Source organism: Bacillus sp. FSL H8-0516, assembly GCF_038635285.1.
Taxonomy (GTDB): Bacteria; Bacillota; Bacilli; order Bacillales; family Bacillaceae; genus Bacillus; species Bacillus safensis.
Window position 1 is genome coordinate 1,150,840 of record NZ_CP152051.1, and the last position, 55,317, is coordinate 1,206,156.

General features: G+C 39.6%; 68 protein-coding genes, 1 tRNA gene, 3 pseudogenes and 2 riboswitches. Of the genes and pseudogenes, 49 read left to right on the top strand and 23 right to left on the bottom strand.

Annotated features, from left to right (window positions below; translation table 11 throughout):
• The first annotated feature begins 23 nt into the window (after nucleotides 1-23).
• The 7 genes from MHB67_RS05525 to spxA all read left to right on the top strand — a co-directional run bounded on the left by MHB67_RS05525 (nucleotide 24) and on the right by spxA (nucleotide 5,600).
• Nucleotides 24-968 (top strand): ABC transporter permease, encoded by a 945-nt coding sequence (locus MHB67_RS05525; protein ID WP_024426481.1) that lies wholly within the window; start codon nucleotides 24-26, stop codon nucleotides 966-968.
• Between the two features lie 3 nt (nucleotides 969-971).
• Nucleotides 972-1,889 (top strand): ABC transporter permease, encoded by a 918-nt coding sequence (locus tag MHB67_RS05530; protein ID WP_024425043.1) that lies wholly within the window; start codon nucleotides 972-974, stop codon nucleotides 1,887-1,889.
• A 3-nt stretch (nucleotides 1,890-1,892) separates the two neighbouring features.
• Nucleotides 1,893-2,981 (top strand): ABC transporter ATP-binding protein, encoded by a 1,089-nt coding sequence (locus MHB67_RS05535; RefSeq protein WP_087975602.1) that lies wholly within the window; start codon nucleotides 1,893-1,895, stop codon nucleotides 2,979-2,981.
• A gap of 1 nt (nucleotide 2,982) precedes the next feature.
• The gene (locus tag MHB67_RS05540) at nucleotides 2,983-3,903 is read left to right on the top strand and encodes an ATP-binding cassette domain-containing protein (protein WP_024425041.1); all 921 of its coding nucleotides are present in this window, start codon (nucleotides 2,983-2,985) and stop codon (nucleotides 3,901-3,903) included.
• Between the two features lie 104 nt (nucleotides 3,904-4,007).
• Entirely contained in the window at nucleotides 4,008-4,295 is a 288-nt protein-coding gene (locus MHB67_RS05545) for a hypothetical protein (protein ID WP_044334753.1), read from the top strand.
• Between the two features lie 137 nt (nucleotides 4,296-4,432).
• Entirely contained in the window at nucleotides 4,433-5,011 is a 579-nt protein-coding gene (locus MHB67_RS05550; RefSeq protein ID WP_024425040.1) for a GNAT family N-acetyltransferase, read from the top strand.
• A gap of 193 nt (nucleotides 5,012-5,204) precedes the next feature.
• Nucleotides 5,205-5,600, top strand: coding sequence for a transcriptional regulator SpxA (gene spxA, locus MHB67_RS05555; protein ID WP_003211421.1), 396 nt, complete (start codon nucleotides 5,205-5,207; stop codon nucleotides 5,598-5,600).
• A 39-nt stretch (nucleotides 5,601-5,639) separates the two neighbouring features.
• Here the strand turns inward: spxA and MHB67_RS05560 are convergent, their stop codons facing one another.
• Nucleotides 5,640-6,305 (bottom strand): TerC family protein, encoded by a 666-nt coding sequence (locus tag MHB67_RS05560; RefSeq protein WP_103132097.1) that lies wholly within the window; start codon nucleotides 6,303-6,305, stop codon nucleotides 5,640-5,642.
• A gap of 263 nt (nucleotides 6,306-6,568) precedes the next feature.
• Here MHB67_RS05560 and mecA point away from each other — a divergent pair, with 263 nt between their 5' ends.
• The 4 genes from mecA to pepF all read left to right on the top strand — a co-directional run bounded on the left by mecA (nucleotide 6,569) and on the right by pepF (nucleotide 12,206).
• Complete coding sequence (gene mecA, locus MHB67_RS05565; RefSeq protein WP_024425038.1) at nucleotides 6,569-7,234, top strand: adaptor protein MecA; 666 nt, start codon at nucleotides 6,569-6,571, stop codon at nucleotides 7,232-7,234.
• 87 nt (nucleotides 7,235-7,321) lie between these two features.
• Nucleotides 7,322-8,842, top strand: a complete 1,521-nt coding sequence (gene cls / locus MHB67_RS05570; protein ID WP_024425037.1) for a cardiolipin synthase — start codon at nucleotides 7,322-7,324, stop codon at nucleotides 8,840-8,842.
• A gap of 162 nt (nucleotides 8,843-9,004) precedes the next feature.
• Nucleotides 9,005-10,165, top strand: a complete 1,161-nt coding sequence (locus tag MHB67_RS05575) for a competence protein CoiA family protein (protein ID WP_332284593.1) — start codon at nucleotides 9,005-9,007, stop codon at nucleotides 10,163-10,165.
• A 214-nt stretch (nucleotides 10,166-10,379) separates the two neighbouring features.
• Complete coding sequence (gene pepF / locus MHB67_RS05580; RefSeq protein ID WP_332284591.1) at nucleotides 10,380-12,206, top strand: oligoendopeptidase F; 1,827 nt, start codon at nucleotides 10,380-10,382, stop codon at nucleotides 12,204-12,206.
• Nucleotides 12,207-12,313: 107 nt separating this feature from the next.
• Here pepF and MHB67_RS05585 read toward each other — a convergent pair whose 3' ends face one another.
• From MHB67_RS05585 to MHB67_RS05605, 5 genes are all read right to left on the bottom strand, one after another.
• Nucleotides 12,314-12,487 carry a hypothetical protein gene (locus MHB67_RS05585; protein WP_024425034.1) on the bottom strand — a complete coding sequence of 58 codons (174 nt, stop codon included), beginning with the start codon at nucleotides 12,485-12,487 and terminating at the stop codon, nucleotides 12,314-12,316.
• Between the two features lie 295 nt (nucleotides 12,488-12,782).
• Nucleotides 12,783-13,694, bottom strand: coding sequence for a ClpXP adapter SpxH family protein (locus MHB67_RS05590; RefSeq protein ID WP_024425033.1), 912 nt, complete (start codon nucleotides 13,692-13,694; stop codon nucleotides 12,783-12,785).
• Nucleotides 13,691-14,089: a thiol management oxidoreductase gene (locus tag MHB67_RS05595; protein WP_008355333.1), complete on the bottom strand. Its 399-nt coding sequence runs from the start codon at nucleotides 14,087-14,089 to the stop codon at nucleotides 13,691-13,693. The genes MHB67_RS05590 and MHB67_RS05595 overlap by 4 nt, the downstream gene beginning before the upstream one ends.
• A 275-nt stretch (nucleotides 14,090-14,364) precedes the next feature.
• The gene (locus MHB67_RS05600; RefSeq protein ID WP_103132095.1) at nucleotides 14,365-15,132 is read right to left on the bottom strand and encodes a lytic transglycosylase domain-containing protein; all 768 of its coding nucleotides are present in this window, start codon (nucleotides 15,130-15,132) and stop codon (nucleotides 14,365-14,367) included.
• 21 nt (nucleotides 15,133-15,153) lie between these two features.
• Nucleotides 15,154-15,732 carry a CYTH domain-containing protein gene (locus MHB67_RS05605; RefSeq protein ID WP_073204723.1) on the bottom strand — a complete coding sequence of 193 codons (579 nt, stop codon included), beginning with the start codon at nucleotides 15,730-15,732 and terminating at the stop codon, nucleotides 15,154-15,156.
• A 237-nt stretch (nucleotides 15,733-15,969) separates the two neighbouring features.
• On the opposite strand from MHB67_RS05605, the gene MHB67_RS05610 reads away from it, so the two are divergent.
• From MHB67_RS05610 to MHB67_RS05625, 4 genes are all read left to right on the top strand, one after another.
• Nucleotides 15,970-16,335, top strand: coding sequence for a hypothetical protein (locus tag MHB67_RS05610; protein WP_342492847.1), 366 nt, complete (start codon nucleotides 15,970-15,972; stop codon nucleotides 16,333-16,335).
• A 33-nt stretch (nucleotides 16,336-16,368) separates the two neighbouring features.
• On the top strand, nucleotides 16,369-16,998 hold the full coding sequence (locus MHB67_RS05615; RefSeq protein ID WP_024425028.1) for a GTP pyrophosphokinase family protein: 630 nt from the start codon (nucleotides 16,369-16,371) through the stop codon (nucleotides 16,996-16,998).
• A 63-nt stretch (nucleotides 16,999-17,061) separates the two neighbouring features.
• Nucleotides 17,062-17,862: an NAD kinase gene (locus tag MHB67_RS05620; RefSeq protein ID WP_003211364.1), complete on the top strand. Its 801-nt coding sequence runs from the start codon at nucleotides 17,062-17,064 to the stop codon at nucleotides 17,860-17,862.
• An 8-nt stretch (nucleotides 17,863-17,870) separates the two neighbouring features.
• Nucleotides 17,871-18,773: an RluA family pseudouridine synthase gene (locus MHB67_RS05625; protein WP_073204729.1), complete on the top strand. Its 903-nt coding sequence runs from the start codon at nucleotides 17,871-17,873 to the stop codon at nucleotides 18,771-18,773.
• 42 nt (nucleotides 18,774-18,815) lie between these two features.
• Here the strand turns inward: MHB67_RS05625 and prpE are convergent, their stop codons facing one another.
• On the bottom strand, nucleotides 18,816-19,559 hold the full coding sequence (prpE, locus tag MHB67_RS05630) for a bis(5'-nucleosyl)-tetraphosphatase PrpE (RefSeq protein ID WP_122631189.1): 744 nt from the start codon (nucleotides 19,557-19,559) through the stop codon (nucleotides 18,816-18,818).
• Between the two features lie 161 nt (nucleotides 19,560-19,720).
• Between prpE and MHB67_RS05635 the strand changes: the two genes are divergently transcribed.
• From MHB67_RS05635 to MHB67_RS05680, 10 genes are all read left to right on the top strand, one after another.
• Nucleotides 19,721-21,562: a monovalent cation:proton antiporter family protein gene (locus tag MHB67_RS05635; protein WP_342492848.1), complete on the top strand. Its 1,842-nt coding sequence runs from the start codon at nucleotides 19,721-19,723 to the stop codon at nucleotides 21,560-21,562.
• Between the two features lie 59 nt (nucleotides 21,563-21,621).
• A riboswitch (TPP riboswitch) is annotated at nucleotides 21,622-21,731 on the top strand.
• 78 nt (nucleotides 21,732-21,809) lie between these two features.
• Nucleotides 21,810-22,520, top strand: a complete 711-nt coding sequence (tenA, locus tag MHB67_RS05640; protein WP_024425024.1) for a thiaminase II — start codon at nucleotides 21,810-21,812, stop codon at nucleotides 22,518-22,520.
• A complete protein-coding gene (gene tenI, locus MHB67_RS05645) occupies nucleotides 22,495-23,112 on the top strand; it encodes a thiazole tautomerase TenI (RefSeq protein WP_103132091.1) in 618 nt (205 codons plus the stop codon). Before tenA ends, tenI begins: the two co-directional genes overlap by 26 nt.
• Complete coding sequence (gene thiO / locus MHB67_RS05650) at nucleotides 23,096-24,208, top strand: glycine oxidase ThiO (RefSeq protein ID WP_257802756.1); 1,113 nt, start codon at nucleotides 23,096-23,098, stop codon at nucleotides 24,206-24,208. The genes tenI and thiO overlap by 17 nt, the downstream gene beginning before the upstream one ends.
• The gene (gene thiS, locus MHB67_RS05655; protein WP_257802755.1) at nucleotides 24,205-24,408 is read left to right on the top strand and encodes a sulfur carrier protein ThiS; all 204 of its coding nucleotides are present in this window, start codon (nucleotides 24,205-24,207) and stop codon (nucleotides 24,406-24,408) included. The genes thiO and thiS overlap by 4 nt, the downstream gene beginning before the upstream one ends.
• 4 nt (nucleotides 24,409-24,412) lie before the next feature.
• Entirely contained in the window at nucleotides 24,413-25,180 is a 768-nt protein-coding gene (locus MHB67_RS05660) for a thiazole synthase (protein ID WP_025093416.1), read from the top strand.
• Nucleotides 25,177-26,190, top strand: a complete 1,014-nt coding sequence (locus MHB67_RS05665) for a thiazole biosynthesis adenylyltransferase ThiF (RefSeq protein WP_257802754.1) — start codon at nucleotides 25,177-25,179, stop codon at nucleotides 26,188-26,190. The genes MHB67_RS05660 and MHB67_RS05665 overlap by 4 nt, the downstream gene beginning before the upstream one ends.
• 16 nt (nucleotides 26,191-26,206) lie before the next feature.
• Nucleotides 26,207-27,013 carry a bifunctional hydroxymethylpyrimidine kinase/phosphomethylpyrimidine kinase gene (gene thiD, locus MHB67_RS05670; RefSeq protein WP_332284580.1) on the top strand — a complete coding sequence of 269 codons (807 nt, stop codon included), beginning with the start codon at nucleotides 26,207-26,209 and terminating at the stop codon, nucleotides 27,011-27,013.
• Between the two features lie 149 nt (nucleotides 27,014-27,162).
• On the top strand, nucleotides 27,163-27,939 hold the full coding sequence (gene fabI / locus MHB67_RS05675; protein ID WP_024425017.1) for an enoyl-ACP reductase FabI: 777 nt from the start codon (nucleotides 27,163-27,165) through the stop codon (nucleotides 27,937-27,939).
• Nucleotides 27,940-28,053: 114 nt separating this feature from the next.
• The gene (locus MHB67_RS05680) at nucleotides 28,054-28,776 is read left to right on the top strand and encodes a CotO family spore coat protein (RefSeq protein ID WP_332284579.1); all 723 of its coding nucleotides are present in this window, start codon (nucleotides 28,054-28,056) and stop codon (nucleotides 28,774-28,776) included.
• Nucleotides 28,777-28,811: 35 nt separating this feature from the next.
• Here MHB67_RS05680 and MHB67_RS05685 read toward each other — a convergent pair whose 3' ends face one another.
• The 5 genes from MHB67_RS05685 to MHB67_RS05705 form a co-directional block, all read right to left on the bottom strand.
• A complete protein-coding gene (locus MHB67_RS05685) occupies nucleotides 28,812-29,255 on the bottom strand; it encodes a CotY/CotZ family spore coat protein (protein ID WP_044334783.1) in 444 nt (147 codons plus the stop codon).
• Nucleotides 29,256-29,458: 203 nt separating this feature from the next.
• Nucleotides 29,459-29,950 (bottom strand): CotY/CotZ family spore coat protein, encoded by a 492-nt coding sequence (locus MHB67_RS05690; protein ID WP_003211658.1) that lies wholly within the window; start codon nucleotides 29,948-29,950, stop codon nucleotides 29,459-29,461.
• Nucleotides 29,951-30,096: 146 nt separating this feature from the next.
• Nucleotides 30,097-30,600, bottom strand: coding sequence for a spore coat protein (locus MHB67_RS05695; protein ID WP_044334785.1), 504 nt, complete (start codon nucleotides 30,598-30,600; stop codon nucleotides 30,097-30,099).
• 88 nt (nucleotides 30,601-30,688) lie between these two features.
• A complete protein-coding gene (locus MHB67_RS05700) occupies nucleotides 30,689-31,024 on the bottom strand; it encodes a hypothetical protein (RefSeq protein ID WP_024425013.1) in 336 nt (111 codons plus the stop codon).
• A gap of 42 nt (nucleotides 31,025-31,066) precedes the next feature.
• On the bottom strand, nucleotides 31,067-31,462 hold the full coding sequence (locus MHB67_RS05705; protein ID WP_238550033.1) for a spore coat protein: 396 nt from the start codon (nucleotides 31,460-31,462) through the stop codon (nucleotides 31,067-31,069).
• 167 nt (nucleotides 31,463-31,629) lie between these two features.
• Here MHB67_RS05705 and MHB67_RS05710 point away from each other — a divergent pair, with 167 nt between their 5' ends.
• The 5 genes from MHB67_RS05710 (at nucleotide 31,630) to MHB67_RS05730 (ending at nucleotide 33,110) form a co-directional block, all read left to right on the top strand.
• Nucleotides 31,630-31,980, top strand: a complete 351-nt coding sequence (locus MHB67_RS05710) for a DUF1360 domain-containing protein (RefSeq protein WP_024425011.1) — start codon at nucleotides 31,630-31,632, stop codon at nucleotides 31,978-31,980.
• 71 nt (nucleotides 31,981-32,051) lie between these two features.
• Nucleotides 32,052-32,180, top strand: coding sequence for a hypothetical protein (locus tag MHB67_RS05715; RefSeq protein ID WP_259279657.1), 129 nt, complete (start codon nucleotides 32,052-32,054; stop codon nucleotides 32,178-32,180).
• Between the two features lie 90 nt (nucleotides 32,181-32,270).
• Nucleotides 32,271-32,492 (top strand): hypothetical protein, encoded by a 222-nt coding sequence (locus MHB67_RS05720; RefSeq protein WP_024425010.1) that lies wholly within the window; start codon nucleotides 32,271-32,273, stop codon nucleotides 32,490-32,492.
• A gap of 84 nt (nucleotides 32,493-32,576) precedes the next feature.
• Nucleotides 32,577-32,714: a YjcZ family sporulation protein gene (locus MHB67_RS05725; protein WP_024425009.1), complete on the top strand. Its 138-nt coding sequence runs from the start codon at nucleotides 32,577-32,579 to the stop codon at nucleotides 32,712-32,714.
• A 138-nt stretch (nucleotides 32,715-32,852) separates the two neighbouring features.
• A complete protein-coding gene (locus MHB67_RS05730; protein ID WP_008348417.1) occupies nucleotides 32,853-33,110 on the top strand; it encodes a stage VI sporulation protein F in 258 nt (85 codons plus the stop codon).
• 16 nt (nucleotides 33,111-33,126) lie between these two features.
• On the opposite strand, the gene MHB67_RS05735 is transcribed toward MHB67_RS05730, so the two are convergent.
• A complete protein-coding gene (locus MHB67_RS05735; RefSeq protein WP_044334810.1) occupies nucleotides 33,127-35,439 on the bottom strand; it encodes an ATP-dependent helicase in 2,313 nt (770 codons plus the stop codon).
• A gap of 126 nt (nucleotides 35,440-35,565) precedes the next feature.
• On the opposite strand from MHB67_RS05735, the gene MHB67_RS05740 reads away from it, so the two are divergent.
• Nucleotides 35,566-35,823 (top strand): hypothetical protein, encoded by a 258-nt coding sequence (locus MHB67_RS05740; RefSeq protein ID WP_103132083.1) that lies wholly within the window; start codon nucleotides 35,566-35,568, stop codon nucleotides 35,821-35,823.
• Between the two features lie 82 nt (nucleotides 35,824-35,905).
• Here the strand turns inward: MHB67_RS05740 and MHB67_RS05745 are convergent, their stop codons facing one another.
• Genes MHB67_RS05745 through MHB67_RS05755 form a run of 3 tightly spaced genes read right to left on the bottom strand, consistent with a single transcriptional unit; the run spans nucleotide 35,906 to nucleotide 37,655 of the window.
• Entirely contained in the window at nucleotides 35,906-36,340 is a 435-nt protein-coding gene (locus tag MHB67_RS05745; protein WP_103132082.1) for a GNAT family N-acetyltransferase, read from the bottom strand.
• 6 nt (nucleotides 36,341-36,346) lie between these two features.
• Nucleotides 36,347-36,862, bottom strand: coding sequence for a YjcG family protein (locus tag MHB67_RS05750; protein ID WP_024426454.1), 516 nt, complete (start codon nucleotides 36,860-36,862; stop codon nucleotides 36,347-36,349).
• 52 nt (nucleotides 36,863-36,914) lie between these two features.
• Nucleotides 36,915-37,655, bottom strand: a complete 741-nt coding sequence (locus tag MHB67_RS05755; RefSeq protein ID WP_151862969.1) for an esterase family protein — start codon at nucleotides 37,653-37,655, stop codon at nucleotides 36,915-36,917.
• Between the two features lie 221 nt (nucleotides 37,656-37,876).
• Nucleotides 37,877-37,998: riboswitch (SAM riboswitch) on the top strand.
• Between the two features lie 78 nt (nucleotides 37,999-38,076).
• Between MHB67_RS05755 and MHB67_RS05760 the strand changes: the two genes are divergently transcribed.
• From MHB67_RS05760 to MHB67_RS05785, 6 genes are all read left to right on the top strand, one after another.
• Entirely contained in the window at nucleotides 38,077-39,195 is a 1,119-nt protein-coding gene (locus MHB67_RS05760; RefSeq protein WP_103132081.1) for a methionine biosynthesis PLP-dependent protein, read from the top strand.
• Nucleotides 39,192-40,370: a cystathionine beta-lyase gene (metC, locus tag MHB67_RS05765; protein WP_044334821.1), complete on the top strand. Its 1,179-nt coding sequence runs from the start codon at nucleotides 39,192-39,194 to the stop codon at nucleotides 40,368-40,370. Before MHB67_RS05760 ends, metC begins: the two co-directional genes overlap by 4 nt.
• 132 nt (nucleotides 40,371-40,502) lie before the next feature.
• Nucleotides 40,503-40,575, top strand: a tRNA-Val gene (locus tag MHB67_RS05770).
• Nucleotides 40,576-40,679: 104 nt separating this feature from the next.
• The gene (locus MHB67_RS05775; RefSeq protein ID WP_342492849.1) at nucleotides 40,680-40,922 is read left to right on the top strand and encodes a hypothetical protein; all 243 of its coding nucleotides are present in this window, start codon (nucleotides 40,680-40,682) and stop codon (nucleotides 40,920-40,922) included.
• A gap of 202 nt (nucleotides 40,923-41,124) precedes the next feature.
• A complete protein-coding gene (locus tag MHB67_RS05780; protein ID WP_342492850.1) occupies nucleotides 41,125-41,967 on the top strand; it encodes a Rap family tetratricopeptide repeat protein in 843 nt (280 codons plus the stop codon).
• The gene (locus tag MHB67_RS05785; protein WP_332284566.1) at nucleotides 41,961-42,230 is read left to right on the top strand and encodes a hypothetical protein; all 270 of its coding nucleotides are present in this window, start codon (nucleotides 41,961-41,963) and stop codon (nucleotides 42,228-42,230) included. The genes MHB67_RS05780 and MHB67_RS05785 overlap by 7 nt, the downstream gene beginning before the upstream one ends.
• Nucleotides 42,231-42,629: 399 nt before the next feature.
• On the opposite strand, the gene MHB67_RS05790 is transcribed toward MHB67_RS05785, so the two are convergent.
• Nucleotides 42,630-42,968: a helix-turn-helix domain-containing protein gene (locus tag MHB67_RS05790; RefSeq protein WP_024424994.1), complete on the bottom strand. Its 339-nt coding sequence runs from the start codon at nucleotides 42,966-42,968 to the stop codon at nucleotides 42,630-42,632.
• Nucleotides 42,969-43,073: 105 nt separating this feature from the next.
• On the opposite strand from MHB67_RS05790, the gene MHB67_RS05795 reads away from it, so the two are divergent.
• The 3 genes from MHB67_RS05795 (at nucleotide 43,074) to MHB67_RS05805 (ending at nucleotide 44,071) form a co-directional block, all read left to right on the top strand.
• Nucleotides 43,074-43,457, top strand: a complete 384-nt coding sequence (locus tag MHB67_RS05795) for a RidA family protein (protein WP_024424993.1) — start codon at nucleotides 43,074-43,076, stop codon at nucleotides 43,455-43,457.
• Between the two features lie 149 nt (nucleotides 43,458-43,606).
• Nucleotides 43,607-43,882, top strand: a complete 276-nt coding sequence (locus MHB67_RS05800) for a MarR family transcriptional regulator (protein ID WP_226340846.1) — start codon at nucleotides 43,607-43,609, stop codon at nucleotides 43,880-43,882.
• A 45-nt stretch (nucleotides 43,883-43,927) separates the two neighbouring features.
• Nucleotides 43,928-44,071, top strand: coding sequence for a hypothetical protein (locus MHB67_RS05805; RefSeq protein WP_226340854.1), 144 nt, complete (start codon nucleotides 43,928-43,930; stop codon nucleotides 44,069-44,071).
• Nucleotides 44,072-44,218: 147 nt separating this feature from the next.
• On the opposite strand, the gene MHB67_RS05810 is transcribed toward MHB67_RS05805, so the two are convergent.
• Nucleotides 44,219-45,160 carry an acetyl-CoA carboxylase carboxyltransferase subunit alpha gene (locus tag MHB67_RS05810; protein WP_103132078.1) on the bottom strand — a complete coding sequence of 314 codons (942 nt, stop codon included), beginning with the start codon at nucleotides 45,158-45,160 and terminating at the stop codon, nucleotides 44,219-44,221.
• Nucleotides 45,161-45,188: 28 nt separating this feature from the next.
• Nucleotides 45,189-45,635: a MarR family transcriptional regulator gene (locus MHB67_RS05815; RefSeq protein WP_024424990.1), complete on the bottom strand. Its 447-nt coding sequence runs from the start codon at nucleotides 45,633-45,635 to the stop codon at nucleotides 45,189-45,191.
• A gap of 273 nt (nucleotides 45,636-45,908) precedes the next feature.
• On the opposite strand from MHB67_RS05815, the gene MHB67_RS05820 reads away from it, so the two are divergent.
• Together MHB67_RS05820 and hag are read left to right on the top strand one after the other, a co-directional pair.
• Nucleotides 45,909-46,094 carry a hypothetical protein gene (locus MHB67_RS05820; RefSeq protein WP_024424989.1) on the top strand — a complete coding sequence of 62 codons (186 nt, stop codon included), beginning with the start codon at nucleotides 45,909-45,911 and terminating at the stop codon, nucleotides 46,092-46,094.
• Entirely contained in the window at nucleotides 46,084-47,055 is a 972-nt protein-coding gene (gene hag / locus MHB67_RS05825) for a flagellin Hag (RefSeq protein ID WP_024424988.1), read from the top strand. The genes MHB67_RS05820 and hag overlap by 11 nt, the downstream gene beginning before the upstream one ends.
• A gap of 238 nt (nucleotides 47,056-47,293) precedes the next feature.
• Here the strand turns inward: hag and MHB67_RS05830 are convergent, their stop codons facing one another.
• Both MHB67_RS05830 and MHB67_RS05835 read right to left on the bottom strand, forming a co-directional pair.
• On the bottom strand, nucleotides 47,294-47,482 hold the full coding sequence (locus MHB67_RS05830; RefSeq protein WP_044335953.1) for a hypothetical protein: 189 nt from the start codon (nucleotides 47,480-47,482) through the stop codon (nucleotides 47,294-47,296).
• Between the two features lie 50 nt (nucleotides 47,483-47,532).
• Complete coding sequence (locus MHB67_RS05835; protein WP_044335955.1) at nucleotides 47,533-48,039, bottom strand: hypothetical protein; 507 nt, start codon at nucleotides 48,037-48,039, stop codon at nucleotides 47,533-47,535.
• 414 nt (nucleotides 48,040-48,453) lie between these two features.
• Here MHB67_RS05835 and MHB67_RS05840 point away from each other — a divergent pair.
• The 3 genes and pseudogenes from MHB67_RS05840 to MHB67_RS05850 all read left to right on the top strand — a co-directional run.
• Nucleotides 48,454-49,283: pseudogene (locus MHB67_RS05840) on the top strand (sialate O-acetylesterase).
• A gap of 111 nt (nucleotides 49,284-49,394) precedes the next feature.
• Nucleotides 49,395-50,054 (top strand): type A chloramphenicol O-acetyltransferase, encoded by a 660-nt coding sequence (gene catA, locus MHB67_RS05845; protein WP_103132077.1) that lies wholly within the window; start codon nucleotides 49,395-49,397, stop codon nucleotides 50,052-50,054.
• A 119-nt stretch (nucleotides 50,055-50,173) separates the two neighbouring features.
• Nucleotides 50,174-50,283: pseudogene (locus MHB67_RS05850) on the top strand (hypothetical protein); the annotation flags it as partial.
• Nucleotides 50,284-50,455: 172 nt separating this feature from the next.
• Here the strand turns inward: MHB67_RS05850 and MHB67_RS05855 are convergent.
• The gene (locus tag MHB67_RS05855; RefSeq protein ID WP_044334617.1) at nucleotides 50,456-51,307 is read right to left on the bottom strand and encodes a MurR/RpiR family transcriptional regulator; all 852 of its coding nucleotides are present in this window, start codon (nucleotides 51,305-51,307) and stop codon (nucleotides 50,456-50,458) included.
• A gap of 209 nt (nucleotides 51,308-51,516) precedes the next feature.
• On the bottom strand, nucleotides 51,517-52,893 hold the full coding sequence (locus tag MHB67_RS05860; protein ID WP_044334615.1) for an aspartate aminotransferase family protein: 1,377 nt from the start codon (nucleotides 52,891-52,893) through the stop codon (nucleotides 51,517-51,519).
• 313 nt (nucleotides 52,894-53,206) lie between these two features.
• On the opposite strand from MHB67_RS05860, the pseudogene MHB67_RS05865 reads away from it, so the two are divergent.
• From MHB67_RS05865 to MHB67_RS05880, 4 genes and pseudogenes are all read left to right on the top strand, one after another.
• Nucleotides 53,207-53,368: pseudogene (locus MHB67_RS05865) on the top strand (aspartate phosphatase); the annotation flags it as partial.
• 29 nt (nucleotides 53,369-53,397) lie between these two features.
• On the top strand, nucleotides 53,398-53,814 hold the full coding sequence (locus MHB67_RS05870; RefSeq protein ID WP_243837379.1) for a tetratricopeptide repeat protein: 417 nt from the start codon (nucleotides 53,398-53,400) through the stop codon (nucleotides 53,812-53,814).
• A 44-nt stretch (nucleotides 53,815-53,858) separates the two neighbouring features.
• A complete protein-coding gene (locus MHB67_RS05875) occupies nucleotides 53,859-54,035 on the top strand; it encodes a RapH phosphatase inhibitor (protein WP_103132076.1) in 177 nt (58 codons plus the stop codon).
• 108 nt (nucleotides 54,036-54,143) lie between these two features.
• Nucleotides 54,144-54,974 (top strand): SMI1/KNR4 family protein, encoded by an 831-nt coding sequence (locus MHB67_RS05880; protein WP_103132075.1) that lies wholly within the window; start codon nucleotides 54,144-54,146, stop codon nucleotides 54,972-54,974.
• The last annotated feature ends 343 nt before the right edge of the window (nucleotides 54,975-55,317 follow it).

A 55,317-nucleotide genomic window follows, 5' to 3' on the forward strand; every position in this document is an offset into this window, starting at 1 on the left:
AAAATCATGGAGGTGCAATTCCGTTGCTTAAATATATCGGTAAGCGATTAATATATATTTTAATCACACTGTTTGTTATTGTAACTGCAACTTTCTTTCTCATGCAGGCAGCACCTGGTGGTCCATTCTCTGGTGAGAAGAAACTTCCTGCTGAAATTGAAGCAAACCTAAACGAGCACTACGGATTGGACAAACCCTTATTTGTTCAATATGTAAGCTACCTAGGTTCAGTTGCAACATTAGATTTTGGTCCCTCATTTAAATATAAAGGACAAACTGTAAATGACTTAATCAGTTCTGGATTCCCCGTTTCCTTTACCCTCGGAATTGAGGCAATTCTCCTCGCATTAGCATTTGGTGTATTGTTTGGGGTCCTTGCAGCGCTCTATCATAACAAGTGGCAAGACTATACGATTGCCATTTTAACGATCTTTGGAATTTCAGTTCCAAGTTTCATTTTAGCGGCGCTACTACAATATGTATTTGCATCTGAGGCAAGTATTATAGCGATCTTCCCAGTTGCAGGATGGGAGTCTTGGGCAAGCACCGTACTACCTTCTATTGCACTTTCCTTCATGCCAATGGCATTTATCGCTAGACTTGCACGGTCAAGTATGCTTGAAGTACTAAATAGTGACTACATTAGAACGGCTAGAGCGAAAGGATTAACAAAATCTGCTGTGACGATCAAACACGCCATCCGAAACGCATTGTTACCTGTTATCACATACATGGGACCAATGGCTGCTTCAGTTTTAACAGGTAGTTTTGTCGTTGAGAAGATTTTTGGTATCCCTGGATTAGGCTCTCACTTTGTCACAAGCATTACAAACCGTGATTACACCGTCATCATGGGTGTTACAGTCTTCTACAGTATTATTCTATTAATCAGTATTCTAGTCGTTGACGTCCTCTACGGTATTATCGATCCTAGAATTAAACTGACGAAGGCGAAGAAAGGGGTCTAACACATGGAAGAGATGAGAAAAGATTTATTTGTGCCTGCGACAGCTGACGCAGCAGAATCTGAAAAAATTTCTAAACCTAGTCTATCTTTATGGAAGGATGCCATGCTTCGCTTCCGTGCCAATAAACTTGCAATGGTTGGACTTACAATCATTTTTATTATTGTGATGCTGGCCATCTTTGTTCCGATGTTTTCTAAATATGATTACTCCACGACCGATTTGCTGAATGCTGACCAGCCGCCTTCAAAAGAGCACTGGTTTGGTACAGATGATTTAGGACGTGACATGTTTGTCCGTACATGGGTCGGGGCAAGAATTTCGATCTTCATCGGTCTTGCTGCAGCGGTCCTTGACGTGATCATCGGTATTATTTGGGGAAGTATTGCTGCGTTCAAAGGCGGCCGTACAGATGAAGTAATGATGCGTATCGCAGACGTTTTATGGGCAATTCCAACACTATTAATGGTTATCTTAATGATGGTTGTTCTGCCAAAAGGATTATTAACGATTATCCTCGCCATGACAGTCGTAGGCTGGATTAACATGGCACGTATTGTTCGGGGACAGGTTTTACAATTAAAGAGTCAAGAATACGTTCTTGCAGCACAAACATTAGGTGCGAAAACATCTAGACTTTTATTTAAACACTTAATTCCAAACTCAATGGGACCAATTCTTGTGACGATGACATTAACGATTCCTTCTGCTATCTTCACAGAGGCATTCCTAAGCTACCTAGGGCTTGGTGTACCGGCTCCGTTAGCGAGCTGGGGAACAATGGCGTCTGACGGAATTCCAGCCATGACGTACTACCCTTGGAGATTATGGTTCCCAGCCGCATTTATCTGTATTACAATGTTTGGTTTTAACGTGGTTGGAGACGGACTAAGAGACGCTTTAGATCCGAAGTTGCGTAAATAAGGAGTGATTAGGATGGAACGTGAACGTATTCTAGAGGTGAAAGACCTTGCAATCTCATTTAAAACATATGGTGGAGAGGTTCAAGCCATTCGTGGTGTGAACTTCCACTTAAATAAAGGCGAGACACTTGCTATTGTAGGTGAATCTGGCTCTGGTAAAAGTGTGACATCACAAGCGATCATGAGATTAATTCCGATGCCGCCGGGTTATTTCAAGCGTGGACAGATCCTGTTTGATGGCCAAGATATTGTCAAGAAAACTGAGAAACAAATGCAAACCATTCGAGGAAAAGATATCTCAATGATCTTCCAAGATCCGATGACATCTTTGAATCCAACGATGAAAGTCGGGAAACAAATTACAGAAGTGCTGTTCAAGCATGAACAAATTTCAAAAGAAGCGGCTGAAAAAAGAGCCATTGAACTATTGGAGCTCGTTGGAATTCCAATGCCTGAAAAAAGAATTAAACAATATCCGCACGAATTTAGTGGCGGGATGAGACAAAGGGTTGTCATCGCCATGGCGCTTGCAGCAGATCCAAAGCTGCTGATTGCCGATGAGCCGACGACTGCACTTGATGTAACAATTCAAGCACAAATTTTAGAATTAATGAAAGAAATTCAGCAAAAGGTTGACACTTCGATTATCTTTATTACGCATGATCTAGGTGTTGTTGCCAACGTCGCTGATCGTGTAGCTGTTATGTATGCAGGACAGATTGTGGAGACAGGGACTGTCGATGAAATTTTCTACAATCCTAAGCATCCGTATACATGGGGACTTTTAGCATCCATGCCGAGTCTTGACACAGATGGCGGAGATGAAGGAAAGCTGACTGCCATTCCAGGAACACCGCCAGATCTGACAAACCCGCCGAAAGGAGATGCATTTGCACTCCGCAGCGATTATGCAATGAAAATTGACTTTGAACAAGAACCACCAATGTTCAAAGTATCAGATACGCATTATGTGAAATCATGGCTACTTCATCCGAATGCACCTAAAGTTGAACCGCCTGCTTCTGTAAAGGCGAGAATGCGTGAACTAGAAGGTAGCTACGAAAAACCTGTATTAGTAAAAGAGGGTGAATAGCATGGCAGAAAAACTGTTAGAAATCAAAAATTTGAAACAGCATTTCCATACAGCAAGAGGAACTGTGAAAGCAGTTGATGGGGTTTCATTTGATATTTACAAAGGTGAAACGCTTGGTCTTGTAGGTGAGTCTGGTTGTGGTAAATCCACTACGGGCCGTTCGATCATTAGACTTTATGATGCGACAGATGGTGAAGTTCTTTATAAGGGAGAAAATGTACACGGGAAGAAATCAAGACAAAAAATGCTTGAGTTCAACCGTCAAATGCAGATGATCTTCCAAGATCCATATGCTTCACTCAACCCTAGAATGACAGTGCTTGATATCATTGCAGAGGGCATCGACATTCATGGCCTTGCAAAAACAAAACAGGCGCGTAAAGAGCGTGTGTACCAATTACTTGAAACTGTTGGCTTGAACAAAGAGCATGCGAACAGATACCCGCATGAATTCTCAGGCGGTCAAAGGCAGCGTATCGGAATTGCACGTGCATTAGCAGTAGAGCCGGATTTCATCATCGCCGATGAACCAATCTCTGCATTAGACGTGTCGATCCAAGCGCAGGTCGTCAATTTATTGAAAGAGCTTCAAGAGGAAAAAGGTTTAACGTACTTATTCATTGCCCATGACTTGTCCATGGTAAAATACATCAGCGATCGTATCGGCGTGATGTATTTCGGAAAATTGGTTGAGCTGGCACCAGCGAATGAATTATACGAAAACCCGCTTCATCCATATACAAAATCATTGCTGTCTGCGATTCCGCTTCCAGATCCTGATTATGAGCGTAACCGCAAACGAATCAAGTATGATCCATCTGTTCACAAAGGAACAAACACCGAGTTCCGTGAAGTGAAGCCAGGTCACTTTGTGAGCTGCACAGAGGAAGAATTCAAAGAGCTACAGGCGAAACAATCATAAGAAGGAAGAAGCACTGCTAAGTCAGTGCTTCTTTTTTTATTTTACAAAAAAACAAGATGATGGTAATTTTTAGTTAAGTACAAGCAGATACCGGAGGAAATCAAATGTTGAATTGGAAAACCTTTCGTTATTCATTGCTTCATGTTCTCATTGTATTCATGCTTTTTTCAACGTCTTTTTTCAGGAAACCAAACGGAGGAAAGTGGATGCTCGCGTTTATGGTGCTCATTGGGATTGTGTCTTTTTCAGTGGAATATATGCTTAACCGAAAGACAAGCGGTCAGAAGCAAGAAGCGCGGCGTGTAAAATATCTTTATTTCATCATGCTTCAAATTGCGATGACACTTATCCTGTTTGTCTGCATTCAACTCGTCATGAATCGTTCGTTATAAAACTTTTTTTGCGTTAATTGAAAAAAAGTGAAACTACTTTAGACTTTGCTGCGTCTTACTAGTACAGGCGTTTAAATAGCAGGAAATCGGGAATATCTAAGGAAGTGGTTCTTAACTATAGCATAAGGAGCAGATCCATGAATTGGTATGAAAAGCTCAGTGAATATTTCCCGATAGAAGAAATGAAGTCAAAAGAGCATATGGAAGCTTTATTAAAGGAAAGAAGTGATATTTATCATAAGGAGGAAGGACCTCATCATGTGATGATGTACGCCGAATTTGATTCTTTCATCTTTATTGATTATTTATTTGTTTCCAAAGATGCAAGAGGTGAAGGCCTCGGGTCAAAGCTTATTCATAAGCTGAAGGAAAAAAAGAAACCGATCTTGCTTGAGGTCGAGCCTGTAGATGAAGATGATGCAGATACTGCAAAACGCCTAAAGTTTTACCAAAGAGAGCACTTCAAGCATGCAGAATCAATCGGTTATAAACGCAGGTCACTTGCAACAAATGAAGTGAACCGCATGGAAATTCTTTATTGGTCGCCTCTTACAAATCATGAGGAAGAGATCATGGAAGCCATGAGGAAGACCTATGAACGAATCCATACGTATAAAGATGAAGAATGGTATGGACAATCGTATGAGGATGTTGATGATGTATTGAAGATCATTGAAAATAGAAAGCAAAAAAATATTTTCGATCATCTCGACTAAATGAGAATGTTCTGACATCAAGCAGCACCACAAAATGAATGAAATTGTCTAGTTTTTGTCACAAAAATTGCAAGAAAATCTGTTCACACTTACTTTTTTATAGTATAATCACTATAAAGATTACTTATTTAGAACAATTTTAATTTAAGAATACAGATCAATATTCATTCTACAAATTGAGGAGTGAAGATTTATGGTAACATTATACACATCACCAAGCTGTACATCATGTAGAAAAGCAAGAGCGTGGTTAGAAGAGCACAATATTCCATATCAAGAGAGAAATATTTTTTCTGAGCCTCTTTCAATCGATGAAATCAAAGAAATTCTTCGAATGACAGAAGACGGTACAGACGAAATTATCTCAACACGTTCAAAAGTATTCCAAAAACTAAATGTCAATGTTGAGACAATGCCGCTTCAACAATTGTATAAACTAATCAATGAGCATCCAGGTCTATTGCGTCGTCCAATTATCTTGGATGAAAAAAGATTACAAGTTGGGTACAATGAAGATGAAATTAGACGTTTCTTACCAAGAACGGTTCGTACATTCCAACTAAGAGAAGCTCAGCGACTTGCTAACTAATAAAAACACGAAAAGCTGCCGATCATTTGGCAGCTTTTTTTATTTGTTTTCAGCCGTTTGTTCGTAAAAGAGGCTGGCTAATATGACCACTATGACGGTTAAAAACGGAAGCATCAATTCAAGCGTGGCATGCTGTGACATAAATTCAGTCAATTTCACATCACGCACAATCATTTCGCCGCCAGTAAAGGCCAAAAGCGCACTTCCTCCGTATAAAAGAAACGGAAATTTAGTTAAAGCCGCATGAATCAGCTTGCTTCCCCAAATAATAATCGGTACAGAAATCATGAGACCAAAAGCGGTCAGAATCATGTTGCCTTTTGCTGCACCTGCAACTGCGATGACATTATCAAGTGACATAAAGAGGTCGGCAATCACAATGGTTTGAACCGCACGCCAAAGGGAGCCGCTGCTCTTAATCCGAATCGATTCCTTCTTTTGTTCAATTAAAAGATTGTATCCTATATAAAGGAGAAAAAGACCACCAATAAACTGCAAATAAGGGATAGTCAATAAATAAACTGCGGCACCCGTCATTGTAATTCTCATCAGAACGGCCAAAAGAGTGCCGATCCAAATGGCTTTATTGCGTTTGTCATGTGATAAACTGCGACTGGCCATCGCAATGATGAGCGCATTATCTCCGCCTAAAATCAGGTCTATGCCAATAATCATCAGTAAGGATACGATCCACTCTGTTTCCATCCATTTCACCTCTTGTCCTAATAGAGCTCGTACAACCAATATATGAAGACAATTCAAATATATGTTTCTGCAAGTTTTCTCTGCAAAAAATGCGTTTTTATTTCTTTTATTCATGTTTTATCATAAAATAGACAGTACGAAGCAATACCTCAATTCTTTAAACGGTTAACATGTAGACGGAACGGGTAAAGTGTAGTAAAGTACTATTAATTGGGAGCTTGTATGTCCCTTCAACATCTTATATAGAAGGGAAGGTTGGCAAAATGGAAATCGAAAGAATAAATGAACATACAGTGAAATTTTATATTTCCTACGGTGATATTGAAGATCGCGGATTTGACCGTGAAGAGATTTGGTATAATCGTGAGCGCAGTGAAGAGCTGTTTTGGGAAGTAATGGACGAAGTGCACGAAGAAGAAGAATTTGCAGTAGAGGGACCGCTTTGGATTCAAGTACAGGCACTTGATAAAGGTCTTGAAATTGTCGTGACAAAAGCCCAACTTTCTAAAGATGGACAAAAGCTCGAATTGCCGATTCCAGAAGATAAAAAAGATCAAACAGATGAAGAAAGCTTAGACGCACTGCTTGATGATTTTCATAAAGAAGAGCAAGATCAAGAAGACCATAATGAGAAGGACAAAAAACTTCAACTTCAATTCGTGTTGAAAATGGATGACTTTGAAGATTTGATTGCACTTTCTCAATTAAATATGCAGGATTTTACCACAAGTTTATATTCGTTTGAAAACCGTTATTATCTATATGTTGACTTCCACGAGGATTTGTCAGATGAGCAAGTGGAGAATAAGCTCAGCATTTTGCTTGAATATGCTCATGAATCAGTGGTCAGCATCTACAGACTGAAAGAATACGGTCAGCTGATTATCGAAGGGAATGCCCTTGAAACGATTCAACAGCACTTCTCGTAACTCACAAAAAGTCGATTTCTATAGAGGAATCGGCTTTTTTATCTGAATGAATAGGTAAATAAAGAGATCGGCAAGGAGAAAAATGAAATGAGAAATGTAGTCAAAGTTCTATTTTTTCTAATCATTACGATAGGTGCTTATTTAATCATCCAATTGATTGTCGGTGATTTAGCGGTAAGTGTATTAAGTTCTGTCAGTGTTCTATTTACTTTATCGATTATTTTCATCGGATTTGTTATTTTCTTGGAGAACCGGAATCCGTCTCAAACGATTACATGGCTTGTCCTGCTTGGCAGCTTTCCGTTATTCGGCTTTTTGTTCTACATTTTCTTTGGACGCAATATTAAAAAGCGCCGACTGTTTGAAAAGAAGGCGGTATTGGACGAGAAGTTAATCCAGGAAGATGAAAGTATCCATAGAGAAGCAATTGAAAAAATGACGCATATGGGTGATCATCAGCAGCTCTTATTTAAGCTGGCCCACAGACTTGGACATACTCCTATTACATATCGCACGTCCTCTAAAGTCTTAACCAATGGTGAAGAAACATTCTCTCATATTTTTGAAGAGATTAAAAAAGCAACACATCACATTCATTTAGAATATTACATTCTCCGTCACGATGACCTTGGCCAAGAATTAAAGGACATTCTCATTGAAAAAGCGAAAAATGGCGTGATTGTCCGCTTTTTATATGACGATGTAGGAAGCTTAAAGCTTTCTCGTCAATATATTGCTGACCTAGAAAAGGCTGGCGTTCAGATCGTTCCGTTTTTACCAGTAAGGCTCCCCCTTTTAAATAATAAAATCAACTTCCGAAATCATAGAAAAATTGTCGTAATTGATGGGGAAGTGGGATTTGTCGGCGGGCTTAACATTGGAGACGAATACATGGGCAGAAGCAGACAATATGGATTCTGGCGTGATACTCATTTGATGATTAAGGGCGAAGCTGTTCGTGACCTCCAGCAGATTTTCATGCAGGATTGGTATTATATGACGAATGAAAGATGCTCAGGTGTGGACTATTTCAAAGATTTCAGCCACCTTGAGAGTACAACAGAAGGCGTACAAATGATTGCTGGCGGGCCTGACAAGCAGTGGGAGGTCATTAAAAATCTCTTTTTCTCCATGATCATCTCCGCCAAAAAGTCCATCTGGATCGCTTCACCGTATTTTGTGCCGGATGATGATATTTTGTCCGCATTGAAAATTGCCGCATTGAGCGGAGTAGATGTACGGATTATTGCTCCAAAGAATCCAGATAAACGGATTGTTTTCCATGCGTCTCGTTCATACTTCCCGGAGCTTCTGGACGCAGGGGCAAAGGTGTACGAGTATGATCAAGGCTTTATGCATAGTAAATTTATTATTGTGGACAGCGAGCTGGCTTCGATAGGAACGGCAAACATGGATATGAGAAGCTTTCATTTGAACTTTGAAGTGAATGCCTTCCTCTATAAAACAAAAAGCACCGAGAAGCTCGTCAACGATTTCTTAGGTGATTTAGAGCAGTCACATGAAATTGTTCCAGAAGAGTTTGCAAAGAGACCTTTGGGGGTCAGACTGTTTGAATCAACAGCAAGATTATTATCACCACTTTTATAAAGATTGTATTTTCCCCCTTTTCTATAAGGGGGATTTTTAATTTTCCTGAAGAGATGATCATTAAAATCATCTTTTGACACGGTAAAAATTCATTTTGCCTTTTCGCTTCCTTATAGACGAACAAGCTATAATACGGTCATCAAAGAGCGAGGGGCGAACTGAATGAATACAGCAATGATGGATAACGGTAAGCTTATCCGAATGACACATCATTTATCGAAAAGCCGTCTGGAGCATGTAAGAAATACGTGCAAATTCTATTGTCCTGAGTGCAGGGAGGAGGTGCAATTAAAGCTAGGGGAGCATCGTGTCTATCATTTTGCGCATAAACAGCTGACAGCATGTCCGTTAGCCTCTGGCGAAACGGCTTATCATCAGGCAGGAAAGGAAGCTATTATGAATTGGCTGAAGGGGCTTGGACATAAACCGGCGCTGGAAAAGTATATGTCAAAGATTCATCAGCGTCCTGATGTGACCGTCTCTATAGGAAATGAAACCTATGCAATCGAATTTCAATGTGCAAATATTTCCCGGCAAGAGCTTCGCAGAAGAACAGCAGGTCTCCGCGAGGCAGGGCTCTTTCCCATATGGATGATAGGGGCAAATCGTTTAAACCGAAAATCTGCCCAGCTTTTTTCTTTCTCCTCCATTCATTGGGGAATTCTAAGGGAATCAGAGGAAAGGCGGTTGATTTTTTTCTGCCCGATCCAGAATAGGTTCATCCATCTTGATCAATTCCTTGTGTTTCAATCAACGAAAATATGTGCGGCAATAACTGTCAGACCACCTTCAGCATACCGCGAAATTCCGGCATTTCTATCTCCGCCTTCAAGCAAGCGTCAAGTAAACCAACAATGGATTAAATGTATACAGCAATTTAGACTGCGTCCTCCTCGCATTTTATCAAATGAAAGCAAACGTTTGAGAGATATTTTTTATGAGCATCATCAAACAGCATTCACTTTTTTGCCAACTGAGTTATTTATTCCAGTGCAAGAAGCGTATATTTTTACAAGTCCCGTGTATGTTTGGCAGGGGTGTCTCTATGATTGGATGATGAGGAAAAAAGGAAGCAGAAGAGTGACAATTCAGCAGCTAATGATGGAAATCAATCGATGTGTGCAAATGAAAGAAGTGAAACTCCGATATGGCGATGTTTCAAGAGAAGAAATAAAAGAGGTGGTCACTGCATATGTAAATGCGCTTGTAAGACAAGGGTTTTTACATATGACGAAAGAGGGTAATTATGAAGTATCGTCGAATCAAATGCCTATACGAACACTAGATGAAGTGTTAAAACGAGATGCTTTCTTATTTCAATAGCATGTTTCATCACCACTTTGATCATGATAAGAAAAAGGTGGTGCTGCTATTGAATCAAAAGAAACGCTTTTTTCTCATTTTTTTAGTCTGTTTGGTATTTATTTCTGCATATGATTTGACAAATATAGTTCAAAACAAAGAAGATAAATACAACACCAATTTCTTTCACTTTCCGAAAGGTTGGTTCAACACAACTCATGCAAGGGGGATTCATATGACTTCACAAATCAAAAACAATCATCTACCAGACAGAAGCGAAGTAAAAGAAGAAAACAAATGGCGCCTTGAAGATATTTTTGAAAGCGTCGATGCATGGAACAAGGAATTCGAAGCGGTCAAAAAAGAAATTCCGAAGCTGGCACAATTTAAAGGCAAGCTGGCCCATTCTGCTGATGTCCTGTATGAAGCCCTAACCTTTCAGGATCAACTTTCTGAAAAGCTTGGCAAGCTTTATACATATGCGCACATGAAATACGATGAAGATACAACGAACTCATCATTTCAGGCGTTAAATGATAAGGCATCAAATCTATTTACACAGCTGTCTAGTACATCTGCTTATATTGTTCCAGAGATTTTATCGATTCAAGAAGATAAATTGCAGCAATTCATACTAGAAAAAGAAGAATTAAAACTGTACTCACATGCTCTCGAAGAAATTAATAAAGAGCGTCCACATATTTTAAGTGAGGAGCAAGAAGCTTTATTAGCTGAGGCCTCTGAACCACTTTCATCTTCATCTACTACTTTTAGTATGTTTAACAACGCCGACATTTCTTTTCCTTCTGTAAAGGATGAGAATGGGGAGGAAAAGAAGATTACCCACGGCAACTTTATCACATTTTTAAATAGTGATGATCGTGAAGTGAGAAAGAATGCCTTTAAAGCTGTGTATAAAACGTATGATCAGTATAAGAATACACTTGCTTCTACACTGAGCGGTTCAATTAAGAAGGATAATTTTTATGCAAAAGTACGAAATTACAAATCGGCAAGAGAAGCAGCATTATCACGAAACAGCATCCCGGAAGAAGTGTATGACAATCTAATTGATACAGTTCATCAATATTTACCGTTATTACACCGTTATATTGAATTACGCAAAAAGGTATTAAAGCTTGATGAAGTGCACAATTACGACTTGTACACACCACTTGTGAAAGATGCTGGCATGAAGCTCACCTACGATGAAGCAAAGGATTATATGCTGAAAGGGTTAGCCCCATTAGGAGAAGAATATGTGTCCGTGTTAAAAGAAGGACTCGAAAATCGCTGGGTAGACGTTTATGAGAATAAAGGGAAACGAAGCGGTGCTTATTCATCTGGGAGCTATGGTACAAATCCATATATCCTCATGAACTGGCAAAATAATATTGATAATTTGTTTACACTGGCTCATGAATTTGGGCATTCTGTACACAGCTACTATACAAGAAAGCACCAGCCATATCCGTATGGAAACTATAGTATCTTTGTAGCTGAAGTGGCTTCCACTACAAATGAAGCGTTACTAGGCGAATACCTGCTTAATCATTTAGACGATAAAAAGCAGCGTTTGTATGTATTAAACCACTTGTTAGAAGGATTTAGAGGAACGGTATTTAGACAAACGATGTTTGCTGAGTTTGAGCATCTTATTCATGTGAAAGCACAAGAAGGAGAGGCTTTAACGCCAGAATTTATGACGAACCTTTATTATGACCTGAACAAGAAGTACTTTGGTGACGGTATGGTGGTTGATAAGGAAATCGGATTAGAGTGGACGAGAATCCCTCATTTCTATTACAACTATTATGTGTATCAATACGCGACAGGCTATAGCGCGGCGCAGGCATTAAGCAAGCAAATATTACAAGAAGGAAAACCAGCGGTAGAGCGCTACACCGATTTCCTTAAAGCAGGAAGCTCTGATTATCCAATCAATGTGCTGAAAAAAGCAGGTGTTGATATGGCTTCTAAAGAACCAATCGAAGCGGCATGTCAATTGTTCGAAGAAAAACTAAAAGAAATGGAAGAGCTCATCTCCAAAACAGGTGAGTAATGAAAAGACTTCTGTCAGACGTGTGAGTGCTATCTCATCTTTTGACAGGAGTTTTTTTCTCATAAAAAAAGACCTCTTCAGATGTCGAGGCCGTTCCTTGTTAATCATCAACCTTTAAAACCTCTAAAGGTCTTACGATGATTCATTCGATAAAGCGTAAAAAGAATCGAAGCAAACAAGAGTGGAGACGTCAAATAAAGAGGAAGCATCTTCATTAAGCCTAATATATTTAAAAAGAAACATAAGCCAATGGCAACAAGTCCAATAGTTGTGCTGCGCATGCAGGTCCCCCCATTTTTTTGTTACTTTTACTATATGAAAGTGACAACCCTCTTATGTTTTGTGACAAAAATATGAACATATAGTATATCTGTTGTCATAAGTCGACAAAATTTGATATACTACAGATGTGAAATTAATCACATACAAACATTACCCCTTTGTTTGACCGTGAAAAATTTCTCCCATCCCCTTTGTTGTCGTTAAGACATAGTGAAACCGCGCTTATCCCGGCGCGGTTTCTTCGTATTTATAAACAGAACAAATGTTCTTGGTGAAGGTAAAGAAAAACATGGGTCAGCACCCATGTTCATTTTCACAGCGATAGACATCAAGATCTGTATGGTGGTCATTCTCTTTATAGCGCCAAAACATTTCTTGCTGCACTTGGACACGTTCTACCTTTTGAGCGAAAGCCAGCTTCTTCATTTCTCGTTCAACTTCTTCAAGCGTCAGGTCATAGACAACGGCTATCTCTTTTGCGGAAGCAAATTGAAAGTAAGCAATAAACCATTCAATTGGAGGCCGTTCTGATGGTGTTGGTTTTTCACCAATCATTTCAAAAAGGATTTCTTCGTAAATATCATAAGAGTAGGCACCTGAAATTTTTAATCCTTCGTCTCCATTTACGGTATTAAAAAAGGCGAAGGTCGGAAGCTCAGATACGTCCATTTCAGCTGCAATTTTCATATCACATTGCAGTGCTTTCACAGCACTTTGAGAATGAATGTCGCGCTGGAATTCCTCGATGTCCAGTCCAGCACTTTTTGCATTTTCTATCAGCACCTGCTCACTTGTGACATCTTGCTGATGGCAAAAAAGTGATTCTTGAATGAGACGCAAAAACTTCATTCCACATTTTCTGCCTTGAAGTTCCGCTGCTTTTAGTGCGAGTGAGGCGAGGTAGGGTGATGTCACAATTTGTTCAGACAGCATTTGTTCTTTTTTGGTCTGCGTTTTAGTGGCAAATTTCCCCCATGCTTCAGTCAGTAAATGTTTCTTTCTTTTCCGATTCAAAGCATTAATACTAGAACTTGTTACCGTTCGTAAAGTGAAAAAACGGCCATATTTCATTTTCAACTTTTTAATGGACGGCTCTAATAACCAGCAGTCAGGGCTTAGAGGATCAATGAATACATAGATTTCAATCGGCTTTTGAGGATGTCCGTGACAGTGTGAGAAATATTGATCGTGCGTATTGCAGCTCAAGATCGTCCATCCTTTTCAGGTGTTTGGTTGACCATATGACGAGCCGTCAGAGAAAGTCGTTCAAATAAAAAGTCACGAATATCGCCGGTTAATCCTACTTGATCCATTGCATCCTCCATGCATTCAAGCCATGCGTCAGCCCGCTCCTCAGTAATCGGAAAAGGGAGATGTCTCGCCCGCAGCATTGGGTGGCCATGCTCTTCTGTATAAAGCGGTGGTCCGCCTAAATATTGCGTTAAAAACTGTTTTTGTTTTCTTGCTGTTTCTTTTAAGTCATCCGGGAAAATAGGATGAAGCAAAGGATGACACTTTACATTTTCATAAAAAGTATCAACAAGTTGCGATAGAAGTTCCTCTCCAACCGCTTCGTAAGGTGCGTTAAACGATTGTACCATGTTGACTACTCCTTTTACTCGTAGTTAATAGGATGACTCACCCTATTGCGTATTTCATTTATTTCAAAAGTGATATTCAGTTTGTTCTATTTTATTGTTTCTATTCTTGTACTTATTTTAACAACCTCATCTCAATTCCACAAACAAACCGCTTTGGTCTGCTCGAAATAAAGAGAGAATCGGATTCTGTGATCAATTGACCATATCATAACACATTCAGTCAAAAAAGGGGGAAAAGCGACATACAAAAAACCGAAGAGGTTATTCTCTTCGGTTTAAGCGAAATATTGAGCTGTGATTTTCTTTACATAATTTTGTGTTTCTTTAAATGGAGGAATGCCTCCGTATTTATCTACATTTCCTGAGCCTGCATTATAGGCAGCTAAGGCGAGTGAGATATTTCCGTTATATTTATTGAGCATTTGTTTTAAATACTTCGTTCCGCCTTCAATGTTTTGGGACGCATCAAAAGCATTGTTGACGCCAAGTGATTTAGCAGTCGATGGCATGAGCTGCATGAGTCCAAGCGCACCTGCATGGCTGACAGCATTTGTGCGGTAGCCGGATTCCTGTTTGATGACCGCGTGAATCAGCTTTTCGGGAACGCCATGCTTTTGAGCCATTTGTGACACGATTTGATTAATCTCTTTTGATGATGAGCCACTGGAGACAGCCTTTTGAAGCGGCGGCGTGTAGCTGTTGTTTAAGACATTTCCAATGCCATTCGCTGTATTTAATTGGTTGTCATTTGCATACAAAGATTGGGCCTCAAGCTGATCACTGCCGGAAGTGGCAGATAAATATGGGTTTGTACGCGCATATTGCGTGTTCGGAGCCGTTGATGGGTCCGTGCCCATAAAAGCAGAGATGGAAAGCGGGAGACGTGATAATTCTGATCCGCCTAAAAAATCTTGCAGCAGCGACTGAAATGAAGCTTGGGCATTCGATTCTTGACCTGCAGACATTTGCGTTTGTGATGGATCTGTCTGTAACGTTTTAAGCGCTTGAAGCTGCATAAAGGATTGAAGTTGATTGACGTTCATCATGTTCCTCCTTCAAGGAATTCATCTATTCTGTGTTTTCATTTTTTCTTCATAAAAACGAACGACTTTGTTTTTCGTGTTTCGTACTGGAATATGAAATTTGCGGAGCAATGCGGAGAAAGCGGCTTGTCCGATTTCCAGGTCGCTCACTTCAAATTCAAGTTCATAGTCCTCTACTGTTAAATATCGGCTGTGATCCAAAACAATTAAGCCTTCTTGGATCATTTTTTCTGCTCTTGACGTTTCAAGTGAACCAAAGTACACAATTTGATCCTTTTGAATGTTCAGGTGGTCTAATCTGTCCGCAACTTCACCTTCTGGCAGCTTAAAATCGTCAAGTTGAGAAGGGGGAGCGATCGTTTGGTGGGTTTCGAGCAAGCCTATTTCGTGAGGTTCCTTTAATGTGAGCACCCATTGACCGTTTTTTTCTCTCATTCTTAATGCAGCCAATTGAGATTTTATATTAAATTGAGGTGTATCAAAATAATAGTTGGTTTGCGTGTGGAAATCCGCATTCTTCAATTGAAAATGCTGTTTCAGCTGTTCAAATTCTTCTTTCATTAATAATTGCTTTAGTTCGATTTCAATTTCCTGTGCCATTTTGACATCAACCTTTCATTAGAGGAAATATGATTATTGTACATGAAGTGTGTTCACCATGTAAAAGACTGTTTTTTTCTCTCTATTTTCAATTTAGGTATGGACCAAAATGAATGAAGAATCTTGGGAAAGGATCATTTAAAAGAGAAAAACAGGATTTTCTCAAAAAGTTCGGTTTATCAATATTGAACTTGATATGATAAAATAAAGCTGTACTTTGTTGTAAAGGAGATCATGATGCAAAACAGAATTGAAATCACAGAAGCAACTTTAAAAGAAGACAGTCTGATTTTGACAATCCAGTCAGAAGAGCAAATCCAAAAAGCAAAAGCATCAGGACAAATGCTTGTTGATTCTGATCACTTTGCGTTCGTTTACATACTTGAAACCGAGGAGTCCTTTTCGTATCTTATTTTAGGGGAACATACATGGGCTCCATTAAAAGAAGCAATGAATCGTGACATCCCTGTCTATTTGGCATCGGATGAACAATCGCTGGAACTCATTCAGCTTCAACAGGAATTACATTATTTAATCGACAATATTAAAGACAATGCCAATTACGGAGATATGGAAGAGAAAGTGAAAAGCACATTCCTCTGAAATAATTAGGTATATGGAATTGGGGGAAGTTTCATGGACAAAAAACAATGGGATCAATTCCTCGCACCGTATAAACAAGCAGTCGAAGAATTAAAAGTGAAACTAAAAGGCATTCGAAAGCTGTATGAATTCGAGGATGACCATTCACCAGTAGAATTTGTCACAGGCCGAGTGAAACCCGTTGCCAGCATATTAGAAAAGGCAAAGCGTAAAAACATCCCGATGCATGAGATTGAAACGATGCAGGATATTGCTGGGCTTCGCATTATGTGCCAGTTTGTAGAAGATATACAAGTCGTGAAAAAAATGCTCCAGTCACGTAAAGATTTTGTGGTTGTAGATAAACGCGACTATATTGCAGAACATAAAGAAAGCGGATACCGCTCTTACCACCTTGTTGTGTTATATCCGCTGCAAACCGTAAGTGGAGAGAAACAGCTCCTCGTCGAAATCCAAATTCGTACGCTTGCGATGAACTTTTGGGCGACCATTGAGCATTCTCTGAATTATAAATATAGCGGGAATATCCCGGAGAAGGTCAAGCTGCGCCTTCAAAGAGCATCTGAGGCAGCATCTCGTCTCGATGAAGAAATGTCCGAAATCAGAGGGGAAATTCAAGAAGCACAAGTGGCATTTTCCCGAAAAAAGAAAAACGACAGCTGAGCCAGTTTGATCAAATAAGATGCTGCCCTCTCATAGCAGCAAGGTGAAAAAGGAGAAGAATTCATGAAATTTGCAGTTTCTTCAAAAGGGAATTCTGTATCTGACACGCTCAAAAGTAAAATTCAGACCTACTTATTGGATTTTGGGATGGAACTAAATGAAGAGGAACCGGATCTTGTCATTACGGTTGGTGGAGACGGCACCCTTCTTTATGCGTTTCACCGTTATAGCGACCGTCTAAATGAAACAGCTTTTGTCGGTGTTCATACAGGTCATCTTGGCTTCTATGCTGACTGGGTGCCGAGTGAAATTGAAAAACTCGTCTTAGCCATTGCGAAAACGCCTTATCATATTGTGGAATATCCGATCTTAGAAGTCATTGTCAGATACAACGACGGCGGCAGAGAAGAGAAATATTTAGCAATGAATGAATGTACGATTAAAAGCATGGAAGGGACACTTGTGGCAGATGTTGAAATTAGAGGCCAGCTGTTTGAAACATTTAGAGGTGACGGCCTTTGTTTGTCTACACCATCTGGCAGTACGGCCTATAATAAGGCACTGGGTGGCGCCATTATTCATCCTTCCATTAGAGCCATTCAGCTGGCGGAAATGGCTTCAATCAACAACCGAGTGTTTCGGACGGTCGGTTCACCGCTTATTTTGCCTGACCATCATACTTGTGTGATTAAACCGAGGAATGATGTCGATTTTCAGGTGACCATTGATCATTTGACACTGCTTCATAAAGACGTCAAATCCATTCAATGCCGGGTGGCAGACGAGAATGTCCGTTTTGCCAGATTTAGACCGTTTCCGTTTTGGAAAAGGGTGCAAGATTCCTTTATCGGAAAAGGAGAATAAGAAAGAGGTTGTTCCCGCTGGAATACTTTACGTTAAACAAAACCATTACAGCCAAAGAAGAAGGGCTGCTTTTAAAGGAATATTTAATTGATCTTGGTATTTCGAAAAGAATGCTGACGGATATTAAGTTTGATGGCGGTGACCTCCTCATTAATGGAGAGCATGTTACCGTGAAGTGCGAGCTGCATGAAGGGGACAGACTCACCATTTTATTTCCCGAGGAAAAAGTGAGTGAAGGGCTGAAGCCTGCACCGATTCCACTTGATATTATATTTGAGGACGAGCATGTCCTTGTGCTGAATAAAAGGCCGTATATTCCTTCGATCCCTTCTCGGGAGCACCCTGAGCACAGTATTGCGAATGGATTACTGCATCATTATGCCAAGCAGTCTGTTCGGCATACGGTTCATTTGGTGAACCGTCTTGATCGTGATACATCTGGTGTCATGCTTGTGGCGAAGCATCGCTTTGCCCATAGCCTTTTATCAAAGGCGCAAAAAAGTGGAGCGGTTAAACGAACATACAGAGCCTTTACACATGGCATGATCACAGAAAAACATGGAACGATCGCTGCAAAAATTGCCCGAAAAGGGGATAGTATTATCGAGCGGATGGTTGATGATGCTGGGCAGGAGGCAGTAACGCATTATTCCGTGCGAGCGGTAATCGCTGAGTTGAACATGTCGGATGTGTCTCTCTCACTTGAAACCGGGAGAACACATCAAATTCGTGTTCATATGCAATTTCTTGGGCATCCGCTCATCGGAGATACGCTGTATGGCGGAACGACCGAGCGGATAGACCGGCAGGCACTGCATAGTGAAACCCTTGCGTTTCCTCATCCGATGACAGGTGAGCAAATGACATTTTCAGCCCCGCTTCCTGATGATATGAAATCATTGCTTTTTTAACATAGAGAAACCCGGTCACCTGCAGCGCAGGGCCGGGTTTTTTTATGATGTGAAATGCTGAAATCTAGAATCGTCATAAGGCATGGATGAAGGAACGGCGACCGTTTTAAGCTCAGGGTATGTGAGGGCAGAAAGCTTGTTGCCAAATACGCAGCCTGTATCAATATTGACCGTTCTGCCAACGAATCGAGGTTCTTTCACTGGTGTATGGCCATACACAATCCACGGTTTTCCGTGATATTCCTTTGCCCAGTCCTTGCGAACAGGCCGTCCATCTGGCCATGTTTCTCCTGTGACGGCACCAAATAATAAATAGGACCGCATTTGTTTATTCGGCTTTTTTCCAATATCCTTTTCCTTCATCGCTGCGTGTGCAATGATCAGCTCATCAGGAATGAGTACATCATAAAGCGGAGCCTTCTCGAATAACTGCTTAAATTCATGTGACAATTTGTTTTGTTCATGGATTGGCAGTTTTTTTATTTCGTGCACTGTGGTTTCGATGCCATGAAGCAATTTGACGGGATTTCCTTTTAAGTAGCGATAAAGCTTAAAGCAGTGGTTGCCAGGTACATAACGGATTGCGCCGTGTGAATAGGCATGAATGACAAACCGCATGACGTCTACTGACTGAGGTCCTCGATCTGTTAGATCACCAACAAGGGCCAGCGTTCTCTTATCAGGATGGACGGGTAATCCATGTTTGAGTTCGTATCCAAGTTTGTGTATGAGGGTAAGCAGCTCTTCGTAGCAGCCGTGGATATCGCCAATAATATCGAATTTCATAAGGTTTCCTCCTGATTTTTTCATCCATTCATCGGATATAAAGAAGTTTGAATTTTAGAAAATATAACGAATGGCTTTCATTTCATTTGGGCAATTGTTAGAATCAATGCTTTAACGTAAGACTTAAAAAATTAAACATGAATGTTAGGAGGCTTTAGCCAATGGAGCATACATCTGTTTCATCACTCGTTGTCGTAATTATTGTCGCCTTTTTCACCCCTATTTTATTGCACCGATTTAAGCTGACCATTCCGGTCGTTGTAGCTGAAATCATCACGGGGCTCATCATTGGGAAAAGCGGTCTTCAACTGGTTGTCGAACATGATGCGTGGTTAGATACATTATCCATGCTCGGTTTTATTTTTCTGATGTTTTTAAGTGGACTTGAAATAGATTTTTCTTCTTTTGAGTCAAAGAAGAAAGCACGAGAACTTCCAAATGGTTTAAAAGAACCAAATACATTTAAAGCAGCCACCATGATTTTTCTTGGGGTATTTTGTATTTCTTTTATCCTGTCCTATGCGTTTGTACTCGCAGGGTTTATCCAAAATGCCTTTTTAATGACGCTCATTATCTCTACCATTTCATTAGGCGTAGTGGTGCCAACCTTAAAAGAGGAAAAGTTGATGCAGACGAATATCGGTCAAATCATTCTGCTTGTAGCTGTCATTGCCGATTTGGTCACGATGATTTTGCTTGCTGTGTTTTCCTCCATTTATGGAGATGGAACAGGGAACATGTGGCTCCTGCTCTTATTATTTGCTGCAGGTATTCTTCTTTATTTATTTGGCCGCGTATTTAAGACAAAGTCAATTTTTCAGTCGATGTCTAAAGGAACCGTGCAAATTGGGACAAGGGCAATCTTTACTCTCATTATAGTCTTAGTTGCCTTATCTGAATCACTCGGGGCTGAAAATATTCTAGGGGCGTTTTTAGCTGGTGTGCTTGTGTCTCTTCTTTCGCCAAATAAAGAACTCGTTCAGCAGCTGGACTCATTTGGCTACGGATTTTTAATCCCGATCTTTTTTGTGATGGTCGGAGTGGATCTGAATATATGGGCACTGTTTAAGGACCCGACGATTATGATCATGATTCCGCTTCTGTTTATTGCGCTGCTTATAAGTAAGCTCATCCCGATTCTTTATTTGAAAAAATGGTATGACATGAAAAAGGTCATTGGCTCCGGCTTTTTATTAACTTCAACTTTATCTCTCGTCATTGCAGCTGCGACGATTGGTGAGCGGCTCGGTGTCATTGATCATAAAATGTCAGGAGCGCTGATTTTAGTTGCTGTGCTAACGAGTATTTTAACACCTGTTTGGTTTAAAGCGCTGTTTAAAAAAGAACAAACGGCAAGCCATAAGAAGCGTGTGACCTTTATTGGTGCAAATCAGCTGACCTTACCTGTCACACTTGATTTACATCAGGATGAATATGACATTCGGATTTTGCATGTGTTTCAAGAAAATAAGGAAGCACTGCTGGCAGACTCTATCTTTGAAGTCGAATCAATTGAACAATACGACGATGAGACGCTGAGAAAGGCAGGCGTCGGTCAAGAGGATGTCCTTGTCGTCGCAACAGGCAGTGAGACGAAAAATAAGGAAATTGCTTTATTTGCAAAAGAAGAAGGTTCAAAACAAGTCATTGCAAGTGTCAACAAAGCAGAGGCAGAGCTGACATTGAAGGAAGCGGGAATTGATACGTTTTCTACTTTCCTGTCATCTAAAACGGTGCTAAGAGCTTTGATTGAAGCACCTGATGCGATTCGATTGCTAACAAATGAGGATTCTTCTTTGTATCAAATTCAAATGAACAATAATCGTTATCATAATGTTATGCTGAGAGAATTTCCTTTCACCGGTGATTTGGTATTTGTCCGCATTTTTAGAGGGGTAGACAGCTTAGTACCGCATGGAGATACGACACTTAGAAGCGGCGACCGTGTGCTTGTATCGGGCTCCCGGGAGTATGTGGCAGGACTAAGAGCCCAATTAGAATGACAATGAACCCTTGACCAATGAACAATTCCTGATTAAGATAGAGGTACAACATCATATATTTGATCCACTAGGGGAGTCCTTTAAAAGGGCTGAGATAAAAGTGTTCACTTTTAGACCCTCATTACCTGAACAGGTTCATACCTGCGTAGGGAAGTGGTGCGGTTTTTGACTATGCTTTTTACAAATTCCAAGCCACTTTCCACGCGGAAAGTGGCTTTTTTATATGGAAAAACAGGAGGAGAGGAACATGACGTTTTCAACAGAATGTAAAGAGGCTGCAGCAACATGGTGGAATGGAAGCTTTACACATCCTTTTGTCAAAGGGATTGGAGATGGCACACTTTCACTCGATCGTTTCACCTATTACGTGATGCAGGATTCTTATTATTTAACTCATTTTGCAAAGGTGCAGGCATATGGAGCGGCGATAAGTGAGGACTTACATACGACGGGCAGAATGGCGTATCATGCCCAGGGCACGTATGAAGCAGAGCTGTCGCTGCATCGGAAATTTACAGAGCTTCTGCAAATTTCTGATGAAGCCATTGAGAACTTTAAGCCTTCTCCCACTGCTTATGCGTATACCTCTCATATGTACCGATCTGTAAAAAGCGGACGGTTTGAAGAGATTTTAGCCGCGTTATTACCGTGTTACTGGCTCTATTATGAGGTAGGTGAAAAGCTGAAACAAACAACACCTGACCATCCAATTTACCAAGAATGGATTTTGACATACGGAGGCGATTGGTTTAAGGAACTCGTCTTCGAACAAGTGAACCGCTTTGATGAACTAGCAGAAAAAGCACCAGACCATGTAAGGGCCAATATGAAAGAAAATTTCGTGATTTCAAGCTATTATGAATATCACTTTTGGGAGATGGCGTATCAAAAAGAAATGTGGCAAACAGCATGCTTAGATGGGGTTGGTGCAAATGGAACTCCACGCAGTGACAAATGATTCCCTTCCTGCGGGTGAACTGATCAAACAAATAAGAGCCATAGCGTCTGAAGTGGATTTTATTCATATTCGGGAACGGTCTAAAACAGCAAGTGAGCTTGTTGATCTCGTGAAGAATCTCCTTTTAGAAGGTGTACCGAAAGAAAAGCTCGTGATCAATGACAGAGTAGATGTTGCGCTGCTTACCAATATTCACAGGGTGCATCTCCCGGGCCACAGCTTTTCGCCAAAAGAGCTGCGAAAAAAATTCCCTCACCTTCATGCGGGAGTGTCTGTCCATTCGATAGAAGAAGCAAAAGCAGCAGAGAAAAATGGAGCAGAGTATGTCATATTTGGGCACGTATATGACACCTCTTGTAAACCAGGACTTCAGGCAAGAGGTGTACAGCTTGTGAAAGAACTGACTTCTGCACTAACAATTCCAGTGGTGGCCATCGGCGGGGTGACCCCAGAACGAGTTCCAGAATTGAAACAAGCAAATGTGAAAGGAATTGCTGTCATGTCTGGGATTTTTACTCATCATCAGCCGCGTATGATGGCACAAGCATTTTCTGAAAAGGTAAAGGAGAATCCTTATGAAAAAGCATTATGACGTTGCAATCATTGGTGGTGGAATCATAGGGATCTCCATCGCCTATCACCTTGCAAAAGCAGGAAAACAGGTGGTCTTATTTGAAGCGAATGAGATAGGGAAGCAAACGACAAGTGCGGCTGCCGGGATGCTCGGTGCACATGCTGAAGGAGAGGGTCATGAGGATGTTTTCTTTCAGGCAGGCAGAGCAAGCCAGACATTGTACGAAAAATTAAAAGTCGATCTTCTGCATGAATCAGGTATTGATATACGAACTTCAGCGGGCGGTATCATGAAGGTCGCCTTTACAGAAGAAGAGAAGCAAGCCCTTTGCCGGATGCAGCATTTGTCTACATTTAAATGGCTTGACGCAAGCAGCGTAAAAAAATGCATGCCTCAAGTTACAGATCACATGCTGGGAGCAGGTTTGATTGAAGAGGATGTGCATGTGGAACCTTATGCTGTATGCAGGGCTTTATGGCAGGCGGCTGTCCGGTACGGTGCAGATGTGAAAGAGTGTACACCTGTGATCGAAGTGAAGCGGGACAAAGAAGCGTTAACTGTCAGAACAACGAAGGGCACATTCATATGTGATGAACTGACAGTCGCAAGTGGTGTATGGTCTGGCCGTTTTTTTGAAGAGCTCGGATTATCGCATTCTCTTTATCCAGTAAAAGGGGAATGTGTGTCTGTATGGAATAATGGTCCGGCGCTCGCACACACCATTTATCATGATCATTGTTATATCGTTCAGCGAGATAGCGGAAAGCTTGTCATCGGCGCAACAATGAAGCCAAACGAGTGGCAGGCTGTTCCAACGCTTGGCGGCATGGAAGCTGTGATTCAAAAGGCGTCTCAGCTTATGCCTTCTATTAAGGAGATGCCGATTGAAGAGTGCTGGGCAGGCCTTCGTCCGGCGACAAACGACCGGCATCCTTATATCGGAAGACATCCAGAAGACAAGCGTATTCTTTTTGCTGCAGGGCATTACAGGAACGGCATTTTACTTGCACCGATTACGGGAGAAATCATTCGTGACCTCATATTAGACGAACCTGTCAAAGAGGAATGGCTTCACGCGTTTCGTATTGGACGAAAGGAGGCACTATTCGTATGAAGATTCAATTGAATGGCAGAATCGTTGATTTCGATCAAGAGAATGGAACGATCTATGATCTGCTATCATCCTATCAGCTTGAAACCCGTGTGGTGATCGTTGAAAAGAACCATGAAATCATTGATAAAGAAGCGTTTCAACAAGTAGAAATTCAACCAAATGACACGATTGAAATCGTTCATTTCGTAGGAGGAGGATGATCCAATGCTGCACATTGGCGGAAAAACATTCACATCAAGACTATTACTCGGAACAGGAAAGTACCCATCATTTGAGGTTCAAAAAGAAGCGGTGAACGTATCGGAAGCCGAAATTTTAACCTTTGCCGTCAGAAGAATGAACATATTCGAAGCATCTCAGCCTAATTTTTTGGAGCAGCTTGATTTATCAAAATATACGCTGCTTCCGAATACAGCTGGAGCAAGTACAGCAGAAGAGGCAGTGCGTATTGCCCGTTTAGCAAAGGCTTCTGGGCTTTGTGACATGATCAAGGTAGAAGTCATTGGCTGTTCAAGGTCTCTTCTGCCAGATCCAGTTGAAACATTAAAAGCATCTGAAATGCTGCTCGAAGAAGGATTTATCGTGCTGCCGTATACATCTGATGATGTGGTGCTGGCAAGAAAATTAGAAGAACTCGGTGTCCATGCTATCATGCCTGGTGCTTCACCGATTGGTTCAGGCCAAGGCTTACTAAATCCTTTGAATCTCTCATTTATTATTGAGCAGGCGAAGGTGCCGGTCATTATTGATGCTGGCGTAGGTTCTCCGAAGGATGCAGCTTATGCGATGGAGCTTGGAGCAGACGCTGTATTACTAAATACCGCTGTCTCTGGTGCAAAGGATCCTGTGAAAATGGCAAAAGCAATGAAACTCGCGATTGAATCAGGAAGACTAGGCTACGAGGCAGGACGTATTCCGCTAAAAAACTATGGAACAGCGAGCAGTCCACAGGAAGGAATGCCGTCATTTTGAGCACTCGTTATTCACGCCAAGAGCTTTTTCAGCCAATTGGAACAGAGGGACAAAAGCGGCTAAATGACTCAAAGGCGGTCATTATTGGAGCGGGGGCACTTGGAACCGCAAGTGCTGAAATGCTCGTTCGTGCCGGCGTTGGTTCTGTCACTATTTTGGACCGAGATTATATTGAATGGAGCAACCTTCAGCGTCAGCAGCTTTACACGGAGCAAGACGTGAAGGATCGGCTGCCAAAAGCTGTGGCGGCTGAAAAAAGACTCAAGCAAGTAAACAGTGACGTGCACATCAAAGGAATCGTGATCGATGTGACTGCTCACAATATTGACGAACTTGTCAGTGGGGCTTCGATCATTGTTGATGCAGCGGATAATTTTGAGGTGAGAATGATCGCAAATGATGCCGCTGTCAAACATCAAATTCCGTTCCTTTATGGGGCCTGTGTAGCCAGTTATGGCATTCAATTCACAGTGATCCCTGGTGAGACGCCGTGTTTACACTGTCTGCTTGAACATTTACCCGCACAAGGCATGACATGTGATACAGCAGGTATCATTAGTCCAGTTGTGCAGCAGGTGGCCGCATATCAAGTGGCAGATGCACTTAAATATTTAACAGGACATCAAGTGACGCCAATTTTAAAATCCTTCGATTTATGGAAAAATGAACGGTCTGACATTCGGTCGGCCGCGTCTTTAAAGAAGAAGCAATGTCCAAGCTGTGGACTGAAGACCTATCCATTTCTTTCATATGACAAGAGAGCGAAGGCAGATGTACTATGCGGCCGCAATACGGTACAAATCCGCAGTGCAGCAGAAACACCGCCGCCTTTACATGAAGTAGCTCTTCGGTTAAAGAGGGCAGGGATGGATGTGCTTGAAAATCCATATTTGCTTTCGTGTCAAAAGGATGAGTTTAAGCTTGTCTTATTTAAAGATGGCAGAGCGCTTGTTCATGGTACGAATGATATTGCCAAAGCAAGAACCATTTATCATCAATGGATTGGCTAATGAGAGGTGTGAAGAAATGACGATCAAAAAAGCATTCACAATCGCGGGTTCTGATTCTGGCGGCGGGGCAGGCATTCAGGCAGATTTGAAAACTTTTCAGGAGCTCGGTGTGTACGGAATGTCTGCGATCACAGCGATTACTGCGCAAAACACACTAGGTGTTCACGGGATATACCCGCTTTCAATTGAGGCGTTAGAGCGTCAAATAGATGCAGTGGCAGAAGACTTACTGCCAGATGCCGTCAAAACAGGGATGCTGTGGAGTGCAGACATGATCAAGATTGTAGCTGAAAAAACGGTTCAATATGATATGAAGCTGATTGTAGATCCAGTCATGATCGCAAAAGGAGGGGCCTCTTTATTAAATGAAGATGCGGTCTCTGCGATGAAAACACACTTGCTGCCTGTCAGCTATGCTGTAACGCCGAATCTTCCTGAGGCAGAAGTACTGACAGGGATACAAATTCAGACGAAAAAGGACCGCTATGTGGCGGCGGAGCGCCTTTATGAGCTAGGTACGAAACATGTCGTGATTAAAGGCGGCCATGGTCCATCTGATGGGATGATTACAGACCTGCTGTATGATGGAAAAGGCTTTATTGAAGTCACAAATGAACATATTGATACACCGCATACACATGGCACAGGCTGCACGTTTGCAGCAGCATTAACAGCTGAAATTGCGAAAGGATATTCGATGAAGGAAGCCTTTGAAACAGCAGAAACCTTTGTTCATGAAGCCATTAAATTCCCTTTGCGTATTGGATCTGGACACGGGCCTACGAACCATTTTGCTTATCAGCAAAACAGAATCAAACGATAAAGAAATCGAACCGTCTTCACTTATGAAGACGGTTTTTTCGCGAAAATGAAACTTTCTTTCAGCGGAAATTGTCATTCTCTTATGATATGTGATAATATTATGATCAGGTACTAATACTATGTCTTGAAAAATAGGAGGCTTTATTACATATGAACTTTTCTTTAGAAGGCCGTAATATCGTGGTTATGGGTGTTGCCAATAAACGAAGCATCGCTTGGGGAATTGCCCGCTCACTTCATGAAGCTGGAGCTCGTTTGATTTTTACTTATGTTGGAGATCGTCTTGCTGAATCGGTAAAAGAGCTGGCAAGCACACTTGAGCGTGATGATTCTATCATTCTTCCATGTGACGTGACAAGTGACGAAGAAATCGAAAAATGTTTCGCTGCAATTAAAGAAAAAGTACAAGTCATTCATGGCGTTGCGCATGCCATTGCATTTGCAAACAAGGAAGAGCTTGTTGGCGAATACTTGAACACGAACCGTGAAGGTTTCCTTTTGGCGCACAACATTAGTGCATACTCATTAACTGCTGTAGCCAAAGCAGCACGTCCATTGATGACAGAGGGTGGAAGCATTGTGACGCTTACATACCTAGGCGGAGAGCGTGTTGTATCAAACTACAACGTAATGGGTGTAGCGAAAGCATCACTTGAAGCAAGTGTGAAATATTTAGCAGCTGATTTAGGCGCAGAAGGTATCCGCGTGAACAGCATTTCTGCTGGTCCAATTCGTACGTTATCTGCAAAGGGCATCAGCGGCTTTAATACCATTCTGAAGGATATTGAAGAGCGTGCACCGCTCCGCCGTACAACAACTCCTGAAGAAGTTGGCGATACAGCTCTATTCTTATTCAGTGATCTATCTCGCGGCATGACAGGTGAGAATCTGCATGTTGATTCCGGCTTCCATATCATTGCCCGCTAAACGAATACATGACTTGCAGCATACCAATGAAGGGTATGCTGTTTTTTTATTTTTCTTCTGATTTAAGGCCTCCGTTCATATATATAAGGAATGAATCATTCGGGAGGGATTAGTATGTCAAATAAAGGTGATGAGAATCAAAAGCCGCTGATGTATATTGTTCAGCCGAGCTATCAAGAATCAAAGCCGGCCATGCAAAATATTGTGAGAAAGCGAAAGAAATCAGAAAAACAGCCAGAAAGTGAGACCAATGCAAAAGATGTAATCAAAGAAAGCACGCAGGAGGAACCTGCCGCTCAAGAAATAGAGCATAAAAAAGAAGCTGAGCCGCCTAAACTTCAACAAGAACGAGATATGACACACGAAGCTGAGTTTACAGAAGAACAAGAGATTACACAAAAATCAGAGGCTACACAGGAACAAGAGATCACACAAGAAGCAGAGGCTACACAGGAACAAGAGGATACACAAGAAGCCGAACTTACACAGGAACAAGAAATCACACAAGAACCAGAGTTCATACAAAAGCGAGAGCCTCAAGAAGAAGAGGGAAATCAGCCAGAAGGTGTCTTTCATGAAACAAAAGAAGAACCAAGAAGAAAACGAGTGAAAAAGCCTTTAAGTCAGATGAGTATTGATGAAAAAGTCGATTTTCTCACAAGACTGCCTCATAATATGCCAAGAGCTCTTTGTCTGATTGAAGCTGATGGTAAAACATATAGAGGAATCATCATGGATCGAAAAGATGATACTGTGGTCATTCGTACAGCAGGCGGGGGAAATCCAGTCGAATTAGCGATTGCTGAGATTACTTCCATCCATCCGCTAGGTTTTTAACTAATAAAAAAAGTCCCTTATAGGGACTTTTTTTGTTAGCAGTTACGATTGATGAGTCGTGGGTTTAGGCACTCGATTGCACAGAAGCAGTCAAGGTCTACTTCAACGCAATACTTCGATTTTTCTAATCGGAACACATCACATAAAGAATCTTTATCTGTAAAATCTAAAATATGACGGTCTTTGTCAAATGCGATAAGCAAGCTGAGTGTTGCGCAGTGATCACAGATGTGTTCGACTCTGAAAAATGCAGTGCTGAAGCAAGGACCTGGATCTACTTCTCCGACGTTTCCGAATGCGACGAATGGTTTTGATTTGGATGTAAAGAGAACAAACGGGACAGTGTCACCTAATGAATGTGATGGAGAAAGGAGATTGCTGTAACAGCTGGTCGGGCACTCTTCTTTGACAGCATTTTGCAAGTCGCTAATGTTTTCAACAGCCTCTGTTACACAGCTCCATGAATGGTTGCGGCTCATATTCAACCCTCCTATACTAGGAAATTTGTTTGAGTGTTTGAGCACTGTCATCATCTACAAGCTATCTTTGCCGGCTCGTGCTTCTACTTTTAACCAATGCGGAAGCGGCCGCTTCTTATGCTGACTGCTCCGCATGATTGGCTGTCATTCGTGAGGAAGGGGATGCTTTGACTCATGACAAGTTAGATCAGCGGCCTGTTGATTTAGCCGTGGTGATGATGCTTTTTATCTTTCGATGGCATGACTCTGTCGACAAGCTCTGGGTTTAAGCATTGGATTGCGCAGAAGCAGTTTAAATCAACCTCAATACAAAAGTCCGTTTTTTCTAGACCAAAGAAGTCAGGGTCACAAGGGTGACACACGCTTAGCGTATGTCCGTGTACATCAACAGGTCTTAATACAGATAACGTAGCACAGCAGTCGTGTAATTTTTCAACCCGGAAGAAAATAGATTCGAAGCATTGGCAATCGTCAACGAATCCTCCAATGTTTCCGAAAGTAGAGAACAACCCGCCCTTTTTATCAAAAAGTAAAAACGGAATCGTATCTTTTCCAGAAACTGTTGGGCTTAATAAATTACTGTAGCAGCTCGTAGGACATTTATCTTCTACAGCTTCCTGCTCTGCTAAAATCTTATCAACCGCATCGCATACACAGTTTTCATCATGTCGGCCATGGTGTTTTCCGCAGCTCATGGATTTCAGCTCCTTTAACAAGGTATTTGACTTTAGTCCTTAACAACATATGTATGCGCCCTCTAGTTGGTGTGGGTAAATGACCATTTATATTTGTTGTATTTTTATAAAAGGAAAAGCAGAGCTTTTCGCTCTGCTTTTGGACATTAGAGGATGCCGATTGCAACGATTGTCGCAACAAGAGTTTGTGTAAGTGTTTGGATTGCGATAGAGATGTCCGCATCGATTGTAGATACTGTAACGTTTCTTGAATTTTCGATGACAAGTTTTTGGCGGTTTGTTTGTTTGTGAGTAGCAGCTTGTAAGAGATCCTGCGTGACGCGGTCTGCCAAATCACCGTCTGCGATTGAGATGTTTGTAATCGTGATGATCGCTGTTTGAATCGCTACTTGGATAGATGCTGCAACCTGTGCATCGACAGAAGATACGTTAATGTCACAAGAGTCCCTAACGATAATGACCTCTTCAGATGTCTGCTTTGTGAAGCTTACTTGATCCAAATCTTGTAAGACATCTTCGTCATCATAATAATCGTCACAAAGTGCTTTTCTTTCATAGTTGCAATCGTCGTGGTGTTCGTGGTATCTGTGGTGTCCGTGGTGTGTACAGTTACGATCTAGAGCGACCCAAGAATATGGTTTAGAATCCATTTCTATTCCTCCTTCCGTTTACTTTATTAAATGCTGGAATGCGTGGTTTTGTCTCGGGCATTTACCCTAGCAGGCAACCCATTTTTATTTAATCGTTATTACGCTGCGCATTACGACGCTGCTGAATACGATTTCGAAGTGAGTTTCGATTTGGACGTACTTTTGGTTCAGGCACTACTTCTTCCGGCTGTTTTGCTGCCTCAGCCTGCCTTTTTTTCTCTTGCTGCTGTTCTACGAAATCATTTGCTTTCTTTTGTAAGTCCTCGACTAATTTCAAAATCATTCTTCTTTGATCATCTGAAATTTTTGCTTTCTGATCATCAGTGATATTGTTTTTGTTTAACACATCACTGACAAGAAGACTTGTTAATGGATCAATATCCGTATTGATTTGAAACTCCTTTTTTTCGTTCTCTTCAGCCACGATGATTTCACCTCTTTCATACGTCATTAGAAAAAGAAAGGGTCAAAGAATGCCGACTTCAACTAAGAGCACATTCAATGTTTGAGTGAGAATTTGGACGGAGTTCATAATGGATGCATCTGATAATGTTATCGTAATGTTATAGCAGTTGATGATTTGAATCACAGTTTTCTTTTGGACTTCCACTTGTTGTGTGGATAAAAGCTGGTCTGTGATGTCAGCAGCCAATTCATCGTCTGGTACAAGAATTTGGATTAAAAGAGTAATGATTGTCGTTACGGTCGCTTGAAGGGAGAGTGCGGCTGTTACATCTGTTTTATGAATTGTGACATTTTCGGAATCTTTGATCTCAATGAAATCATCATAATTGCTGATTAATTCGTTTAACAGTTGTGTATACAATTTTTCAGCACTTTCTTCAATAGACAATACTTTCACTCCTTTCTTATCTATACATTATTTAATGCAACAAGGACGCAAGGTGGAATCGGAAAGTGTGAAAAAGTACAACCCAATTTTATTTCCGCTCGATTCATCATGTCGGTCTTTTTTCTTGCATATATAAAGAAAGGACGGAAAAAGAAGAAAGAAGGAGGTGGAGGCTTCTGAGCGGTGCTTTGTCATTTGTCGTGTTTGCCCTCGCATCCTTTAGACTGACGAGACTGATTGTGTTTGATACCATTACTGCGCCATTCCGCCGTCTATTTCATGAAGAACAGGAAGAGGTAAACGAACAAGGTGAGGTCGAAACATATATCATCATTAAAGGGGAAGGACTGCGGTCTTGGATTGGAGAACTGTTAAGCTGTTATTGGTGTACTGGCATATGGTGCACTGCTGCCTTACTTCTGATATACATACTTTTTCCTGTCATCAGCATGTGGCTTAATTTACTATTAGCGATTGCCGCAGCAGCAGGCATCATTGAAGCGGTTGTCTCGAAGCTTGTGAAATAAACAGGCATTCTGATCAGACACGCTTTCAATAAATGCATATACTATCATGGAATAGGAAAGGAAGGGTTGCGATGAAACCAACTGAAACGCCGTCACATATGCTTCAAGGTTATCCAGCGCAGTCAAATCAACAATCAGTATATACGAAGAAAATCAAGAAAAATGGCTGCGGCTGTGGAAACAAAAAGAAACCTCAATAATAGAAGAGAAAAACAAAAGCCGGATTTATCCGGTTTTTTTGTTGCCCTTTTTTTGAGTGATGCATATGTAAGAGAGAAGGGGTGACCAGAATGGATGCATTCGAACAATTAATCGGTTCTTTGTTCACTAAACCGCATGATGGGAAAGAACAAGCGCACGAGAAGGCTGAAATGGATCTAACGGATAAAGCGAATGATCTTGAGGAGCACTTAAAAGCATTTGGCGTGAAGATGGAGGCTTTTGCGAAAGAAACAGAAGCATTCATGATGCGTCATACAGAGGCAGATTACGTCTTTAAACAGCAGAAATAAAAATTCCGCACTTTTTTATGTGATCGTCCAAACCATTTCTTGCATTTTTCATACTTTGTAAGGGAGAAGAGGAGGTGCTTAAATATGAGTTACGGTTACGGTGGCGGTTGTTGCGGCGGCTACGGTGGTGGCTACGGCGGCGGATATGGATCAACATTTGTTCTTGTCGTAGTGCTTTTCATCCTTTTAATCATCGTTGGTGCTTCTTTCTTTAACTACTAAAAAGTAAGAAGGTGAGGGAAGCAAGGGGGAAGCCTTTTGCTTTCCTTTCTCTTTGGTCAAACAAGGCTTTAGGATAGGCACATATCTCGCCTATTTTCATATAGTAAGGTGATTACTCCACAAAGAGGAGGCAAATGAATGGATAATAAATTCTTTAAAAGCGTAGAAAACAAAACCGGTGTGAATATGAATGATGTGTTTAAACTTGCAGGTTCTTTGCAAAATGCCAACTTTAAAGATGAGAATACCGTTCGAGGTGTCATTAAAAAAGTAGCACAGCTTGCGAACAAACGTGTACCTAAAGAAATGGAAGACAAAATCGTTCAATCGATTACAAGTGGAAAAGAAAAGCTTGATTTCAATACAATCGCTAAAATGATGAACAACAAAAAATAAGCAACAGGCTCTCCGTTTAAAGGGGGGCCTGTTGTTTTTGCGTAAATAATTCACGGTTTTTCTTTAGAAGAGGATACAAAAAACGAGAACGATGAGCCGTTTTTCCTCGTCTAAATGAAGGAACAGACAGATAAAGAGATTGTTCAGCTCTTGTCATGGCCACGTATAATAAACGGCGCTCTTCTTCGAGCGCTTCTTCATGACCGTTTCTGAGTTCATCCAGTGAGAAATCATGAGGCAGTGCTCCGTCGACCACACAAGTGATGTATACTGTCTGGAATTCAAGTCCCTTTGCGCGGTGGATCGTCATGAGCTGAACACCGGGTTCATCTGTTTTTTCCTTTTCGGCAGACTTCATATGTTCGGCATGTGCGAGAAAGGCTTCAATCGTTTCAAAGCGTTTGGCGGCTGTTTTCACATCACGTACATCATCCGCCCCTTTTTCAAGTACATTCGTATCGTTCACCCGTTTTTTTAAGTAATCACCGAGTCCCATCTTTTGTTCAATAAATGTCACCGCGTCTGATGGCTTTAATGTTCGTAATGTTCGGAACAAAGGAACGATTGATTGCAGCTTTTTCTGTTGAAACGGCTGTATATCTGTCAGTTTTCCGAGCGCTTCTACCATTGAGCAATCTTCTGTGATGGTCAGTGCCTTTAGTGTATTCAGGGTTTGCTGCTTTAAAAAGAAAACCGGCAGCAGCTGTTTTATGGCGGCCACATCGTCTGCATCCTGACTTAAGGAAAGAAAGGCGAGAAGAACCCGAACCATTCGTCTGCTGTAGAAGGCTTTGACGCCAGCATCCGTCTCATATGGAATCGCCGATTGATGCAGCCGTTCATAAATCGCACGGCCGCCTGTATTTGTTCGAAACAGCACGCAGAAGTCATTCGGCTTTGCACCATTTTTAATTTTCTCCTGAATATCTGCGACAATCATGGTCGCTTCCTCTTCTTCATCATATGGATAGAAGAGCGTCGGAGGAATTTTCTCCGCGCGCACGGCTTTTAACGTCTTCTCATAACGATGCTGATTTTTCTTAATAATCGCATCAGCACTTGCGACAATTGTATGATGAGAGCGGTAATTCGCATGTAAATGGACGATCTGAGCCGAAGGATAGTCCTGTTTGAATTCAAGAATGAAAGCTGGATTGCTCCCTCTAAAGGCGTAAATGGCTTGATCATCATCCCCTACACAAAATAACTGCTCTGATTCTCCGGCTAAAAGCTGAATTAATTGATATTGCACTGGATTAATATCCTGAAATTCATCCACTAAAATATACTGGAATCGTTCTTGATACCGTTTTAGCAGTTCTGGCTGTTCTGTGAGCATATGTAAGCAGGCAATCGCCATATCATCAAAGTCAAATTGCTGATGATCTCGTTTTTGCTGTTCATATGATTGATAGATCGTCCACATGTGTTTTTCCTTTTCATCCTTCAAATCAGGAAGTTCACCTGGTAAAAAAGCATTTTTCCAATAGCCGATCGATTGCAGTACTTGATCGGTAGGGTAGTCTTTCTCATCAAGTCCTTCATTCATCATAGCTTTTCGAATGTATTGCTCCTTTTGCCAGTCAAACTTGATCAGATGCTGGCCGTTCCATTTGTTTGCGTCATTGTGAAGCAGCATTTTATAAAAAAGACTGTGGAAGGTGCCTGTCACTACTTGGCTGGCTTGTGAAGGATGAAGCTGGTATTGCTTGCGCAGTCTTTCTTTCATCTCATTGCTCGCTTTTGTGGTGAAAGTTACGAGTAAAATATGGTGAGCAGGAATATGATGATGGGACATGAGATAAGCCGCTCTAGCCGTCAGGACTCTTGTTTTCCCGCTGCCGGCACCAGCCAGCACAAGCATCGGACCATCTAAATGTGTGACAGCTTGAAGCTGCGGTGTGCTAAAGGTGATATGCGGGAAGAGGTCGATCGTATGAACTTCTTCATTCTCTTCTAAATGTAAGGCGTCGCTAAATTGAATCGACCTTGGTTCCTGCCAATCATATGATTCGCTCGTTTGCGAGATGATCTGTTTGCCGGTTGGAAAACGGAAGCCTCCAAGTTCTTTATAGGAAGCCTTTTCCTCTTGTTCAGCCGTTTGATGATGATCTGCTTGTTCTTCAGCTTTTTCACAAATCTCTTGCTGAGATATGTGCTTATGAATAAAGGCAGGTTCATCATGTATATTTAATCTAAAAAAGACCGGTTGTCCGCAATATGGGCAGAATAATTGTCCTTTTTTTCCCTCGTCATGGAGGAATTGATAGTGTTCTCTCGAATACGTATGTAATGAGATCGTTCGATCATGTCGTCGTGCGCATTTCAAAGCTAGTCCTCCAATAGTCAATCAATCTTAAAATGAAACACATCTAATCATATCAAATGAGGCGTGTTTCAAACAGTCATAATTAGGGAATAGTAGAATAGAAGAGAAGCAAAGGAGGCGTTCTTGATGGGATATATAGCCCCGATTCAGCCGGATCTGTATTTTCAATATATCAATCGTCCAGCTCCTCAGGATAAAGAAGACTATGCGAAAGTAACAAAGGTTTCTCGCACCTTTCATGACAAGATATACAGAGAGCTGGAGAAAAAAGAGGACTTAGTGACAGAAGCGGAAATGAAAGTACAGCAAAAAAAGCGGGAACGCTTTGTACGAGATATGTTTATGGAGGAAGGCAAGGGCATTCATATTAATACGTATATATAAATGATTGCGCTTTCCTCCTGTGACGAACGATAATGAAAAAGAAAAAGCCAGGGCATCTTGAATGCTCTGGCTTTTCTTTTGGTCAAACAGACAGCGTTTTTGTCATTTTGACATGTGTGATTCCCGCTTCTTCGAACGGTTCAGAAACCGCTTTGTAGCCTTTCTTTTCGTAGAAAGGAAGAGCTTGGACTTGGGCATGCATAACCGCTTCTTTTGCTCCATTAGCAATCGCTTCTGTTTCTAGCGCCTCTAATAGCTTGTGGCCAAGGCCGAAGGAGCGCGCCTCTTTTAACACACAAATGCGTTCAAGCTTTGCCTTTGATTCCTCAATGATCCGCAGTCTAGCGGCCGCCTGAGGTTTTTTGTCATCATTGTAAATGACAAAATGGGTGGCTTTGTCCTCTAGTTCATCTATTTCGATCTCTACTGGAACTTCTTGTTCTTTTACGAATACTTCTTTTCGAACGTAGTATGCATCTTCTCGTTGTGTTTGTTCTGTTGCGATGACTGTTTTCAAATGTCTTTAACCCTCTTCTCCTAAAATAAATGTTTCATAGACGGTCCAAGATCCGTTCTCTAATTGATATAAAAGGTGGAAGCGATCCACTGTTTCTTCATGGTCAATCTTTCTCAGCTTTAATGTGCCAAGTACGTCTGAATGCTCATCATCTGATAATTTTTGAGCCACTGTCACATGAGGAACAAAGGCATATTCAGGTGTACCAGCAAGTGGATCTGCGTACAATCTTTCATTGAGCGCCATGATGTCCTCGTTCGGTTCTACTTTCATATAAATGACGTTGTTTACAGGAGCGAATGAACTGAATTTTTTAATACGTAACGTAATAGGAGAAGCATTTTTTGCATAATCTCTTAACGTTGAGACGACCTCAGCCGCTTCTAGATCCGTTAATTCAAAAGGTGTTCTTAATGTTAAATGAGGCGGTATGAGTGCATAGTTCGGATCATAACGCTTCCGGTAAGAGTTCGCAATATCTTGCAATTTTTTTGATGGAAATATAACAACTCCGTATTTCATCATGTTCCCTCCTGAATAAGAAAGTATTTATTATTGTTTATTATAACAAAATTCAGTTGATTAACGAATATGGGAGCATTCTTTTTAACGAAGGCGCAATGAGCGGCTGCCAAAACGTCCATTTATGATCCCCTTCGAATGTCTCAAATAAGTAATCCGCACCAGATTTTTCAAGTAGGGCCTTTAAATCATCATTCGGCTGAACAAAATCAAGCACCTGGCCATCTGTTGTTTTCACAGCGGTTTCCTCCAGCCCAATTTGATGGATAATGGCATAATGAGAAAGGGCTGTCGACTGTTTGACGGCTTCTAGAACCGACTCGTCAACGTAAGGGGACTGCAAAATCAGCCCGCCGAATAAAGAAGGGTAATCAATGGCTGTCATGAGGGAAATCGTCGCACCCAGTGAATCACCAATAAACGTACGCCCTGATCCAATTTGATAGGTTGGATAGTGTTCATCAATATAAGGGACCAGTTCATTTGCTAAAAAGCGCTTATACGCTTCAAACTTTGTACCGTCTGGATGATACGTGTTTCGTCTTTCCGTGACATTTTCATAAGGTACACCAATGATAATCGAGCGTTCCATTTCTTTGTTTTGCATCAATTCTTCTGCCTGTCTGCCTATTTTGCCTAGGCGGAAATAATCATGACCATCCTGGGCAATGATGACATGATATGTATAAAGGGGGGAGTAATTGACTGGCAAATAGATCAAAATGGTCATATCCGCCCCAAGTTCTTTTGACTGTATGGTTTCTTCTTGAATGATTCCTGTTTTCTTCACCATAATCCATTCCTCCAGCTAACCAAATTCATCATAAAGTGAAACGTTTCCATTCATTGTAACATGAAAAACAGCGTTGTTCCTATATGCTAACATGCAATCAAATCGTATAACATCGATTCTTTTATAAAATACAGAAAATTTTAATTAATCATGACATTTCCCCTTGAAAAATGAGATTTAATGGGTTACAGTATTAAGAATTAGAACAGACAGACAACACATTCTTATCGTGAGAGGTGGAGGGACTGGCCCTTTGAAACCTCAGCAACCGGTATGCATCACTTCATGTGATGTACCAAGGTGCTAAATCCAGCAAGCAGCTTTTTTGCTTGGAAGATAAGAGGAAGCGATTAAACCCCTTCTTCTTATGAAGAAGGGGTTTTCTGTTTTGAAATCAGATTTTTACTTAGGATGGTGTCAAATGACAGAACATGTGGAAACGAAATTAGCGCAGATTGGAAACCGTAGCGAAGAGGTGACTGGCACTGTCAGTCCTCCCGTTTACCTTTCAACAGCATACAGACATAGAGGTATAGGGGAATCTACAGGATTTGATTACATTCGAACGAAAAACCCAACAAGACAGCTCGTAGAGGATGCAATTGCTTCACTCGAAGAAGGGACGGCTGGTTTTGCCTTCAGTTCGGGAATGGCGGCGATCCAAACGATCATGGCTCTATTTGAAAGCGGAGATGAACTCATCGTCTCTTCAGACCTATATGGCGGTACATACCGTTTGTTTGAAAACGAATGGAAAAAGTACGGATTACGTTTTCTTTATGATAATTTTTCAGATGAAGACTGTTTACGCTCTAAAATCACGCCAAACACAAAAGCGGTCTTTATTGAAACACCGACAAATCCATTAATGCAGGAAGCAGATATTCAAAAAATAGCGAAGATTGCAAAAGAATATGGCGCTTTGGTGATTGTCGATAACACCTTTTACACACCAGTCTTGCAAAAGCCGATTACGCTTGGAGCGGACATTGTCATTCATAGCGCAACCAAATATTTAGGCGGACATAATGACGTTCTTGCAGGGCTTGTCGTCACAAAAGGAGAGCAGCTGTCTGAAGACATGTTCCAGCATCAAAATGCAATTGGAGCGGTTCTATCACCATTTGACTCATGGCTTTTAATGAGAGGAATGAAAACACTGGCTCTTAGAATGCGCCAGCACGAGGAAAATGCGAAGGAGCTGGCACAGTTTTTAGAGAAGCAGCCAGAAATTCAAGATGTGCTTTATCCAGGAAAGGGAGGCATGCTGTCATTCCGAGTAGCCAAAGAGGACTGGGTCAATCCATTTTTGAAGCAGCTGAAAACGATTTGTTTTGCTGAAAGCCTTGGCGGAGTCGAAAGCTTCATTACGTATCCTGCAACACAAACGCACATGGATATTCCAGAAGAGATTCGCATTGCAAACGGTGTATGTAACAAGCTGCTCCGTTTCTCTGTTGGCATCGAGCATGTAGATGACTTGAAAGCAGACTTGAAACAGGCACTATCACAAGTAAAAGAGGAGGTACACGCCAAATGACCACACACGATTGGACACTCGAAACACAACTCGTTCATAATGCGTTTAAAACAGACCGTTCAACAGGTGCAGTCAGTGTACCGATTCAGCATGCATCCACATTTCATCAAAGCAGCTTCGATGAATTTGGCCAATATGACTACTCCAGATCGGGAACTCCGACACGTCAAGCATTAGAGGATACGATTGCAGCGCTGGAAGGAGGAACGAGAGGGCTTGCCTTTGCATCAGGCATGGCAGCCATTTCAACCGCTTTTCTTCTATTATCAAAGGGAGATCACGTCCTTGTCACAAGAGATGTGTACGGCGGGACTTTCCGAATGATCACCCAAGTTCTTTCAAGATTTGGAATTGAGCATACCTTCGTGGACATGACCGATTTGAATGAAGTCAAAAGAGGCATTCAATCAAATACAAAGGTCATTTACATGGAAACACCGTCAAATCCAACACTAGGGATTACAGATATTGAAGGTGTTGTACAGCTTGCAAAAGAGCATGACTGTCTGACTTTCTTAGATAATACGTTTTTAACACCTGCGCTTCAGCGTCCACTTGACCTTGGTGTTGACGTTGTTCTGCACAGCGCAACGAAATTTTTAAGCGGCCACAGTGATGTGCTGTCAGGCTTAGCCGTGGTAAAAGATGAGAAGCTCGGAGACGAACTCTATTCGCTGCAAAACTCCTTCGGTGCGGTCCTTGGCGTGCAGGACTGCTGGCTTGTGTTAAGAGGGTTAAAAACCCTTCAGGTGAGATTAGAAAAAGCAAGCCAAACGGCCTTCGAACTAGCTTCATTTCTAAAAGAACATCCTGCGGTGAAAAAAGTATACTATCCAGGCTTAGACGATCATCCTGGGGCAGATATTCAGCGTAAGCAAGCAAGCGGAGCAGGAGCAGTTCTCTCATTTGAACTAGAAAACCAAGCGGCAGTCAAAGAATTGGTGGACGCTGTCACATTACCTGTATTCGCCGTCAGCCTCGGCGCCGTCGAATCCATTCTGTCGTACCCAGCCAAAATGTCACATGCGGCTATGCCAAAAGAAGAAAGAGAAAAAAGAGGGATTACAGACGGGCTGCTTCGCTTAAGTGTAGGAGTTGAAAACGGAGAAGACCTCAAACGCGACTTCAAACAAGCACTTGATCAACTAAAGCCCGTCCTTGTGAACCAATCATAAAGAAGGAGAGAAAAAAGTCGGCACGGCCGCCGGCTTTTTGACCTTTTTTGAACAAAACCATTGACGGCTTAATATGATGGTTATATAATAGAGACTGTCAGTAACAGAAAGCCCAGAACTGATACATAACCTGATTCCGTAGCTCAGCTGGGAGAGCGCTACCTTGACAGGGTAGAGGTCGCTGGTTCGAGCCCAGTCGGAATCATCGTTGAAACCCTTGCTACGCAAGGGTTTTTTGTTTTTTGGGCAACGAATATTTGTTCTGTTTCTTTTGATTGGGAGACGAACTTTATTCACCAGATGGTTGATTTGAACGAAATTGAATGGTTTTTTAAAAAGATGCAATATCACATTGAAAAAACAAGAGATGAAGATGATCTTTATGAAGTAGCTTCTACGATTAACAACGTTCTCTTATTGAATCCCAATATGCCAATCAACGATAAAATTAATGGAAATCTAAATCAAATTGCTAAATTTTTAGAAAAAAATAAAGATCCACTTATAGTAAATCTCGGAGAACATATTGCTATGAAAACAAGTTTCCTTTAGTAAGCTTGGGCACAAAAAACAGGCCATACTAGTGGAAGATTTATTTGGAGTATCATCAAATAATAAAAGGCATACCAGAGAGGTGAATTCGTCTCTCTTTTTTTGTTCTTTTTTGCGGTTTCTTTTCGGTGTGGAATATTCAAACGGATGATAATATATGTAATTATAGGGAAAATAAAGGAATGGATAGGGGGAGGTTTGTTTGGGAGAAAAAGTAGCAAGCCCATTTGTTGCTAAAATGATCGGTGATTGGTACGGATATATAAAGAAACAGGACATTCTAAAGGCTGAAAATAAGAGAAAAGAGATCGTAATAGCCTTTGAAAATATGGAAGAAGATCAAAATGTCTTATTATACTTTAACTTGATTGATTCCAGATACAAAATGTTGACGCAGGAGTTTGAGGGATCAAAAGATATATTGAAGCAAATAGACATTGAAGAGAAGCAGAAAACGGATGACATGATTCAGTATTATTATTTCTTCTTCAATGGCATGTATGAGTTTTATAAAAAGCGCTTTTCAGACGCTATCAACTATTATCATATTGCAGAGACCCGACTTCGAAACATTCCTGACGATTTAGAACGTGCTGAATTTAATTATCAGCTTTCAATTGCATACTACGAAATCGCACAAAATCATTTCTCCATTAACCACGCCAAAAAAGCTTTAGAAAGCTTTAAATCAGCAGATTTACAAGAGAGTCGGTTTGCTACTACTCTAATGGTAATCGCATCAAATAAGATGGATTTAAACCAATTTGTACAAGCTGAATCCACCTATAAGGATGCTATTAATTTAGCAGCAGAATCTAAAGTTGATTTGCCACAAGCGCTAGGGTATTTCAATCTTGGGTTATGTTATGAGCGTCAAGGAAAGCTTCAGCAAGCTTTAGAATGTTTACAAAATGTCTTTTCGGTTGAATTAAAAAAGCCACACAAACCACTGTATATGAGAACAAATTACATGTTAGCGCGTGTACTCTTCCAGTTAGATAAAAAGCTGAAGGGCTGGATGCACACAACGAGTCACTCATGTTAGCGAATGAATTAGCTGACAATGCGTATATTGCTAAGTTAAATATCATACATTTAATATATGTAACAGATGATGAAATTCAGCTCGACGCAGCTCTTGATGTACTTAAAAATCAAAAACTTTGGACAGATGCCGCAGAATTGTCAATTATGGCAGCAAGATTTTATAAAAAGCAGGATAATTACAAACTGGCATCAAAATACTTTGATGAAGGTTTGGAATCACAGGCCAAAAAATTGACATGGATGGAGGAGGAAGCTGAATGAAGCACCTGAAAGTTATGATATTAAGCCTTACCTTATTAATGGGGATCACAACCACTGTACATATAAATTCCTCAAATGATTTTCAAACCGCAGAAAACGGCTACTTTGGTTAAGCATGAAGTCTATTAATAAAAAAGCCCTTTTTGGGGCTTTTTTTATTTGAACATTATCTGCTATTTTCATTGCTGTTTCAATTGATCAAAACACAACTTCAAAACGTATAGGCAAAATAAAAACAGACCCTGCAGGGTCTGTTTTTATTGGGACGGATGGGGCCTAATCATTACTATCTTTTTCATTAAGATTAGAAGTTCCCTATACGCTCCATTGCTTTATCAAAAGCTGCTTTTCTTTTGTCTCTTCATAGTCAATACTTTGAATTATGTATACAAAAAGAATTTAATTACTTCGATTTTTCTCTCCCCAATCACATAACTGTTCTAAAATTGGTAAAAGTGTTTCTGCCTTATCTGTAAGACTGTATTCCACTTTAGGGGGGACTTGTGGATATTCCTTTCGTATAATCATCCCATCTGCTTCCAAATCTTTAAGTTGTGCACTCAATGTTTTAAAGGTAATCGTTCCAAGTCTCCTTTTCATATCATTAAAACGAACGGGTTGATTTTCCGAAAGGAGATACAGAATTAGCATTTTCCATTTGCCTCCTATAACTGATAAAGTATATCCAAAAGGTGTCTCTTGGATATTACCCGTTTTTCTATAATCAGCCATACTCATATTGACACTATCCTTTCTGATAGTAGCTATCTAAATAGTGCGTACTATTTTTTTATTTATATTCATTTTATACTTACTTTACTTTGAAATAAAGGAGAGAAAACAATGACTAATATTAAAACCTACAATCACAATCTATGGGATCACGGTATTACCCAAGGATATAGCGTTAAAGGAACAATTTACATTTCAGGTCAGTTTTCATACGATAAAAATGGTATGTTCGTTGGTAAGGAGAATATTGAAGTTCAGACTCTACAAACATTTGAGAACCTTGATCGGGTATTGGTGGAATTGGGAGCCACGAAATCCAACATTGCATATGTGGAAATTTTTCTAACAAATCCACAAGAACACTCCGAAACGGTCATAGATCTATTCAAGGAATACTTAGGTCAACACAGACCAGCTGGCAGTCTCATTGGTGTGACATATCTGGCTTTCCCAGAGCAATTGATTGAAGTCAAGGCTATCGCACACACTGATTAAATACGTTATCAGATTAATTTGATCAATTCTCTATACAAGGGAAAGGGTAGAATCTTTATCCGGTTGATTATCTTATAATTTAAGCAGAATAAGGCTTCGAGCTAAACAATCAAAAAACTATAACTGAGGTAGCCCAATCGTAATCATCGTTGAAACCCTTGCGTAACAAGGGTTATTTTTTAGAAGCCTCAACCGTTTCTGGCATTTTAGATAAAATGCAAAAAGCTGACTTAATTGAACGCACAATAGATCCAAACAATCGAAGAAATATTTTAGTAGAGGCTACTCAAAAATCTTTAGTCATTAGAGATCAAGTTGAAGCAGCAACAATTGAGCTGAACAAGACAGCGCTTCAAAACTTGTCAAATGATGATAAGGTTGTACTAAAGAAAGCATTAAGTACCATTATAAATAATTTTCAATGATGTACTTTTATAAACAAGTTTCATATTAAATCCATAAATGTTGTAATTGAAGAATCATTAATGTCGTTTAAACGCGCCGGATGCGATGGCATCTTGACTTATTTTGCTTTAGATATGGCTCGGCGACTGAGAGATGGGCAAAATGAAAACAGACCATGCATGGTCTGTTTTTTTATGAAGACGATTTGAGGACATTCAGAAAAAGTATTGATGGAAGAAAATCCTTTTTCATACTGATCCCACACCTTTTAATAGTATCAGCATATTCACTTTAAGAGGTTACTTACAAATTATTTAGAATTTTTTGTAAAAATTCTCCTAAATGTAATATGAACTTTACATATTTTCTATTTGTCTATACTTTTCATATCGCTGTTGTAAAAGCTCTTCCGAGGATAATGGTATCAATTTTTTTAAAGATGATTCGATGACAGATTCAATCATTTTTGCCTGTGATTTTATATCATTTTGTGCTCCACCTTTTATTTCAGGGATGATTTCATCAATAATTCCTAACTGTTTTAAATCTTTTGCTGAAATTTTCATATGTTCAGCAGCTTCTGGAGCATACTTAGCGTCCTTCCATAGGATAGATGCTGCTCCTTCTGGCGAAATGACCGAGTACCATGAATATTCTAACATATGGATATGGTTACCGACGCTAATGCCAAGAGCTCCACCACTTGATGCCTCTCCAATTACAATACAAACAATTGGCACTTTAAGCGTAGCCATTTCAAATAGATTTCGAGCTATCGCTTCAGAAATTCCACGTTCTTCAGACCCTTTTCCTGGATAGGCGCCTATTGTATCAATAAATGTAATAATAGGGCGATTAAATTTATCAGCTTGTTTCATAAGCCTTAACGCTTTTCTATAACCTTCTGGATGTGACATTCCAAAATTTCTTTCTATATTTTCCTTTGTACTTCTACCTCTTTGATGACCTATAACCGTAACGGGCATTCCTTTAAATTTTGCAATACCACCTATCATTGCTTGATCATCACCATATAATCGATCACCATGAAGTTCGAAAAAATTTGTAAACAATAAAGGTATATAATCCAATGTCGTGGGCCGGTTACGTAGCCTTGCAATTTGAACTCGTTGAAAAGCTGTAAGATTAGAATAAATTTCATCTTGCATTTTATTTAAACGTTTTTCTAATAAATGAATTTCTGACGATAAATCTACATTATTTTCTTTCATCATTTTCTTTAATTCATCAAATTTCTCTTTTAGTTCAATAATAGGACGTTCAAAATCCAAACTCATTTTATCCTCCAAAGGTTATGACCTCACTCTAATCAAAAGACTTAGAAATAGAATCAATAAATAATTCAAAACCATCCACAACAATTTTTTGTTCTGATTCTGATAAATTATTGAGGATGCGTTGATAAAATGTAAGGGATTGTTCTCTTAAGCGATTAACAGTAATGTGACCTTTTTCTGTGAGGTGCAGAAAAAGTTCTCTTCTATTTTTTTCATTTACTTCACGATAAACAAGTCCCTTTTTTACTAACTTATCTACCAATCTACTTACAGTTGAAGTCTCTAATCTAAGTTTATTGGATAGTTGCCAAACAGTTAATTTTTCCATCTCTAGTTCCTCTAACGCCATCATTTGAGAAGTTGGTAGAGGTTTTTCAAATGGTCCATTCGGCAAATTTTGAGATTCGAAAACCCCAGTTAATATAATCATTTTCTTAATATCTGTTCTTAGTTTTAAGGCATCTTCTCTTTTCAAAAGGTCAACCTCCTACAATTCATGCATAATACATCAATTGTATTATACATCAATTTGGTTTTTTCACAAGCTTAACATAAGCCAATGTGACAACATGGACGAGATATTTCTTCTTGTTAAATGTGTCTAATTTGTGAATTTAACAAATTCCACAAACTAAAATATATGGAAGTTCAGTCTATAGTAGGTAACATAATACTCATTGTTATGGCGGGTATCTAGTCTCGTAAAAGTGACAAGACTAATCATTTTGAATGAATAGAAGGAGGTTTCATGATTATTGCCATAACTGATGTTACATACGGTAGTAAAGTAAGAGAGCCAAAAGGTGCTCTGCGTTACTACTATACACATGCCTTAGAAATCGAAAATTCTAAGGAAGAGCTTCTCATCCAAATGGACTTTACAGATAAGCTCTCTAAAAAAAATTACACGGAGGTAATAGGAAATGAGAATTAACCACAATATCGCAGCACTTAACACATTAAACCGTTTATCAGCAAACAATGGTGCAAGCCAAAAGAACATGGAGAAACTTTCTTCTGGTCTTAAAATCAACCGTGCAGGGGATGATGCAGCAGGTCTAGCTATCTCTGAAAAAATGCGTGGACAAATCCGCGGTTTAGAAATGGCTTCTAAAAACGCACAGGACGGTATCTCTCTTATCCAAACAGCTGAAGGCGCATTGACTGAAACTCACTCAATCCTTCAACGTGTTCGTGAACTAGTTGTACAAGCTGGAAATACTGGTACACAGCAAGGTGAAGACTTAGCTGCAATTAAAGATGAGATCACAGCGCTTGTTGAAGAGGTCGATGGTATTTCTAATCGTACTGAGTTTAACGGAAAAAAATTATTAAATGGTACGTTTAATGGAGTAGGTACACCTGGCACACCAGCAACTCCGCCGACAGATCCAGATGATCCAAGTACAGGTACACCTGCAGTCCCAGCAACTCCTGGTGATGCTTTAGTATTCCAAATTGGTGCAAATGCTACACAACAAATTAAAGTCAACATTCAAGATATGAGCGCTGCTGCTTTAGGCGTTACAGACAACGATGGTGCAGTTGAGACAGGTAAGTCTGTTAAAGATATCGATGTATCTAAATTTGAAACAATTGCAGCTGATGACGATGGTGGATTTGATGATCAGTTAGCAATCGTTGATGGGGCTATTAAACAAGTTTCTGCACAGCGTGCTAAACTTGGTGCAGTCCAAAACCGTCTAGAACACACAATCAACAACCTTGGTGCTTCTTCTGAAAACTTAACGGCTGCTGAGTCTCGTATTCGTGACGTTGACATGGCAAAAGAAATGAGTGAGTTCACGAAGAACAACATTCTTTCTCAAGCTTCTCAAGCTATGCTTGCACAAGCGAATCAACAGCCACAAAACGTACTTCAATTATTACGTTAATAAATCAAAAGCCCCTTTATATAGGGGCTTTTTTTGTTAGTCTTTATTCGGTTCGATGCCTCATTTTATTGATCGTTCTAAAAGATGCTTCAACGCCAATAAATACGACAAAGAATATTACTATCCAACTGACCAAATATTCGAGAGTGACTTTTGTATTTCTCAGTGTTGATCATTATCCTGTTTTTAACAAACAGGGAGCTACATAAAGCAGCTCCCTGACAAGTAATCAATCTTTCTAATCTTTCTTTTTTTTGTAGTCTTTTATTAAGCTTGAAACAGTTAAACCCATTACACCAAAAGCTACTACATAAAATAAAATATTTGTTACAGGTGTATCAATTTTTCCTAAAATCAACACAATAGCGATAATAGCGGCAGGTAAAGTAATTAACAGACTTTTTGATGCCTTATTTTCCTGTGTCACTAGCCGAGCACCTCCTTGTTGTTTTCCATTTAGGTGTGTTTTAGTTCATTTTAAAAAACGAACAACATGATGGTTTTAGCAACCCACCATGCTGCATTTTCACTTCCAGTCACTTTAAGAGCGCCTAAGTAAATACCATGTTCAAGAGCGCCTGTATAGTGTTCGAGAGTGATTAGAATGGTTTCTAACCCTGTTACACCGCCTATCATTACTTTCAGTTTAGTTGGTAATTGGTCATAAGCTCCTTTTATTGCTTTTATAGCCGAAGTGAATTTACCGTGTAAAGTAGCTTCTCCGTATGTTTTTGACTGAGCTTCTTTTATTACTTTTTTGAACTTTACTGTTTCTTCTTCATTGAGATTCCAATACTGTGCAATCTCATCTATTGTAGGCTCTTTTGATTGTTGAAAAGAAAATTTTACAGATGAATAAGAAAAGGACTGTTCTTTTTCGAGAGCTTTAGTAGCATTTGCTTCTGCAAAAGGTGTGAATATAAAAACAGAAATTCCTGCAACTGTTGATAAGATTAAACCTTTAGAAGAACTTAGTTTTTCCATAATAAACTCCTACTTTTGAATATATTTTAGACATTAGGCTTTCAAGGAATGTAAGGCTTATTTAGTAATGCAATATTTTGTTTTAGCTGTTAGAAATATTCCTCCTACTCTAATGGATGTTATCATTTGTAAATAAAAGAAGTAAATAGGTTATTTGTTATAAGGTTTGAACGGTACAATATGCATGCATATTGATGAAAAACATGATTAACAAAGAATTTAAACAACAAAGATTAAGAATAAAGAGGTAACATTTTTAGTTCTTAAAAACGAATGAATACCGGAGGATAAAAAGCTTCTGTTTTACTATCCTTTCGACAAAAATAGACAAATATGAAAAAACAAAGGAAGGGTAAAATGATAACGTTCAGGTGAATATATATTTGATAAACTATTTACCGAGGGGGGAAAGATATGAAGTCATTTTTACTAATTGGACAATCAAATATGGCGGGGCGAGGCTTCAAACATGAAGTGCCGCCAATTTATAATGAAAGAATCATGATGCTGCGAAATGGTAGATGGCAAATGATGACTGAGCCCATTCATTTTGATAGGCCGGTAGCTGGCGTAGGACTAGCGGCTTCCTTTGCGGAGTCTTGGTGTAAGGATCATGAAGGAGAGAAGATTGGCCTTATTCCTTGTGCAGAGGGGGGCAGTTCCATTGATGAGTGGTCGCCAGGTGGAGCATTATTTCGTCATGCAATAAGTGAAGCTAAATTTGCAAAGGAAAATAGCGAATTGGCAGGGATATTATGGCATCAAGGAGAAAGTGACAGCCAAGATGGGAAATACAAAGAATACTATGAAAAAATACGAAGATTATTTCATGAAATAAGAACTGAATTATCTGTACCTAACATTCCGCTTGTAATAGGAGGTTTGGGCGATTTCTTGGGAAAAGCGGCATTTGGCGCAGGATGTGTGGAATATCAACTGATCAATGAGGAACTGCAAAAATATGCACATCATCATGAAAATTGTTATTATGTTACTGCCAAAGGCCTTGCACCTAACCCAGACGGAATTCACATCAATGCGATGTCTCAGAGAATATTTGGTATAAGATATTATGAAGCATTTCGAAAAAAGAACATATACATGAACCATTACCAAATGAATATGAGTTAGTGAATGAATGTCATAATAGAATGAATACCTCAGTGGAGAAAACATATATAGCACTAGAAAAGTTCACGTTGGGCAAGATGACTTACGAAGAGTTGCTGAAGGTTTTATCGTAGGCTAAGTGATAGACTGAAACATAATATATATCTTGAAAGGATGATTGTGGTGGTGAAAGCAGATAAATTCTCCTCCTGAATACAAGAAATTACATTCAGGAGGAGATAAAAATGTTTAAACAAATAGATGAAAATTATCCGAGAAAAGAACACTTCCATCATTATACGAAGGTAACCCGATGCTCATATAGCCTGGTGATCGATCTAGACATCACGAAATTGCATGCAATATTAAAAGAAAAAAATCTAAAAGTATATCCTGTGCAAATTTATTTGTTAGCAAGGGCTGTGCAAAAAATACCGGAGTTTCGGATGGATATAGTGAACGATGAACTTGGTCACTGGGATCTTCTAAATCCTAGTTATACGATTCTAAATAAAGAAACAAAGACATTTTCATGTATTTGGACGCCTTATGACGAAAACTTTGCTCAGTTTTATAAAAGCTGTGTAGCGGACATTGAAACTTATAGTAAAAGTAACAAACTATTTCCGAAACCTCATATGCCAGAAAATATGTTCAATATTTCAAGCCTGCCTTGGATTGATTTTACTTCTTTTAACCTTAATGTATCTACAGATGAAACTTATTTACTGCCGATATTTACGTTAGGCAAATTTAAGGTGGAAGAAGGAAAAATCATCTTGCCAGTCGCCATTCAAGTACATCATGCTGTTTGTGACGGCTTTCATGTCGGTCAATATGTGGAATATTTGAAGTGGCTGATAGAACATTGTGAAGAGTGGTTAAACGAGTCATTGTATACTTAATTTTCAAAAGGTGAAAAAGGCAGACTTTTGCAGAGTCTGCTTTTTCTGTTGTGAGAAGAAATGTGTAAAATCATGATTACTCAATTGTTCTTTTTGCGAGAAAAATGAAATAGTAATAAATGATTTGGCAATTCAGTGTACCTGATGCAGAGATTTTGAAAGATAAGGTAGAACAAGGAATTGAACGAACGGAGGAAAATCAAGATTTACTGATTTACTGATTTACTATTAACTAATGTGTTTTCGCCATCAGCGAAATACAACAATGGAGGATTTGAATAGAAATACAATTTCTCAAAACGTATAGACAAATTTAAAACGACCCTGCATGGTCTGTTTTTTGGAGGCCGAATTTATAAAGTAATGTTTTTTGATTTGTTTACATTTTTATTATGTAAGATTTATTTTTTATAGAAAACATCGAGTTTTTCCCATATTTCTTCAAGTGCATCTAACTTATAATTGAAATCACCTTCTTTTTCCTTTCCTACTGATATAACGAGGGCATTTATTAAACTAAGTGGTGCAGCGAAAGAGTCAATAAAAGTTGGCATCTGACTAGATGCTGTTAATGGTATTTCTGCGAAAGGAATAAGAGGTGATAATAAATTATCTGTTATAGCAATAGTCGTTGCTTCTTTTTCCCTTGCATATTCAAAAACCTGTATTGTACTTTTCGTATATCTTGAAAAGCTGATACCAATGACCACATCATTTTTATTTAAATCATACAAACGTTCTGATACTGTTTCAATTGAATGAATAAGTTCAACTTCTTCTAGTAAAAATTGCAAATAATATTGTAAAAATACACCTAAGGCTTTAGCACTTCTGTTCGCAACTATATATACTCTTTTAGAATGTTTAAGACTGTCTACTGCACGTTTAAACATATCTAAATCTAATCTTTCAAAGGTTGATTTAATGTTCGATATATCATCTAAAAAGATGTCATATACCCCTTGATCTTCATCACGATATATTTCCTGAGAAATTTTTAATCTCTCGGTAGTTGTTAACTGTTGTTGAGCAGAATTTTGCATAAATTGTTGTAATTCTGGATAACCCTTATAACCTAAAAAAGTAGCAAACCGTATCACAGTGGCATGGCTAACCTCTGTCATTTTTGCCAATTTATCTGCTGTTAAAAAAGGAACCGTATTAGGGTTTGCTAAAATATATTCAGCAATTTTCACATGCGCTTTACTCATTTTAGGCATCTGTTCCGCTATGTATTGATATATATCTTTCATCTTAAAGTTTCCTCCTTATTATTAAGATGAGTGATGGATTTTTATGATAAACCAAATATATTGTCCAAAATGACCCTTCAGAGCATACACGCATCTTTAAACTATTTTTGCATACAGCATTTATGTTACAAAACAAATTATCCAAAGAAGAGCTATAGCAGTTTCTAAGTATACATTGATATAGCTCTTCCTTCCAATAAACTTTCCTCTTATTTATTTAACACAAGTTTAATTGCTTCATCATGGGCTGCAACTGTATGTTGAATATCTTTTTCCGTATGAACAACTGACATAGAATAACGGTTAAGTGGTTTTGTGTATACCCCTAAATGTAACAACTCGTAATCAATTCGTTTTCGTAATTTTGTATCTGCCTTCATCATGTCACGATAGTTTTTAATATCTCCTTTTCCAAGTATAATATTAAAAATGCTGCCCATCCCAATCGTTTGCATTGATAAACCATGTGATTGGTATAATTTTTCTAGCTGACTTCTTAATAGGTCGGTATTTGCAAATAGTTTTTTCATTGTACCTTCTTGTTCAAGCACATTAATTGTGGCCAGCCCTGCTGCAAGTATAGTTGGATGACCATTGTAAGTCCCGCTATGATATAAAGGAGTTTGTTTGGCCGTATTTTTTTCTCCTGCTGTTAAAATATCACGACTTCCTATAGCAGAGCTAATCATCATGATTTCTTTCTTACCACCAATAGCTCCCACGGGGAATCCTCCACCAAGAACCTTCCCTAAAGCAGTGATATCAGGTTTAATCCCATAAACTTTTTGTGCGCCACCTAGTGATACCCTAAATCCTGTTTTTACTTCATCAAAAATTAATACAATATCTAATTCTTCCGTAATCTTACGTAGACCTGTCATAAAATCTTGATCAGCTGGAATAAATCCACCTTGGATGGGTTCTAAAATGACACATGCTAACTTATGAGCATGTGCTCTTAAAATTTTCTCTGATGCTTCCAAGTCATTAAAAGGTAAAATCACTGTGTTCTCAAGATAGTAATCTGGTAAACCTCGGGATTCTCCTATTGCTTTAGGAGCTGTAGCATCTCCGGATTCATCTATATCAGGATTAACACTGACGAGTACTTGATCATATCCACCGTGATAATGACCTTCAAATTTTGCGATTTTTTGTTTTCCTGTGTATGCAACTGCAGTGCGAATAGCTAAAAGTGTTGCCTCTAACCCGGAATTAGTATAACGAACCATATCAATACCAGGATATAGTTCAACTAATTTTTCTGCCATAGTTGTTTCCATTTTATGAGGTGTACCAAAAATAGTTGTCCCAGACTCCATCATTTGCTTTGTTACAGCGTTAAAGACTTGCTGATGTCCATGGCCTAAGATGAGGGCGCCATAACATAAAAGATAATCAATGTATTCATTTCCGTCTACATCAAAAAGTTTACTACCGTTTCCTTTTTCCATCATCAATGGGTGAGGGCTAAAATATTTTATATTTGCTGTTACTCCACCAGGAATTACTTCACATGCTTTTTTAAATAGTTCTGCAGATGTTTGAGCATTGGCTGATAATAATGAACTTTCTTGACTAGACATAAAGATAACCTCCAAATGTGTTATATGTATAAGAAATTAATATTTCTTTATGTATTTTATCATGAAATATATATTTCTCAAGATGCGATAATAATTTTATCATGACAAATTTCTAATTAGCCGCAGACTTATACAAGTTTGCTTTTTTTATTGTTTGAGAAAATTGTAAAAGTGCTAAGTAAATGATGTGTGTGTGTAAAATCATGTTCTGTTTCTCGATTGTTCTTTTTGCGGTTTCTTTTCGGTGCTTTGTCATCTCTTGTATGTGATAATAAATGTAATATAAAGGAATTTATTGGAAGGGGAATAAGGGATGAAGAAAGTGATTTCTTCACATGTTGGTGTGAAAATAAATGAATGGTATAAAATGATTCGGCAATTCAGTGTACCTGATGCAGAGATTTTGAAAGCTGAAGTCGAACGGGAAATAGAGCGAATAGAAGAGGATCAAGACCTACTCATTTATTATCAGCTTTTTCTATAGCAGAAGAGCTCGCCGATAATATGTTAATTGCTAAAATTCTATTGAACATAGCGAATACATATGATCAACAACAAAAGTACACTGAAGCAATCATACGCTACAGAGAAGTTTTAGACATTATTACACCACGAAGTATTGATATAAAACCAATCACCCTATTTAGTTTAAGTTGGTCGTTGTATAAGTCTAGTCAACATGATGAAGCCGCTCCACTCGTAGAAGATGGTCTTAAGTGCTCCTTAGAGAGAAATGATTCGTTGTGTTTGATGTTATTTAAAGCTTTAAAAGCGATTTATATAAATGCTAATGAGAAAACCATTCAAGAAGTGCTAGATTATTTTGAGGAAAAGCAACTATATGTCTATGTCGAGGCATTTGCTCAAATTATAGGATTATCTTCTGTAAAAAAGGGGGACTTTGAAAAAGCTGCCGAATAAGGCTCTTAAAGCTCAAAATGATATTCAAAAAGGAGAGTGTCTGTATGATTATTAAAAAATTACTAGTCATTGTATCCATTGTATTGTTAAGTGTTTCAACAGCAGAAACTTTGAAAATCATTGAAACAAAATCAATTAGGAATACAACAATGGAGGAACAACAAAAATCAAATCGAAATACGACTATCATTGATCGAAATACAACCTCTGAAAACGTATAGACAAGATTAAAACAGACTTTAATAGTCTGTTTTTTTATGAAGTAGAATGGCAAATGAATAGTTGGTCAATGTTATACTTATCTCAATAGATATAGGGAGGCATCCACTTTGAAACCTTTTTGGGAGAAAGAAGAAGCGAGTCCTTTCACGTTAGAAAAGATAGATGAGGAAAAAATTCGTGAAGCAGAGGGAAGACTTGGTGTCGCTTTACCTGATACATATAAAAAGCTCATCTTAGAATGGAATGGTGGCTTTACAGTTCGTAATGCGTTTCCAACGGAACAACCGAATTCATGGGCTGAGGATCATGTTCAATTTGACCATCTAAGAGGAATCGCCAAAGATGATGGCATCATGAATAGTTCCCAGTTAAGTGATGAATTGGAGCTGCCGGAGGGACTTGTGATCATCAGCGGAGAGGAAGATACATGGATCGCAATGGATTATCGAGAAACGAATGGACACCCGCCTATTCACTATTTTGATTTAGAAATGGGAGTCGATTTTAAGCTGGCGGATACTTTCGATGATTTTATTGAGCAGTTATATACAGCTGAAGATGTGATGGTCGAGGTAGTAGAGATTGATGAGGAATCCTCGGATTTGTATGTCAGTAAAGAAGAGCTTGAACAAATTTTTGAGAGACAAGACCTTCGTCAGCAAAATCTTTTTAAAATGGCACATTATCCGATGGAAGAAATTGAAGAGATTGAATGGTTTTTCGACCGTATGAAACAATGCATCCAACCGATAAAAGATCAACATGTTTTGAATGAAGCAGCGACAACGATTCACTCCATCCTTCTGTTAAACCCGGATATGCCAAGGAATGACCGTATCAATCAAGAGCTGAAAGAAATAGCGGAGTTTCTAGAAAATAGTGGTGAGCCTAATACCGCTTTTTTGGGAGAAGACATTCATCCAGTGAAAAAAAGATAGTGAAAGAATAAAAGCCCCTGAAAAAGGGTTTCTTTTTGTAATCTTATTGAAAGTCATATTTAAATAAAGTATAGTAGCTTTTATATGACAAAGAGGAGGATGGTTAAAGATGATGCATGCAGGAAGATTACGCCAGCAAACTTTGAACAATCAGTAATTTTATATGTTCAAAGGCTCTGTTTTCATCAAACGGAGTAAACGGGGTAGTCTGCACATTTTTAATGATCTTCAGCGGGAAAGTATGCAATTTCACTAGAAGACAGGCAGATAATTGTTCTGTCTTTTTTGTATGTTTTTATAATACAAAGAAAGGCATAAGTCTAGCTTTGTTTACTCTGACCAC

Bases quoted from the DNA above. Each gene is read 5' to 3' on its own strand.
- MHB67_RS05530 (WP_024425043.1), top strand. From the start codon at position 972: ATGGAAGAGATGAGAAAAGATTTATTTGTGCCTGCGACAGCTGACGCA.
- MHB67_RS05540 (WP_024425041.1), top strand. From the start codon at position 2,983: ATGGCAGAAAAACTGTTAGAAATCAAAAATTTGAAACAGCATTTCCAT.
- MHB67_RS05545 (WP_044334753.1), top strand. From the start codon at position 4,008: ATGTTGAATTGGAAAACCTTTCGTTATTCATTGCTTCATGTTCTCATT.
- MHB67_RS05550 (WP_024425040.1), top strand. From the start codon at position 4,433: ATGAATTGGTATGAAAAGCTCAGTGAATATTTCCCGATAGAAGAAATG.
- spxA (WP_003211421.1), top strand. From the start codon at position 5,205: ATGGTAACATTATACACATCACCAAGCTGTACATCATGTAGAAAAGCA.
- MHB67_RS05560 (WP_103132097.1), bottom strand. From the start codon at position 6,305: ATGGAAACAGAGTGGATCGTATCCTTACTGATGATTATTGGCATAGAC.
- mecA (WP_024425038.1), top strand. From the start codon at position 6,569: ATGGAAATCGAAAGAATAAATGAACATACAGTGAAATTTTATATTTCC.
- cls (WP_024425037.1), top strand. From the start codon at position 7,322: ATGAGAAATGTAGTCAAAGTTCTATTTTTTCTAATCATTACGATAGGT.
- MHB67_RS05575 (WP_332284593.1), top strand. From the start codon at position 9,005: ATGAATACAGCAATGATGGATAACGGTAAGCTTATCCGAATGACACAT.
- pepF (WP_332284591.1), top strand. From the start codon at position 10,380: ATGACTTCACAAATCAAAAACAATCATCTACCAGACAGAAGCGAAGTA.
- MHB67_RS05585 (WP_024425034.1), bottom strand. From the start codon at position 12,487: ATGCGCAGCACAACTATTGGACTTGTTGCCATTGGCTTATGTTTCTTT.
- MHB67_RS05595 (WP_008355333.1), bottom strand. From the start codon at position 14,089: ATGGTACAATCGTTTAACGCACCTTACGAAGCGGTTGGAGAGGAACTT.
- MHB67_RS05600 (WP_103132095.1), bottom strand. From the start codon at position 15,132: ATGAACGTCAATCAACTTCAATCCTTTATGCAGCTTCAAGCGCTTAAA.
- MHB67_RS05605 (WP_073204723.1), bottom strand. From the start codon at position 15,732: ATGGCACAGGAAATTGAAATCGAACTAAAGCAATTATTAATGAAAGAA.
- MHB67_RS05610 (WP_342492847.1), top strand. From the start codon at position 15,970: ATGCAAAACAGAATTGAAATCACAGAAGCAACTTTAAAAGAAGACAGT.
- MHB67_RS05615 (WP_024425028.1), top strand. From the start codon at position 16,369: ATGGACAAAAAACAATGGGATCAATTCCTCGCACCGTATAAACAAGCA.
- MHB67_RS05620 (WP_003211364.1), top strand. From the start codon at position 17,062: ATGAAATTTGCAGTTTCTTCAAAAGGGAATTCTGTATCTGACACGCTC.
- prpE (WP_122631189.1), bottom strand. From the start codon at position 19,559: ATGAAATTCGATATTATTGGCGATATCCACGGCTGCTACGAAGAGCTG.
- MHB67_RS05635 (WP_342492848.1), top strand. From the start codon at position 19,721: ATGGAGCATACATCTGTTTCATCACTCGTTGTCGTAATTATTGTCGCC.
- tenA (WP_024425024.1), top strand. From the start codon at position 21,810: ATGACGTTTTCAACAGAATGTAAAGAGGCTGCAGCAACATGGTGGAAT.
- tenI (WP_103132091.1), top strand. From the start codon at position 22,495: ATGGAACTCCACGCAGTGACAAATGATTCCCTTCCTGCGGGTGAACTG.
- thiO (WP_257802756.1), top strand. From the start codon at position 23,096: ATGAAAAAGCATTATGACGTTGCAATCATTGGTGGTGGAATCATAGGG.
- thiS (WP_257802755.1), top strand. From the start codon at position 24,205: ATGAAGATTCAATTGAATGGCAGAATCGTTGATTTCGATCAAGAGAAT.
- MHB67_RS05660 (WP_025093416.1), top strand. From the start codon at position 24,413: ATGCTGCACATTGGCGGAAAAACATTCACATCAAGACTATTACTCGGA.
- thiD (WP_332284580.1), top strand. From the start codon at position 26,207: ATGACGATCAAAAAAGCATTCACAATCGCGGGTTCTGATTCTGGCGGC.
- fabI (WP_024425017.1), top strand. From the start codon at position 27,163: ATGAACTTTTCTTTAGAAGGCCGTAATATCGTGGTTATGGGTGTTGCC.
- MHB67_RS05680 (WP_332284579.1), top strand. From the start codon at position 28,054: ATGTCAAATAAAGGTGATGAGAATCAAAAGCCGCTGATGTATATTGTT.
- MHB67_RS05685 (WP_044334783.1), bottom strand. From the start codon at position 29,255: ATGAGCCGCAACCATTCATGGAGCTGTGTAACAGAGGCTGTTGAAAAC.
- MHB67_RS05690 (WP_003211658.1), bottom strand. From the start codon at position 29,950: ATGAGCTGCGGAAAACACCATGGCCGACATGATGAAAACTGTGTATGC.
- MHB67_RS05695 (WP_044334785.1), bottom strand. From the start codon at position 30,600: ATGGATTCTAAACCATATTCTTGGGTCGCTCTAGATCGTAACTGTACA.
- MHB67_RS05715 (WP_259279657.1), top strand. From the start codon at position 32,052: ATGAAACCAACTGAAACGCCGTCACATATGCTTCAAGGTTATCCAGCG.
- MHB67_RS05720 (WP_024425010.1), top strand. From the start codon at position 32,271: ATGGATGCATTCGAACAATTAATCGGTTCTTTGTTCACTAAACCGCAT.
- MHB67_RS05725 (WP_024425009.1), top strand. From the start codon at position 32,577: ATGAGTTACGGTTACGGTGGCGGTTGTTGCGGCGGCTACGGTGGTGGC.
- MHB67_RS05730 (WP_008348417.1), top strand. From the start codon at position 32,853: ATGGATAATAAATTCTTTAAAAGCGTAGAAAACAAAACCGGTGTGAAT.
- MHB67_RS05740 (WP_103132083.1), top strand. From the start codon at position 35,566: ATGGGATATATAGCCCCGATTCAGCCGGATCTGTATTTTCAATATATC.
- MHB67_RS05750 (WP_024426454.1), bottom strand. From the start codon at position 36,862: ATGAAATACGGAGTTGTTATATTTCCATCAAAAAAATTGCAAGATATT.
- MHB67_RS05755 (WP_151862969.1), bottom strand. From the start codon at position 37,655: ATGGTGAAGAAAACAGGAATCATTCAAGAAGAAACCATACAGTCAAAA.
- MHB67_RS05760 (WP_103132081.1), top strand. From the start codon at position 38,077: ATGACAGAACATGTGGAAACGAAATTAGCGCAGATTGGAAACCGTAGC.
- metC (WP_044334821.1), top strand. From the start codon at position 39,192: ATGACCACACACGATTGGACACTCGAAACACAACTCGTTCATAATGCG.
- MHB67_RS05785 (WP_332284566.1), top strand. From the start codon at position 41,961: ATGTTAGCGAATGAATTAGCTGACAATGCGTATATTGCTAAGTTAAAT.
- MHB67_RS05790 (WP_024424994.1), bottom strand. From the start codon at position 42,968: ATGAGTATGGCTGATTATAGAAAAACGGGTAATATCCAAGAGACACCT.
- MHB67_RS05795 (WP_024424993.1), top strand. From the start codon at position 43,074: ATGACTAATATTAAAACCTACAATCACAATCTATGGGATCACGGTATT.
- MHB67_RS05810 (WP_103132078.1), bottom strand. From the start codon at position 45,160: ATGAGTTTGGATTTTGAACGTCCTATTATTGAACTAAAAGAGAAATTT.
- MHB67_RS05820 (WP_024424989.1), top strand. From the start codon at position 45,909: ATGATTATTGCCATAACTGATGTTACATACGGTAGTAAAGTAAGAGAG.
- hag (WP_024424988.1), top strand. From the start codon at position 46,084: ATGAGAATTAACCACAATATCGCAGCACTTAACACATTAAACCGTTTA.
- MHB67_RS05835 (WP_044335955.1), bottom strand. From the start codon at position 48,039: ATGGAAAAACTAAGTTCTTCTAAAGGTTTAATCTTATCAACAGTTGCA.
- catA (WP_103132077.1), top strand. From the start codon at position 49,395: ATGTTTAAACAAATAGATGAAAATTATCCGAGAAAAGAACACTTCCAT.
- MHB67_RS05855 (WP_044334617.1), bottom strand. From the start codon at position 51,307: ATGAAAGATATATATCAATACATAGCGGAACAGATGCCTAAAATGAGT.
- MHB67_RS05860 (WP_044334615.1), bottom strand. From the start codon at position 52,893: ATGTCTAGTCAAGAAAGTTCATTATTATCAGCCAATGCTCAAACATCT.
- MHB67_RS05870 (WP_243837379.1), top strand. From the start codon at position 53,398: ATGTTAATTGCTAAAATTCTATTGAACATAGCGAATACATATGATCAA.
- MHB67_RS05875 (WP_103132076.1), top strand. From the start codon at position 53,859: ATGATTATTAAAAAATTACTAGTCATTGTATCCATTGTATTGTTAAGT.